Source organism: Peterkaempfera bronchialis (genome assembly GCF_003258605.2).
GTDB classification, from domain to species: Bacteria; Actinomycetota; Actinomycetes; order Streptomycetales; family Streptomycetaceae; genus Peterkaempfera; species Peterkaempfera bronchialis.
Genome location: NZ_CP031264.1, coordinates 4779027 through 4836105 on the forward strand (window position 1 = coordinate 4779027; position 57079 = coordinate 4836105).

Annotated in this window: 48 protein-coding genes, 5 tRNA genes and 4 pseudogenes (2 of these 57 only partly in view); 40 read left to right on the forward strand and 17 right to left on the reverse strand. The window is 73.2% G+C overall.

Going from position 1 to position 57079, the window contains the following annotated elements; translation table 11 throughout:
* From C7M71_RS21300 to C7M71_RS21330, 7 genes are all read right to left on the reverse strand, one after another.
* Positions 1–168 carry the beginning of a DUF742 domain-containing protein gene (locus C7M71_RS21300; protein ID WP_111495392.1) on the reverse strand. Its footprint begins 543 nt before the window's first position, so the window shows 168 of its 711 coding nt (coding positions 1–168); the start codon lies at positions 166–168; the stop codon falls past the left edge of the window.
* Positions 169–348: 180 nt separating this feature from the next.
* Positions 349–762, reverse strand: coding sequence for a roadblock/LC7 domain-containing protein (locus C7M71_RS21305; RefSeq protein WP_111495390.1), 414 nt, complete (start codon positions 760–762; stop codon positions 349–351).
* Positions 763–772: 10 nt separating this feature from the next.
* Positions 773–4042, reverse strand: coding sequence for a nitrate- and nitrite sensing domain-containing protein (locus C7M71_RS32710; RefSeq protein ID WP_265737670.1), 3270 nt, complete (start codon positions 4040–4042; stop codon positions 773–775).
* Between the two features lie 666 nt (positions 4043–4708).
* Complete coding sequence (locus C7M71_RS21315) at positions 4709–5311, reverse strand: GTP-binding protein (protein WP_114914478.1); 603 nt, start codon at positions 5309–5311, stop codon at positions 4709–4711.
* A complete protein-coding gene (locus C7M71_RS21320) occupies positions 5292–5723 on the reverse strand; it encodes a DUF742 domain-containing protein (RefSeq protein ID WP_111495409.1) in 432 nt (143 codons plus the stop codon). Before C7M71_RS21320 ends, C7M71_RS21315 begins: the two co-directional genes overlap by 20 nt.
* 95 nt (positions 5724–5818) lie before the next feature.
* Positions 5819–6241, reverse strand: a complete 423-nt coding sequence (locus C7M71_RS21325) for a roadblock/LC7 domain-containing protein (RefSeq protein ID WP_111495411.1) — start codon at positions 6239–6241, stop codon at positions 5819–5821.
* A 2-nt stretch (positions 6242–6243) separates the two neighbouring features.
* The gene (locus C7M71_RS21330; RefSeq protein WP_229758832.1) at positions 6244–9705 is read right to left on the reverse strand and encodes a sensor histidine kinase; all 3462 of its coding nucleotides are present in this window, start codon (positions 9703–9705) and stop codon (positions 6244–6246) included.
* Positions 9706–10529: 824 nt separating this feature from the next.
* On the opposite strand from C7M71_RS21330, the gene C7M71_RS21335 reads away from it, so the two are divergent.
* From C7M71_RS21335 to C7M71_RS21375, 9 genes are all read left to right on the forward strand, one after another.
* Complete coding sequence (locus C7M71_RS21335; protein ID WP_111491170.1) at positions 10530–10712, forward strand: hypothetical protein; 183 nt, start codon at positions 10530–10532, stop codon at positions 10710–10712.
* A gap of 192 nt (positions 10713–10904) precedes the next feature.
* The gene (locus C7M71_RS21340; protein WP_111491154.1) at positions 10905–11687 is read left to right on the forward strand and encodes a fumarylacetoacetate hydrolase family protein; all 783 of its coding nucleotides are present in this window, start codon (positions 10905–10907) and stop codon (positions 11685–11687) included.
* Complete coding sequence (gene gltX / locus C7M71_RS21345; protein WP_229758833.1) at positions 11680–13191, forward strand: glutamate--tRNA ligase; 1512 nt, start codon at positions 11680–11682, stop codon at positions 13189–13191. Before C7M71_RS21340 ends, gltX begins: the two co-directional genes overlap by 8 nt.
* Positions 13192–13194: 3 nt before the next feature.
* A complete protein-coding gene (locus C7M71_RS21350) occupies positions 13195–13908 on the forward strand; it encodes an HAD family hydrolase (protein WP_111491155.1) in 714 nt (237 codons plus the stop codon).
* 83 nt (positions 13909–13991) lie between these two features.
* A tRNA-Gln gene (locus tag C7M71_RS21355) sits at positions 13992–14063 on the forward strand.
* A gap of 71 nt (positions 14064–14134) precedes the next feature.
* Positions 14135–14207 (forward strand) — tRNA-Glu (locus C7M71_RS21360).
* A gap of 48 nt (positions 14208–14255) precedes the next feature.
* Positions 14256–14331 (forward strand) — tRNA-Glu (locus C7M71_RS21365).
* A 9-nt stretch (positions 14332–14340) separates the two neighbouring features.
* Positions 14341–14413: transfer RNA gene (locus C7M71_RS21370), tRNA-Glu, on the forward strand.
* 4 nt (positions 14414–14417) lie between these two features.
* A tRNA-Gln gene (locus C7M71_RS21375) sits at positions 14418–14489 on the forward strand.
* A gap of 159 nt (positions 14490–14648) precedes the next feature.
* On the opposite strand, the gene ndgR is transcribed toward C7M71_RS21375, so the two are convergent.
* Positions 14649–15362 carry an IclR family transcriptional regulator NdgR gene (gene ndgR, locus C7M71_RS21380; RefSeq protein ID WP_055585585.1) on the reverse strand — a complete coding sequence of 238 codons (714 nt, stop codon included), beginning with the start codon at positions 15360–15362 and terminating at the stop codon, positions 14649–14651.
* A 162-nt stretch (positions 15363–15524) separates the two neighbouring features.
* Between ndgR and leuC the strand changes: the two genes are divergently transcribed.
* From leuC to C7M71_RS21400, 4 genes are all read left to right on the forward strand, one after another.
* Entirely contained in the window at positions 15525–16946 is a 1422-nt protein-coding gene (leuC, locus tag C7M71_RS21385; protein ID WP_111491156.1) for a 3-isopropylmalate dehydratase large subunit, read from the forward strand.
* Between the two features lie 5 nt (positions 16947–16951).
* Complete coding sequence (gene leuD / locus C7M71_RS21390) at positions 16952–17548, forward strand: 3-isopropylmalate dehydratase small subunit (RefSeq protein ID WP_111491157.1); 597 nt, start codon at positions 16952–16954, stop codon at positions 17546–17548.
* 92 nt (positions 17549–17640) lie between these two features.
* On the forward strand, positions 17641–17910 hold the full coding sequence (locus C7M71_RS21395; RefSeq protein WP_111491158.1) for an SCO5555 family protein: 270 nt from the start codon (positions 17641–17643) through the stop codon (positions 17908–17910).
* A 125-nt stretch (positions 17911–18035) separates the two neighbouring features.
* A complete protein-coding gene (locus C7M71_RS21400; protein WP_111491159.1) occupies positions 18036–18758 on the forward strand; it encodes an HU family DNA-binding protein in 723 nt (240 codons plus the stop codon).
* 179 nt (positions 18759–18937) lie between these two features.
* Here the strand turns inward: C7M71_RS21400 and C7M71_RS21405 are convergent, their stop codons facing one another.
* Together C7M71_RS21405 and cofC are read right to left on the reverse strand one after the other, a co-directional pair.
* Positions 18938–19156, reverse strand: a complete 219-nt coding sequence (locus C7M71_RS21405; protein WP_111491160.1) for a hypothetical protein — start codon at positions 19154–19156, stop codon at positions 18938–18940.
* A 4-nt stretch (positions 19157–19160) separates the two neighbouring features.
* Positions 19161–19871 carry a 2-phospho-L-lactate guanylyltransferase gene (gene cofC, locus C7M71_RS21410; RefSeq protein WP_111491172.1) on the reverse strand — a complete coding sequence of 237 codons (711 nt, stop codon included), beginning with the start codon at positions 19869–19871 and terminating at the stop codon, positions 19161–19163.
* A gap of 249 nt (positions 19872–20120) precedes the next feature.
* Here cofC and C7M71_RS21415 point away from each other — a divergent pair, with 249 nt between their 5' ends.
* The 3 genes from C7M71_RS21415 (at position 20121) to C7M71_RS21425 (ending at position 23263) form a co-directional block, all read left to right on the forward strand.
* Positions 20121–21002: a lysophospholipid acyltransferase family protein gene (locus tag C7M71_RS21415; protein ID WP_111491161.1), complete on the forward strand. Its 882-nt coding sequence runs from the start codon at positions 20121–20123 to the stop codon at positions 21000–21002.
* Positions 20999–21997: an NAD(P)H-dependent glycerol-3-phosphate dehydrogenase gene (locus C7M71_RS21420; protein ID WP_111491162.1), complete on the forward strand. Its 999-nt coding sequence runs from the start codon at positions 20999–21001 to the stop codon at positions 21995–21997. Before C7M71_RS21415 ends, C7M71_RS21420 begins: the two co-directional genes overlap by 4 nt.
* Positions 21998–22105: 108 nt before the next feature.
* Positions 22106–23263: a D-alanine--D-alanine ligase family protein gene (locus C7M71_RS21425; RefSeq protein WP_111491163.1), complete on the forward strand. Its 1158-nt coding sequence runs from the start codon at positions 22106–22108 to the stop codon at positions 23261–23263.
* A 48-nt stretch (positions 23264–23311) separates the two neighbouring features.
* On the opposite strand, the gene C7M71_RS21430 is transcribed toward C7M71_RS21425, so the two are convergent.
* On the reverse strand, positions 23312–23833 hold the full coding sequence (locus C7M71_RS21430; protein ID WP_111491164.1) for a DUF3515 domain-containing protein: 522 nt from the start codon (positions 23831–23833) through the stop codon (positions 23312–23314).
* A gap of 20 nt (positions 23834–23853) precedes the next feature.
* Positions 23854–24087: an Lrp/AsnC family transcriptional regulator gene (locus C7M71_RS21435; protein ID WP_111491165.1), complete on the reverse strand. Its 234-nt coding sequence runs from the start codon at positions 24085–24087 to the stop codon at positions 23854–23856.
* Positions 24088–24269: 182 nt separating this feature from the next.
* On the opposite strand from C7M71_RS21435, the gene C7M71_RS21440 reads away from it, so the two are divergent.
* The 4 genes and pseudogenes from C7M71_RS21440 to C7M71_RS21455 all read left to right on the forward strand — a co-directional run bounded on the left by C7M71_RS21440 (position 24270) and on the right by C7M71_RS21455 (position 28104).
* The gene (locus C7M71_RS21440; protein WP_111491166.1) at positions 24270–25232 is read left to right on the forward strand and encodes a thiamine-phosphate kinase; all 963 of its coding nucleotides are present in this window, start codon (positions 24270–24272) and stop codon (positions 25230–25232) included.
* Positions 25233–25410: 178 nt separating this feature from the next.
* Positions 25411–26434 (forward strand): annotated as a pseudogene (locus tag C7M71_RS21445) (ATP-dependent 6-phosphofructokinase).
* A 33-nt stretch (positions 26435–26467) separates the two neighbouring features.
* Positions 26468–27304 (forward strand): bifunctional hydroxymethylpyrimidine kinase/phosphomethylpyrimidine kinase, encoded by an 837-nt coding sequence (gene thiD, locus C7M71_RS21450; RefSeq protein WP_111491168.1) that lies wholly within the window; start codon positions 26468–26470, stop codon positions 27302–27304.
* 131 nt (positions 27305–27435) lie between these two features.
* Positions 27436–28104, forward strand: coding sequence for an Rv1733c family protein (locus tag C7M71_RS21455; RefSeq protein WP_162824326.1), 669 nt, complete (start codon positions 27436–27438; stop codon positions 28102–28104).
* Positions 28105–28287: 183 nt separating this feature from the next.
* On the opposite strand, the pseudogene rpmB reads toward C7M71_RS21455, so the two are convergent.
* Positions 28288–28398 (reverse strand): annotated as a pseudogene (rpmB, locus tag C7M71_RS33365) (50S ribosomal protein L28); the annotation flags it as partial.
* A gap of 263 nt (positions 28399–28661) precedes the next feature.
* Between rpmB and C7M71_RS21465 the strand changes: the two are divergent.
* The 10 genes from C7M71_RS21465 (at position 28662) to mutM (ending at position 38800) form a co-directional block, all read left to right on the forward strand.
* Positions 28662–30434 carry a DAK2 domain-containing protein gene (locus C7M71_RS21465; protein WP_114914480.1) on the forward strand — a complete coding sequence of 591 codons (1773 nt, stop codon included), beginning with the start codon at positions 28662–28664 and terminating at the stop codon, positions 30432–30434.
* 37 nt (positions 30435–30471) lie between these two features.
* Positions 30472–32691, forward strand: a complete 2220-nt coding sequence (gene recG / locus C7M71_RS21470) for an ATP-dependent DNA helicase RecG (RefSeq protein WP_111492992.1) — start codon at positions 30472–30474, stop codon at positions 32689–32691.
* Positions 32692–32796: 105 nt separating this feature from the next.
* Positions 32797–33324 carry a hypothetical protein gene (locus tag C7M71_RS21475; protein ID WP_111492986.1) on the forward strand — a complete coding sequence of 176 codons (528 nt, stop codon included), beginning with the start codon at positions 32797–32799 and terminating at the stop codon, positions 33322–33324.
* A 125-nt stretch (positions 33325–33449) separates the two neighbouring features.
* Positions 33450–34073 carry a 16S rRNA (guanine(966)-N(2))-methyltransferase RsmD gene (rsmD, locus tag C7M71_RS21480; protein WP_111492987.1) on the forward strand — a complete coding sequence of 208 codons (624 nt, stop codon included), beginning with the start codon at positions 33450–33452 and terminating at the stop codon, positions 34071–34073.
* 53 nt (positions 34074–34126) lie between these two features.
* Positions 34127–34618 (forward strand): pantetheine-phosphate adenylyltransferase, encoded by a 492-nt coding sequence (gene coaD / locus C7M71_RS21485; RefSeq protein ID WP_111492993.1) that lies wholly within the window; start codon positions 34127–34129, stop codon positions 34616–34618.
* 171 nt (positions 34619–34789) lie between these two features.
* Entirely contained in the window at positions 34790–36055 is a 1266-nt protein-coding gene (locus tag C7M71_RS21490; protein WP_111492988.1) for an ATP synthase F0 subunit B, read from the forward strand.
* A gap of 297 nt (positions 36056–36352) precedes the next feature.
* Positions 36353–36916 carry a YceD family protein gene (locus C7M71_RS21495; protein ID WP_229758834.1) on the forward strand — a complete coding sequence of 188 codons (564 nt, stop codon included), beginning with the start codon at positions 36353–36355 and terminating at the stop codon, positions 36914–36916.
* 2 nt (positions 36917–36918) lie between these two features.
* Entirely contained in the window at positions 36919–37092 is a 174-nt protein-coding gene (gene rpmF / locus C7M71_RS21500; protein WP_111492989.1) for a 50S ribosomal protein L32, read from the forward strand.
* Positions 37093–37166: 74 nt separating this feature from the next.
* Complete coding sequence (gene rnc, locus C7M71_RS21505) at positions 37167–37931, forward strand: ribonuclease III (RefSeq protein ID WP_229758835.1); 765 nt, start codon at positions 37167–37169, stop codon at positions 37929–37931.
* A 5-nt stretch (positions 37932–37936) separates the two neighbouring features.
* Positions 37937–38800, forward strand: a complete 864-nt coding sequence (gene mutM, locus C7M71_RS21510; RefSeq protein ID WP_111492991.1) for a bifunctional DNA-formamidopyrimidine glycosylase/DNA-(apurinic or apyrimidinic site) lyase — start codon at positions 37937–37939, stop codon at positions 38798–38800.
* 72 nt (positions 38801–38872) lie between these two features.
* Here the strand turns inward: mutM and C7M71_RS31995 are convergent, their stop codons facing one another.
* A complete protein-coding gene (locus tag C7M71_RS31995; RefSeq protein ID WP_229758836.1) occupies positions 38873–39241 on the reverse strand; it encodes a CAP domain-containing protein in 369 nt (122 codons plus the stop codon).
* A gap of 769 nt (positions 39242–40010) precedes the next feature.
* Between C7M71_RS31995 and C7M71_RS21520 the strand changes: the two genes are divergently transcribed.
* The 3 genes and pseudogenes from C7M71_RS21520 to smc form a co-directional block, all read left to right on the forward strand.
* Positions 40011–40289, forward strand: a complete 279-nt coding sequence (locus C7M71_RS21520) for an acylphosphatase (RefSeq protein WP_111495318.1) — start codon at positions 40011–40013, stop codon at positions 40287–40289.
* Positions 40290–40686: 397 nt separating this feature from the next.
* Positions 40687–40890 (forward strand): hypothetical protein, encoded by a 204-nt coding sequence (locus tag C7M71_RS21525; RefSeq protein ID WP_111495316.1) that lies wholly within the window; start codon positions 40687–40689, stop codon positions 40888–40890.
* A gap of 207 nt (positions 40891–41097) precedes the next feature.
* A pseudogene (gene smc, locus C7M71_RS21530) lies at positions 41098–44651 on the forward strand (chromosome segregation protein SMC); the annotation flags it as partial.
* A gap of 183 nt (positions 44652–44834) precedes the next feature.
* Here smc and C7M71_RS21535 read toward each other — a convergent pair.
* The gene (locus C7M71_RS21535; RefSeq protein WP_111493507.1) at positions 44835–45881 is read right to left on the reverse strand and encodes a phosphatidylinositol-specific phospholipase C domain-containing protein; all 1047 of its coding nucleotides are present in this window, start codon (positions 45879–45881) and stop codon (positions 44835–44837) included.
* A gap of 206 nt (positions 45882–46087) precedes the next feature.
* Between C7M71_RS21535 and C7M71_RS21540 the strand changes: the two genes are divergently transcribed.
* Positions 46088–48880, forward strand: a complete 2793-nt coding sequence (locus tag C7M71_RS21540; RefSeq protein ID WP_111493509.1) for a penicillin acylase family protein — start codon at positions 46088–46090, stop codon at positions 48878–48880.
* 4 nt (positions 48881–48884) lie between these two features.
* Here C7M71_RS21540 and C7M71_RS21545 read toward each other — a convergent pair whose 3' ends face one another.
* Positions 48885–49793, reverse strand: coding sequence for a DUF4232 domain-containing protein (locus C7M71_RS21545; protein WP_111493511.1), 909 nt, complete (start codon positions 49791–49793; stop codon positions 48885–48887).
* 167 nt (positions 49794–49960) lie between these two features.
* Here C7M71_RS21545 and C7M71_RS21550 point away from each other — a divergent pair, with 167 nt between their 5' ends.
* Both C7M71_RS21550 and ftsY read left to right on the forward strand, forming a co-directional pair.
* On the forward strand, positions 49961–50152 hold the full coding sequence (locus C7M71_RS21550) for a YegP family protein (RefSeq protein ID WP_111493513.1): 192 nt from the start codon (positions 49961–49963) through the stop codon (positions 50150–50152).
* 136 nt (positions 50153–50288) lie between these two features.
* On the forward strand, positions 50289–51503 hold the full coding sequence (gene ftsY / locus C7M71_RS21555) for a signal recognition particle-docking protein FtsY (RefSeq protein WP_111493515.1): 1215 nt from the start codon (positions 50289–50291) through the stop codon (positions 51501–51503).
* A gap of 122 nt (positions 51504–51625) precedes the next feature.
* Here the strand turns inward: ftsY and C7M71_RS21560 are convergent, their stop codons facing one another.
* Complete coding sequence (locus C7M71_RS21560; protein ID WP_114914481.1) at positions 51626–52345, reverse strand: bifunctional DNA primase/polymerase; 720 nt, start codon at positions 52343–52345, stop codon at positions 51626–51628.
* Between the two features lie 553 nt (positions 52346–52898).
* Between C7M71_RS21560 and nsdA the strand changes: the two genes are divergently transcribed.
* From nsdA to C7M71_RS21580, 4 genes and pseudogenes are all read left to right on the forward strand, one after another.
* Positions 52899–54350, forward strand: a complete 1452-nt coding sequence (gene nsdA / locus C7M71_RS21565; protein WP_111494854.1) for a transcriptional repressor NsdA — start codon at positions 52899–52901, stop codon at positions 54348–54350.
* A 208-nt stretch (positions 54351–54558) separates the two neighbouring features.
* The gene (locus C7M71_RS21570) at positions 54559–55863 is read left to right on the forward strand and encodes an ammonium transporter (RefSeq protein ID WP_111494856.1); all 1305 of its coding nucleotides are present in this window, start codon (positions 54559–54561) and stop codon (positions 55861–55863) included.
* Positions 55863–56201, forward strand: a complete 339-nt coding sequence (locus C7M71_RS21575) for a P-II family nitrogen regulator (RefSeq protein WP_111494858.1) — start codon at positions 55863–55865, stop codon at positions 56199–56201. The genes C7M71_RS21570 and C7M71_RS21575 overlap by 1 nt, the downstream gene beginning before the upstream one ends.
* Before the next feature lie 147 nt (positions 56202–56348).
* Positions 56349–57079, forward strand: a pseudogene (locus C7M71_RS21580) ([protein-PII] uridylyltransferase) (it continues 1851 nt past the right edge of the window).

Here is a 57079-nt window from a genome sequence, read left to right on the forward strand (position 1 = left end):
CCAGCGCCTGCCGTCCCCGCGCTGCGGGAACTGCTGCCCGCCTCCGGGGCGGCCGTGGGCGCCGTGTCCCCCGGAGCCGTAGCCGGTGCCGGGGGCACCGAAGGCATCATGGCCCGTGCCGGGATAGGGAACGCCGTACGGACCGCTGCGGTCGTCGGGCGGTGTCACGGTTCCTCCTCACGTGGAGCGACGGGGCGGTGCGACTGGTGCTGTGCGACTGGTGCTGTGCCGTGCTGTGTCAGGTCCCCTTGCTGTGCCGGCGGGTTACTACTACCGGCAGTAGTACAACAGCCGATCCCGGGCCCTCCTCGCGGGGGCCCGGGACTGACCGGGAGGTGCAGCCGGTGGTCAGTGCAGCAGACTGCCCTGGAGCTCGGCCCGCAGGGCGGGGGTGAGCACCGCACCGGCGCGGTCGACCAGCAGTGCCATCTCGTACCCGACCAGACCGATGTCGGAGTCGGGAGAGGCCAGCACCGCCAGTGACGAGCCGTCGGAGACGGCCATCAGGAACAGGAAGCCCCGCTCCATCTCGACCACGGTCTGGTTGACATCGCCGCCCTCGAAGATCCGGGACGCCCCGGAGGTCAGCGAGGTGAGGCCGGAAGCCACCGCGGCGAGCTGGTCGGCCCGGTCGCGGGGGAAGCCGTCGGACATGGCGAGCAGGAGTCCGTCGGCGGAGACCACCACCGTGTGCGACACCCCGGGGGTGTTGTCCACGAAATTGGTGATCAACCAGTTCAGATTCTGTGCCGCCTGGCTCATCTGACTCAACTCAACGCTCCTGGTGGTTCGAGCCGCCGAAGAGATCGGTGCTGCCGTGCTGTTCGTTGCCGCCCTGGTCGATCCGGAAACTACCCGTCACCGACGAATCGCTGCCGGCACTGCGTCCCTGCTGGACGCCGCGGCGCAGGTTGGTGAGCCGGCCGCGCACCTCCTCGGGAGTGCGGGAGATCTGGGGGCCGTCCTGGGGGGCCGTCTGGGCGTTGCCCGGGACGAGGTTCTGCTTGGGCACCCGGCGGGGGAGGCCGGACGGTGTCACCCCGCCGGCGGCGGGGTCGCGCACCTGCTCCGCGCGCTGCCACGAGGTGTCGTTCGGGGTCTGCCACGGGGCAGCGGCCGGACCGGCCGTCCCCGAGGGCTCCGTGGTGTCGGCCGGGGCGGTGTCCCGCGCGCCGGTGAACCAGTTGGGCTTCTCGCCGGCCTCCAGGCCGCCGATGGCCCGGTTGCCCAGGCTGTTCCCGCCGCCGCCGGGCAACGCCTGGCCGGGGCGCCGCTGGGGCAGCCCGGAGGGCGTCTGCAGCGGCGATGCCTGTCGCGGCGGGTTCTCCGGCGCCGGGGCCGGGGCGGCCGGGGACTCCGCCTCGAACCGGTCACCGGAGTAGCCGCCGGCGTCATAGCCGTGTCCATAGGGCTCGGCGAACTGCCCGCCCGTGTACGGGTCGGCGGGGAACTCCTGGGCGTACGACTGCTGGGGCGCGCCGCCGTAGGGCTGCTGCTCCGGGTAGCCGCTCTGCTCGAACTGCTGCTGCTCGAACGGCTGCTGGTCGAAACCCTGCTGGTCGAAACCCTGCTGGTCGAACTGCTGCTGCTCGAAGGGTTGCTGCTCGAAACCCTGCTGGGGGTAGCTGTCGTCGGCGTACTGCGGGGCGGCGTACTGGTCGCCCTGGTATGCCTGCGGCGGGTACTCCTGGCTCTCGTACTCCTGGCCCTGGAAGCCCTGGGAGTACTCCGGCGCGGCCGGGGCAGCCTGGGCAGCCGGGGCAACCGGCTCGGCCGGGGCCGCCGCCGGGGTCGGCTCGGCCGGGTGGGCGGGCTCGGCGGGCAGCGCGGACGGCCCGGCCTCCAGCGCCGCCCGGCGGCGCTGCTCCAGCCGCATCGACCGGTTCATGGAGTCCAGCGCGGGGCTGAAGCCGCCGGCCTCCCCGGCCTGCTCGAAGCGGCTGTCGTCAAAGCCGAGGTCGGCGGCGCTGAGCTGCTCGAAGGTCTCCTCGGAGTTGCCCTGCTCGGCGAAGATCCGGGAGACGGTGAACTGCTCCTCCACCGGCTCCGGCGCGCTCTGCCCCTGGGTGAGGTGGGCCGGGAGCATGACCAGCGAGGTGGTGCCGGCCGACTCGCCGGACGGCCGCAGCTGCACCCGGATCTCATGGCGCTCGGCCAGCCGGCCGACCACGAAGAGGCCCATGCGGCGGGAGATGGAGGCGTCCACCGTCGGCGGGTTGGCCAGCTTCTCGTTGATCTCCGCGAAGTCGTCGCCGGTGAGGCCGATGCCCTTGTCGTGGATCTCCACCAGCACCCGGGCGTCCGGCAGCCGGGTCGCCGTCACATGCACCCGGGTCTGCGGGCTGGAGAAGGTGGTGGCGTTCTCCAGCAGCTCGGCGAGCAGGTGGACCAGGTCGGTCACGGCGGGGCCGACGATCTCGGCCCCCGGGATGCCGGAGAGCTCGATGCGCTCGTACTGCTCCACCTCGGAGGCGGCGGCGCGGAGCACGTCGACCAGCGGGACCGGCTGGTTCCAGCGGCGGCCGGGCTCCTCGCCGGAGAGGACCAGCAGGTTCTCGCCGTTGCGGCGCATACGGGTCGCCAGGTGGTCCAGCTTGAAGAGGTTCTCCAGCTGGTCCGGGTCGGCCTCGTTGTTCTCCAGGTCGGTGATCAGCGACAGCTGACGCTGGATCAGGCCCTGGCTGCGGCGCGAGAGGTTGGTGAAGATCGCGTTGACGTTGCCTCGCAGCATCGCCTGCTCGGCGGCGAGGTGGACGGCCTGCCGGTGCACCTCGTCGAAGGCGCGGGCGACCTCGCCGATCTCGTCCCGGCCGTGCAGCGGGATCGGCTTGACGGAGGTGTCGACCCGCTCGGGGTCGGTCTTGGACAGCCGGTCGACCAGGTCGGGGAGACGGTGGCCGGCGATGTCGAGGGCGGCGGCGCGCAGGGTGCGCATGCCGATGATCATAGAGCGTGCGACGAAGCCGGTCAGCAGGGCGGCGACGGCCAGGGAGACCAGCACGATCGCGGAGTTGAGGATGGCGTCGTTCTGCGCACGGCTCTTGATCCGGTGGGCGTCCGCCACCACCAGGTCGTTGAGCTGGGTCTCGACGCTGCGGTACGTCTGGATGTGGGTGCCGGTCGCGGTCAGCCAGTTGGAGACCGTGAGGCCCTGCTGCTGGGCCGTCGCCATGGCCTGGAGCGCCGCCGTGCTGCTCGGCGCCGCCGAGGCGGCCTGGGTGGCGGAGAGCGCCAGGCTGATCTGCTGGGTGACGGTGGGGACCGGCTTGCGGCTCTTGGCCGCGGCGGCGGAGGCCGCTGCCGCCTCCTCGCCCACGGCGTGCTGGTACAGCTTCAGGTCGTCGTCGGTGGTGCCGGTCTGGAACTCGTCCAGCGACACCTCCTCCAGCTTGTTGGAGACCGAGATCGCCTGGACCATGGCGCTGGTCTCCGGCCGGCTGAGGCTCCCGGTGCCCAGCAGCAGCTGGGTCATCAGCAGCCGCTGCGTCGACGCGGAAGCCTTGGCCAGCACGACCGCGTAGATGGCGCGGCCACGGCTGGTGACCGAGGAGCTGCCGAAGCCGACCTCGTTCTCGAACGACATCAGCGGAGCGATCAGCACCGAGTAGGCGTTCTGTGTCGCGGTGGGGAAGAGGCGCGTGTTGAAGGCGTTCTTCCGCAGCTCCGGCAGCGACTCCACCAGCTGGAGGAAGGCGGTGTTCCGCTTGGCCAGCCGGGCGTCGTCGGAGAGCGGCTGGTACGCCTTGTTGTAGGCGTCCAGGGCGTCGTCGGTGGCCTGGCGCAGCTCCGTCACCTTGGCCTGGTCGCCGCCGGTGATGATGGGGACGGCAGAGAGGTCGCGCTCCTGCTCAAGGGCGTCGGCGAGGGAGGTGGCGGCGTGGGCCAGCTGGGCGGTCTTCTCCGCCCGGTCGGCGGCCAGCCAGCCGTCGATGGAGCTGTTGACGCGCAGTCCGCCGAAGACCAGCGCGATGACGACCGGGATCAGCAGGATCGCGACCAGCCGGGTCGGTACTCGCCAGTTTCTCGGGGCGAGCGCACCCAACCGGCCGGAGAGGCCGCCGGTCCGCCGCCCGTCGTCGTCCGACAGGGTCTCAGTCGGCCGGGCGGGGGCGGGTCTGCCGGAAGTCTCGCGCCCGGCCGCCGCAGAACCTGCTGCCGAAGGCCCGGATCCGGGGCGCTCCGCAGAGGCGGAAAAGGGCGTGAACGCGGCGCGGTCCCGGGAGTCGCCGGGGTTCCCGGACTGTCCCTGACGGGGCTCGGGGCGCCGCTGCGGGGTGACTGGCTGCTTACGCCTCACTCGACAACAACCTCTCGGCCGCTCGGCGGCCATGGATCAATCCAGCGGCACTGCCCGGGTCGCGGCCTGCTGTGCGGCGGCTCAGACGGAGGTGGCCCGGGGAGTAGCTGGAATTTCAGCACGTGCACGGCAAGGGGAACAAACAGCTGTGCACGACCTGTTGGCGCAGGGCAATTAGGGCATATGGCAACACTGAGCAACGAATGACTGCGAAGACATGGGCACAACGGCCCCGATCGGCCACGCTGGGTGACCGCGCTCGGCGAAATCCCTACCGAACCGTTATGCAGTCGAGGTGTCCCAAGGGGGCGTGCGCTGGGACCCGCCACGCGGGGGCGCGTCCTCCGGCGCCGTGGGGCGGCCCGCCGTGCACCGGAGGAGGCGCAGACCGGGCCGCCCATCGCCGACTCCTTACCTCAACCGGGCCAGGAGGGCGTGCTCGACGAGGGTGATCAGCGCGGACTTGGCGCTGTCGCGGCGTCGGGCGTCGGTGGTGATGATCGGCGTGTCCGGGCCGAGCTGCAGGGCCTCGCGGACCTCCTCGGGACTGTGCGGCTGGTGGCCGTCGAAGCCGTTGAGGGCGATGACGAACGGCAGTCCGCTGTTCTCGAAGTAGTCGATCGCGGGGAAGCAGTCGGCGAGCCGGCGGGTGTCGACCAGGACGACGGCGCCGATGGCGCCGCGGACCAGGTCGTCCCACATGAACCAGAAGCGGTCCTGGCCGGGGGTGCCGAAGAGGTAGAGGATCAGGTCCTCGTCGAGGGTGATGCGGCCGAAGTCCATGGCCACCGTGGTGGTGGTCTTGCCCGCCGTGTGGGTGAGGTCGTCGATCCCGGCCGAGGCCGAGGTCATGACGGCCTCGGTGCGCAGCGGGTTGATCTCGGAGACCGCGCCGACGAGGGTGGTCTTGCCGACACCGAAGCCGCCCGCGACGACGATCTTCGCGGAGGTGGTCGCCCGGGTCGCCGTCCCGCCGAAGCCCGGGTCGGCAGGCCTAGAGCTTGCGAAGTCCACTGAGCACCCTTTCGAGCAGTGTCACATCGGGCTGGCCGCCGGACTCGCCGGAGGCGGCAGCGGGCTGGTGGATCGCGACCAGGCCGGCTTCGGCCAGGTCGGCGACGAGGATGCGCGCCACGCCGAGCGGCATGGAGAGCAGCGCGGAGATCTCGGCCACGGACTTGAGTTCGCGGCAGAGGTGGACGATGCGCTGGTGCTCTGGGAGCAGTCCGCCCTGGCGACCTGCGGCGGCGGTCGTGGAGATCAGTGCCTCGATCGCGAGCTGGTACCGGGGCCGGGTGCGGCCACCGGTCATCGCGTATGGGCGCACCAGTGGCTGCTGCTGCTCGTAGCCACCTGACTGCTGGTCACCGTAGCCGTTGCCGTACCCGTTTCCATACGGGCCGGCTGTGCCGGGGGGCGGGGTCATGAATCCTCCTTGCGCTGCAGCGGATCGAGCCCGTGTCAGCGGGGTGGTTCTCCCGGTGGCGGGGCGGTCCTGCCCCGCCACCGGTCGGTGAGGGTCTAGTGCAGCAGACTGCCCTGGAGCTCCGCCCGCAGAGCGGGGGTCAGTACGTCACCGGCGCGGTCGACCAGCAGTGCCATCTCGTACCCGACCAGACCGATGTCGGAGTCGGGAGAGGCCAGCACCGCCAGCGAGGAGCCGTCGGAGACGGCCATCAGGAACAGGAAGCCCCGCTCCATCTCGACCACGGTCTGGTTGACAGCGCCGCCCTCGAAGATCCGGGACGCCCCGGAGGTCAGCGAGGTGAGGCCGGAAGCCACCGCGGCGAGCTGGTCGGCCCGGTCGCGGGGGAAGCCGTCGGACATGGCGAGGAGGAGTCCGTCGGCGGAGACCACCACCGTGTGCGACACCCCGGGGGTGTTGTCCACGAAATTGGTGATCAACCAGTTCAGGTTGCTCGCCGCCTGGCTCAGCTGGCTCACTGTCAACGCTCCTGGTGGTCGGGCCCGTAGGCGCCGTTACCGAATGCTCCGGTCCCGCTGTCCGGGAATCCGCCGGGCCTGCCCTGGTGGGGGTCGGCGGCTCCGGCCCGGCGGCCCTGCTGGATGCCGCGGCGCAGGTTGGTGAGCCGGCCGCGCACCTCCTCGGGCGCCCGGGAGACCTGGGGGCCTCCCAGCGGTGCCTGCTCCGCCGTGCCTGCCACGAGGTTGGCTCGTGGCACCCGGCGGGGAAGGCCGGACGAGGTGATCCCGTCCGACGCCGGCTCGCGCACCTGCTCGGCACGCCGCCAGCGCTCGTCATTGGCCGAGGAACGCCACGGCGCGTCGCCCGGGCCCTCGGCGGTGGGGGGCATCGGCGCCCGGTCCACGGGCCGGCCGGCTGCCGGTCGCGGGGCGTCGGCGGTCCGCTGCCGGGGGGCGCCGGGGGCCGGGCGGGAGACGCCCCGGACCGGCTCCTGGGGTGCCTGCGGCGCCTGGGGTGCCTGCGGTGCCATGGGGGCGGCGGCCCGGTCCTCGTTGACGTGGACCGCGCGCATCCGACCGGCCGCACCGGTGCGGAACCAGTTGGACTCCATCGCCTCGAAGATCGGCGATCCCGCGTCCCCGGCCGACTGCTGCACCGCTTCGGCGCTCATCGGACGGGTGAGCGGGTCCGAGTCGCTGCCCGGCGGCAGCGCCATCGGCTGCTGCGGCGCTGCGGGGACGGCCGGTCGGCCGCCCTGCTGCTGGGCGTGGTGCTGCTGGGCGTGGTGCTGCGGGTGCTGGTGCTGGACCGGCGCGGGCGGCTGCGGGGCCGGCGGCTGGGGAGCCGGCGGTACCGGGCCGAGGCCCAGCGGGTCGCGCGGGTCGATCTCGGCCTCGTAGTTCGGCCGCGGGAACTGCACGGTGCTGTCGAGCGCGTTGGCCGGGGCCGGGCCCGACGCCTGGGGGTTGGCCGGCTGGGGGTTGGGCAGCTGGTGACGGGGCGCCTGCTGCTGGGGCATCTGCTGCTGCGGCATCTGGTGGGATGCCTGCTGCTGCGTCTGCTGGTGCGGTGCCTGCTGCTGCGGCGCCTGGGGAGCGAACCCCCGGGCGCGCTGCTCGGCCTCCTGGTCCGGGCCGGGCCGGTACTGCTGCGGTCCACGGCCGCCGGCCTGCGGGGCCTGTCCGCCGCGCGGGTCGGGACCCGCGGTGCTGTGCTGGGTGCGCTCCGCGGCCCAGACACCGTCGTTGTTCGGCAGCTCGGCGGTCGGCATCGGCTGCTGCGGGCGCTGGCCGGGGCCCTGCGGCTGGCGGCCGGGGTCGGCGGCCGGGCGGCCACCGCGCTGCGGACCGGTCGGCGGCGTCGGGGACTGCCCGCCGTCGCGGGTCGGCAGACCGGCCGGGGCCTGCCCCGGGCCGCCCTGCGGGCGCCCGCCGGTGCCGATCTGCGGACGCTGGGCGCCGCCCTGGCCGAGCAGGCCGGCCGGAGCGTCGGCGCCGGGCACCGCGCGCTGGCGCGGGGTCGGACCGGCACCGCGCTGCTTGCCGCCCGCACCGCCGCGACCGCCGCCACGGCGGTCGGCGGCGTTGGTGACGTCCACCGGCAGCATGACCAGGGCGGTGGTGCCGCCGGAGTCGCTGGGGCGCAGCTGGATGCGGATGCCGTGCCGCAGGGAGAGCCGACCGACCACGAAGAGGCCCATGCGGCGGGAGACCGAGACGTCCACCACCGGCGGGTTCGCCAGCCGCTCGTTGATGTCGGCCAGGTCGTCGGGGGAGAGGCCGATACCGGTGTCGTGGATCTCGACCAGCACCCGGCCGTCCGGCAGGGCGTGGCCGGTCACCCGGACGCGGGTCTGCGGGCTGGAGAACGAGGTCGCGTTCTCCAGCAGCTCGGCGAGCAGGTGGACGAGGTCGTTGACGACCCGGCCGGCGACGTCCGCCGACGGCACCGAGGCCAGCTCGATGCGCTCGTACTGCTCCACCTCGGAGGCGGCGGCGCGGAGCACGTCGACCAGCGGGACCGGGCGGGTCCAGCGGCGGCCGGGGTCCTCGCCCGCGAGGACCAGCAGGTTCTCACCGTTACGGCGCATACGGGTCGCCAGGTGGTCCAGCTTGAAGAGGCTGGCCAGCTGGTCCGGGTCGGCCTCGCGGCTCTCCAGTTCGGAGATCAGCGAGAGCTGACGCTGGATCAGGCCCTGGCTGCGGCGCGAGAGGTTGGTGAACATCGCGTTGATGTTGCCTCGCAGCAGCGCCTGCTCGGCGGCGAGGCGGACGGCCTCGCTGTGCACCATGTCGAAGGCGTGGGCCACATGGCCGATCTCGTCGGTGGAGTCGATGCCCACCTTCTCGACGGTGACGTCCACGTCCTGCGGGTCGGCCTCGGAGAGGGTCTTGACCAGCTCGGGGAGACGGCGCTCGGCGACGTCCTCGGCCGACTCCTGGAGGCGGGTCAGCGAGCGCACCATGGAACGGGCCACCAGGGCGGCGCCAGCCACCGCGACCAGCAGCACCAGGGCGATCAGCACACCGTTGATGATGGCGTCGGTCTGCGCCTCGGAGCGCAGATCGGCGGCCTGGCTCTGCATCTGCTCCAGCAGCCGGGTCTCGATGGAGTGCATCGCGCTGATCTTGGCGCTGGCCGTGTTGTACCACTCCAGGTAGGTCATCGGCGCGACCTGCTGGATGCCGTTGGTGGTGAGGACCTGCTCCGAGTAGCGGTCGGAGATCTTGATCTCGGCGTTGAGGTTCAGCGGTGCCAGCAGCGCCTGGGACCGCTCGGTCCCGTAGATCGCCTTGAAGGTGTTGAGCGAGCTCTCGACGTCGGTACGGAGCGAGGAGCCGAAGCTCTCGTCGCTGCCGCTCAGGCTGATCGGACTGCGCGCGAAGCCCGCACTGATCAGCGCCCGCTGCATGGAGACGCTCTCCTTGGCGAGGGAGAACTGCTCCAGTGCGCGGGTGGACTCGATCAGATCCGGGTTGCTGGAGCTGAGCGCCATGTCCTGGCTGATCGCGATCAGACCCTTGATCACCGCGTCATAGCCGGTGATCGTGGCCTGGAGGTTGGTCGACTGCTTGTAGGCCGAGTCGCGCAGCGTGGTCAGCCGGTTGACGTCCGACTTGATCTGGGTCAGCAGCGCGTTGGCGCCGGGCAGCTCCAGTGCCTCGAACTCCGCCGCCGCGGCCATGTACGACCGGTAGAGGGTGTCGGTCTCCTTACGAGCCGTCAGGACGTCGTCGTCGTTGCGGTGGTTCTGGATGAAGGGACCGGCGCTGAGGTCGCGTTCGGTCTGGATGGCGTCGGCGACCGCCGTTGCCTTGCTCGCCAGGGTGCTGAGGCCGGCCATCCGATCCAGGTCGCGCGCGTTCTGGAGCGACGACTGGATACGCAGACCGCCCAGGATCAGGGCGGCGATGACGGGCAGCGTCAGCAGCGCGATGAGTCGGGTACGGATACGCCAGTTGCGCAGCGCGAAGCGGCGCATACCGGTGGCCTTGCGTCGGGCATTTGCGCGGTCGAGGCGTGCCCGGGTTCGCGCCCGGCGGCTCTCGTTACTGCCGTCCGGAGCGGGGTCGGAGCCGGCCCCGCGAGCGCCCGGGGCTCCCGGAGCAGCTTTTGAGCCTGCCTGCTGGGGGGTCGCAGCGGGCTCGCGCTCCTCCGGGTCACCCGCGGCGCCGCCACCCCTTTTGAAACGTCCCTGCACTAGCGTCGCAACCTCTGGACCAGGCGTCCCCCGCGTTGCCGCGGCGGGACGGTGTCGAGTTCGATTCCGCAACCCCGGATCGTCCGGGTCTGCCCGGGGCCGCCGTTTCGGCCCCCTGCGCTGCTCAGCGCTCCGGAGGATTCGCCTCCGGCGGTCCGTGGAATTCCAGCACAGCGGCGGATCTCCAACAAGGGGCGACGCAGCGTGTTCGACGCGACCACGCTGTGCGCACCACCGATGACGCACTGTGTGCCGGTGTTGCTGGAATACCGCATCTTTCGGACACGCGGCAGCCGGAGTCTATGCGGCCTGCGTGACATGCCTCGGGCGGAATGCCTGGACTGTTCCCGATGTCGGAAAATCGAAGGGTGCCCAAATGTCCCGAATGTCGCTTTCTGTGACCAAATTGTGACCAAAATCACAGGCTGGTATATAGCTTCGCTCACAGTGCCTGTGGAAAGAGATCTCTAATCTGGCGCGTGCAGGGACCTGAAAGACGGGAGTGGCATCGGTTGCAGGCGGGTGCCTCCCGGAGTACTGCCCCGTTCGACAGGCCCTGACACCACCGCCGCCGGTTCGATGACAAGTAGGGGTCACGCGTGTCCATGAAGACGACCATGAGCTTCCGCCCGACGGCCAACCCGCGCCGCACCACGCTCGCCTCGGTCGAGGGCTTCGAGGTGCTGCCCGCCCAGGCCGCCGACCAGCGCGAGCCTCGGCCGCTGCCGGAGAGCACCGCCAACCCGCGCCGCACCACCCTCATGGAGGTGCCGGGCCGCGAGGGCTGACGCATCCCGTACCGGGGGCGCCGGCACCCGCCGCGAGGGCGGGTCCGGCGCCCCCGCCGCGTCCCCGGGGACGCACCGTCTGTCCGCTCTATATGCGCACACCTCGGCGGCGGTCTCCGGTGAGCCTCCGGCGCAGGTGCCGCGATAGCCTGGGAGGACGATCAGCCGCCGACCCAAGGAGCCCGGCCACCCGTGCGTATCGCCCGATTCTCCATCGACGGGAATGTCTCCTTCGGCGTGGTCGAGGGCGAGGCCGAGCGGCCCGACTCGCTCGTCGTGCACGCCCTGGCCGGCCACCCCTTCGGCCCGCCCCAGCCGACCGGCGAGATCCACCGGCTCGCCGACGTCCGGCTGCTCACCCCGATGCTGCCCAACAAGATCGTGGCGGTGGGCCGCAACTACGCCGCCCACGCCGCCGAGCTGGGGAACGAGGTGCCGGAGGTCCCGCTGACCTTCTTCAAGCCCTCCACCGCCGTGATCGGCCCCACCGAGTCCATCGCGTACCCGCCGTTCTCCTCCGACGTCCACTACGAGGCCGAACTGGCCGTGGTCATCGGCCGGATGTGCCGGGAGGTCCCGGCGGCCCGGGTGCCCGAGGTGGTCTTCGGCTACACCTGCGCCAATGACGTCACCGCCCGCGACGTCCAGCAACGCGAGGGCCAGTGGGCCAGGGCCAAGGGCTTCGACACCTCCTGCCCACTCGGCCCGTGGATCGAGACCGACCTCGACCCCGCCGACCTGGCCGTCACCTGCACGGTCAACGGCGAGCTCCGGCAGGCGGGGCGCACCTCCCAGATGGTGCGCTCGGTCGCGGACCTGGTCGTCCACATCTCCGAGGCGATGACGCTCCTCCCGGGCGACGTCATCCTCACCGGCACCCCCGCAGGCGTGGGCCCGCTCCACGTCGGCGACGAGGTCGCCGTCTCCATCGAAGGCATCGGCACTCTCACCAACAAGGTGATCAAGCGTGGTTAACGCAATCCCGGACCCGACCGTCCGGGTCCGCTTCTGCCCCTCCCCGACCGGCAACCCGCATGTCGGCCTGGTCCGGACCGCCCTGTTCAACTGGGCCTTCGCCCGGCACCACGGCGGCACCCTGGTCTTCCGCATCGAGGACACCGACGCGGCCCGCGACTCCGAGGAGTCCTACCAGCAGCTGCTGGAGGCCATGCGCTGGCTCGGCTTCGACTGGGATGAGGGCCCCGAGGTGGGCGGCCCGCACGCGCCGTACCGGCAGTCGCAGCGGATGGACATCTACGCCGACGTCGCCCGCCGGCTGCGCGAGGCCGGCCACGCCTATGAGTGCTTCTGCACCACCGAGGAGCTGGACGCCCGCCGCGAGGCGGCCCGCGCCGCCGGCCGGCCGTCCGGATACGACGGCCACTGCCGCGACCTGACCGCCGAGCAGCAGTCCGCCTACCGCGACGAGGGCCGCGAGCCCATCGTGCGGTTCCGGATGCCGGACACCACCATCACCTTCGACGACCTGGTGCGCGGCGAGCTGACCTTCGAGCCGGAGCATGTGCCGGACTACGGCATCGTGCGCGCCAACGGCGCCCCGCTCTACACCCTGGTCAACCCGGTGGACGACGCCCTGATGGGGATCACCCATGTGCTCCGGGGCGAGGACCTGCTCTCCTCGACGCCCCGCCAGATCGCGCTCTACGCCGCGCTCGGCGAGATCGGCGTCGGCAGCGGCACCGCCCCGCACTTCGGCCATCTGCCGTATGTGATGGGCGAGGGCAACAAGAAGCTCTCCAAGCGCGACCCGCAGGCGTCGCTCAACCTCTACCGCGAGCGCGGCTTCCTCCCCGAGGGGCTGCTCAACTACCTGGCGCTGCTGGGCTGGTCGCTCGCCGAGGACCGCGACCTGTTCTCCATGGCGGAGATGGTCGCCGCCTTCGACATCGCCAAGGTGAACGCCAACCCGGCGCGCTTCGACCTCAAGAAGGCCGAGGCGATCAACGCCCACCATCTGCGTGAGCTGCCCGCCGACGAGTTCGCCCGCCGGCTGGTGCCCTTCCTCCAGGCGGCCGGGCTGCTGCCGGCGGAGCCCACCGCCGAGCAGTTGGCGCTGCTGGGCCGCGCCGCTCCGCTGACCCAGGAGCGGATGACCGTGCTCGGCGAGGTCGTCGGCATGCTGGGCTTCCTCTTCGCCTCGCCGGACGACTTCGCGGTCGACCCGGCCGATGCGCAGAAGGTGCTCACCGCCGACGCCCGCCCGGTGCTGGAGGCCGGTGTCAAGGCGCTGGAGGAGGTGGCCGACTTCACCCCGGAGCCCATCCAGGCGGCGCTGCGCGAGGCCCTGGTGGAGGGGCTCGGGATCAAGCCCAAGTTCGCCTTCACCCCGCTGCGGGTCGCGGTGACCGGCCGCCGGGTCTCCCCGCCGCTCTTCGAGTCGATGGAGCTGCTGGGGCGCGCGGAGACGCTGCGCCGCCTGCGGGCCGCCCTGGAGCTGATCCCGACCGGCGACAGCTGACCGATGGCGCTCGCAGGGGTCCTCTGGGACGTCGACGACACGCTCTTCGACTACACCGGCGCCGAGCGCACCGGCATCCTGCGCCACCTCACCACCGAGGGCCTGCTCGCCGACGAGCAGGCCCTCGGCCGTTGGCGGACCGTGATGGAGGAGGTGTACGCGCGGTTCGAGGCGGGCGAACTGACCTGGCTGGAGCACCGCCGGGAGCGCGCCCGGCGCTTCCTGGACGACCCGCTGCTCTCCGACGAACATGCCGACTCCTGGTTCGCCGGCTATGTGCGGCACTACGAGGACGCCTGGTGCCTCTTCCCCGATGTGCTGCCCGCCCTGGAGGCTCTGGACGGCCGCTACCGGCACGGCGTGCTCTCCAACTCCTCGCTCGTCCACCAGGAGCGCAAGCTGCGCCGGCTGGGCCTGCGAGCCCGCTTCGACTGCCTGCTCTGCTGCGACGGGCTGGGGTTCGCCAAACCGGACCCCCGGGCCTTCACCGCCGCCTGCGACACGCTGGGCCTGCCGCCGCACCGGATCGCCTATGTCGGCGACCGGCTGGACGCGGACGCCCTCGGTGCGCGCGACGCCGGACTGCATGGAATCTGGCTGGATCGGACCGGTACGGCCGAGGAGCCGCCCGACGGCGTGCACCGCATCCGCACCCTGGCCGACTTGCCCGCGCGCCTGCGCCTTATCGATTTGGGAGCCGCGCCGGGCATCGGGTAATGTTCTTCCTGCGCCGCCCGGGAGGGCCCGGAAGGGTAGGACCAGGAAGCGCAAGCCAAGCGAAGCTCCTCGGAGCCGAGCAGTGGGGTATGGGGTAATTGGCAGCCCGACGGATTCTGGCTCCGTTAGTCTAGGTTCGAGTCCTGGTACCCCAGCGAGAGTTCTCGCTGGCCACGGCCCTCCGATTGCGGAGGGCCGGGCCATGAGGGCTCCGCCGCAAGATCAGGCCCCCGTTGTGTAGCGGCCTAGCACGCTGCCCTCTCAAGGCAGTAGCGCCGGTTCGAATCCGGTCGGGGGTACGCTTGACACTTCCGCTCCGGTCACTCGGAGCGGGGGACCTGGTTCCCGCCCCCGTTGTGTAGCGGCCTAGCACGCTGCCCTCTCAAGGCAGTAGCGCCGGTTCGAATCCGGTCGGGGGTACCAGCCAGGCCCGCCCCCGTTGTGTAGCGGCCTAGCACGCCGCCCTCTCAAGGCGGTAGCGCCGGTTCGAATCCGGTCGGGGGTACTGATGGGGTATGGGGTAATTGGCAGCCCGACGGATTCTGGCTCCGTTAGTCTAGGTTCGAGTCCTGGTACCCCAGCGAGATGAATCGCTGGTCATATGCTCAAGGCCCCCGGCTTAGCCGGGGGCCTTCGTGCTTTCCGGGCCGACCTGCCCTTTCGGGTTGACGCGCCACGCCGACACGCCCGGGCCCGCAGCCCGCCGTGGCGGACTCCGGACTCCGGGCCGGCGGGCGGCCTCAGCCGCGCCGCAGCGCGTCGGTGAGCCGGTTGGCGGCCTCGATGATGGCCTGGGCGTGCAGCCGACCCGGGTGGCGGGTCAGCCGCTCGATGGGACCGGAGACGGAGACAGCCGCCACGACCCGGTTGGACGGGCCGCGTACGGGGGCCGAGACCGACGCCACGCCGGGCTCCCGCTCGCCGATGGACTGGGCCCAGCCGCGCCGCCGTACCCCGGAGAGGGCGGTGGCCGTGAAGCGGGCGCCCTGGAGGCCGCGGTGCAGCCGCTCGGGCTCCTCCCAGGCCAGCAGCACCTGGGCGGCGGAGCCCGCCTTCATCGGGAGGGTGGAGCCCACCGGCACGGTGTCGCGCAGACCGGAGAGCCGCTCGGCCGCCGCCACGCAGATCCGCATGTCGCCCTGGCGGCGGTAGAGCTGGGCGCTCTCGCCGGTGACGTCGCGCAGGTGGGTGAGCACCGGCCCGGCGGTGGCCAGCAGCCGGTCCTCGCCGGCGGCGGCGGCCAGTTCGGCGAGCCGCGGACCCAGGATGAAACGCCCCTGCATGTCCCGGGTGACCAGGCGGTGATGCTCAAGGGCGACCGCCAGGCGGTGCGCGGTGGGTCGTGCCAGTCCGGTGGCGGCGACGAGTCCGGCCAGGGTGGCGGGGCCGGACTCCAGAGCGCTCAGCACCAGAGCCGCCTTGTCGAGAACGCCGACGCCGCTAGAGTTGTCCATGCCCTGATATTGCAGTCTCAGATCGCGAGACGCAAGTTCAATATCCCGGGATCTCCGTCACTCTTGGAGCAGCAGCCCGGGAACCGCCAGCGAACAGACGCGGCGGCGGGGCGGCGACGCCACACGAACAGGCCGGCAGTGCGGCCGGCCGGAGGGAAAGCGATGGGACGGACACTCGCGGAGAAGGTCTGGGACGACCACGTCGTCAGGCACGCCGATGGCGAGCCCGACCTGCTCTACATCGATCTGCACCTGCTGCACGAGGTGACCAGCCCGCAGGCGTTCGACGGCCTCCGGCTGGCAGGGCGCAAGGTCCGGCGAACCGACCTCACGATCGCCACCGAGGACCACAACACGCCCACTCTCGACATCGACAAGCCCATCGCCGACCCGGTCTCGCGCACCCAGCTGGAGACGCTGCGCCGCAACGCCGCGGAGTTCGGCGTCCGCATCCACTCGCTGGGCGACGTGGAGCAGGGCGTGGTGCATGTGGTCGGCCCGCAGCTGGGCCTGACCCAGCCCGGCACCACCGTGGTCTGCGGCGACAGCCACACCTCCACCCACGGCGCCTTCGGCGCGCTGGCGTTCGGCATCGGCACCAGCCAGGTGGAGCACGTCCTGGCCACCCAGACGCTGCCGCTGGCGCCGTTCCGGACCATGGCGATCACCGTCGAGGGGGAGCTGCCCGAGGGCGTCACCGCCAAGGACCTCATCCTGGCCATCATCGCCAGGATCGGCACCGGCGGCGGCCAGGGCTACGTCCTGGAGTACCGGGGCTCGGCCATCCGCAACCTCTCCATGGAGGCGCGGATGACGATCTGCAACATGTCCATCGAGGCGGGCGCCCGGGCCGGCATGATCGCCCCCGACGAGACCACCTTCGCCTACCTCAAGGGCCGCCCGCACGCCCCGCAGGGCGAGGACTGGGACGCCGCGGTCGCCTACTGGAAGACCCTGGCCACCGACGAGGACGCGGTCTTCGACCACGAGGTCTACATCGACGCGAGCGAGTTGACCCCGTTCGTCACCTGGGGCACCAACCCCGGCCAGGGCGCCCCGCTGGGCGCCAGCGTCCCGGACCCGGCCTCCTACACCGACCCCTCCGAGCGCACCGCCGCCGAGAACGCCCTGCGCTATATGGGCCTCACCGCCGGCACCCCGCTGCGCGAGGTCGCGGTGGACGCCGTCTTCGTCGGCTCCTGCACCAACGGCCGGATCGAGGACCTGCGCGCCGCCGCCGACATCCTCAGGGACCGCAAAGTCGCCGACGGGGTGCGGATGCTGGTCGTCCCCGGCTCGGTACGGGTCGCCCTCCAGGCGATCGAGGAGGGCCTGGACAAGGTCTTCACCGCCGCCGGCGCCGAGTGGCGGCACGCCGGCTGCTCGATGTGCCTGGGCATGAACCCGGACCAGCTGGCCCCCGGTGAGCGCTGCGCCTCCACCTCCAACCGCAACTTCGAGGGACGGCAGGGCAAGGGGGGCCGCACCCACCTGGTCTCCCCCCAGGTCGCCGCCGCCACCGCCGTACTGGGTCGACTGGCCGCACCGGCCGACCTGAACGACCGCAGCTTTGTGGAGGTCTGAGACCGATGGAGAAGTTCACCACCCACACCGGCCGGGCCGTCCCGCTGCGCCGCAGCAATGTCGACACCGACCAGATCATCCCCGCGCACTGGCTGAAGAAGGTCACCCGCAACGGCTTTGAGGGCGGCCTCTTCGAGGCGTGGCGCAAGGACCCCGAGTTCGTGCTCAACCGGCCGGAGCGGCAGGGCGCCAGCGTGCTGGTGGCCGGACCCGAGTTCGGTACCGGCTCCTCCCGTGAGCACGCGGTCTGGGCGCTCCAGAACTACGGCTTCCGGGCCGTGATCTCCTCCCGGTTCGCCGACATCTTCCGGGGCAACTCGCTGAAGAACGGCCTGCTCACGGTGATCCTGCCGCAGGAGACCGTGGAGCGGCTCTGGGCGCTCGTCGAGGCCGACCCGACCGCCGAGATCACCGTCGACCTGGAGGCCCGCCAGGTCCGCGCCGAGGGCGTCACCGCCGACTTCGAGCTCGACGAGAACGTCCGCTGGCGGCTGCTCAACGGCCTGGACGACATCGGCATCACGCTCGGGCACGAGGACGACATCGCCGCCTTCGAGGCGTCCCGCCCGTCGTTCAAGCCGCGCACCCTGCCGGTCGCCTGACCGCCGCGCCACACCCGGCCGATGGCCCCCGATGGCCCGTTCCCCGCTCCGGCGGGGGGCGGGCCATCGGCCGTCACTGGCACAATCGAGCCATGGACCGGCGCCGTGAATCCCCGTGCGAGCACGGCGAGAGCGGGCCACAGGAGGTCGCGCTCTACGCCCTCGTGGCCGAGCGGTTGAAGCATGCGCACACCCGGGTGCGTGCGCTGAACGTGTCCGAGGAAACCAGGACCGTACTGGTCCGGCGGCTGCTGGCGGTCACCGAGGCCGCGAAGCGGGATCTCCCCGCCGCAGCACGGAGGTTGGGCCGCATCCTGGCCGATCTGGAGGCCGGGCGGTTGCCCCCGAGGCCCCGCCGCTGATGCACAAATCCATTGCGACACTAGGGTGATTCGCCCGTTTGGTAATTGCCAGACCGTATATAGATGCCTAACGTGCGAATTGCGCTGGTGGATTCATCGGCGTGCCGGTTTCCGAAGGGGAAGACGTGAACAAGGCACAGCTTGTCGAAGCGGTGGCCGAGCAGCTCGGTGGTCGTAGGGCCGCCGCAGAGGCAGTGGACGCTGTGCTCGACACCATCGTCCGGGCCGTGGTGGCCGGTGACCGGGTCTCGGTCACCGGCTTCGGCACTTTCGAGAAGGTGGACCGCTCCGCGCGGTTCGCCCGCAACCCGCAGACCGGTGAGAAGGTCCGGGTCAAGAAGACCTCCGTCCCCCGGTTCCGTCCCGGCCAGGGATTCAAGGACCTGGTGAGCGGCAGCAAGAAGCTGCCCAAGGAGGGCCCCTCGGTGAAGAAGGCGCCCAAGGGCTCCCTCACCCCGGGCAAGTCCGGGACGACCGCCGCAGTGAAGCGCGCGGCTGCCAAGCGGACCGCCGCCGCAGCCCCGGCGGAGGCGGCGGCCACCGCGCGGCCCACGAAGAAGGCGGCGGCCAAGAAGGCCACCGCAGCCAGGAAGGCCGCAGCGAAGAAGGCGGCGCCCGCCGCCAAGAAGGCCACCGCTGCGGCTGCCCCGGCGAAGAAGGCCGCCACCACGAAGGCTGCCGCGGCGGCGAAGAAGACGGCCGCCAAGAAGGCCGGCGCGGCCAAGAAGACCACAGCGAAGAAGACGGCGGCGAAGAAGTCCTCGGCCGCCGCCAAGAAGACGGCACCCGCCCGTAAGACGGCGGCGCGCAGGGCGGTCACCCGCAAGATCGCGGCACCGGCCGGCTGAACCCGCAGCACCCACCGGAGCCGCCCACCGAGGATGCCGACCGAAGCCGCCGACCGAAGCCCCCACCGAGAATGCCGACCGAAGCCGCAGGCCGCAGGGCGCTGCGGCTTCGTCGTGTGGAGGCGCCCCGGGGCAGAGATGTCCCAGGCTCAGGTGTCCCGGGCTCGGCTGCCCCGGGCTCAGGCGCCCGGGTCGGGGAAGGTCTGGAGGGTGAGGAAGACCACGCGCCGGGCCTCGCCCTCGCCCTCCGTACGGATCCGCACCCGCTGCCCGGGCCGCAGCAGCCGCAGGCCGCCCGCGTCGAAGGCCGCCGCGTCGAACGGCACCGGCGTCCCGTCGTCGAGCAGCACCGAACCGGAGCGCGTGTCGGGGGAGAAGGTGAAAGCCGTGGCCTGCATGGGATCAGCGTAGTCGGCGGTCCGCAGCCCCTCCGGCCCGGCCTGCCAACGCACCGGCCACCGCCGCCGTGTGCGGCCCCACCCCCAGTACCAGCGCCTCCGCCAGGTCCTCCCCGGTGTCCACGTCCCGCCGCACCGAGGGGACGTCCGCCAGCTCGATCTCCCGGGCGCCGGAGGCCCGGTGGCGTGCCCGCGAGGCGCCCCCGAAGGCCGGTCCGGGCGCGACCCCCGGCGCGGCGGCCAGCAGTGTGGTGCCCACCCCCGGGGTGTCGGCGAGGAACGCCCGCCCGCCCAGCGGCACCAGGGCCAGCACCCGCGCCAACTCGTCCGCGCGCAGCGCCGGCAGGTCGGCGGAGAGCGCCGCCACCGGACTGCCGGGCGCCCGCCGACGGGCCTGCTCGGCGCCGTACGCCAGCGCCGCGTTGAGTCCCCGTCCGGGCTCGTCCGCAGTCACCAGGGCGCCGACGGCAGCCAGCGCCGCCCCCGCCAGCGGATCGTCGGTCACCACCAGCACCCGGGCCACCGCCGGGCAGCGCAGCGCCGCCGCCACCGTGTCCAGGGCGAAGGCCAGCGCCAGTTCGCCGCGCAGCCCGCCCGCGTGCGGAGCGAGCCGGCTCTTGGCGACCGCCAGCGGCTTCAGCGGCAGCACCAGGGACCAGTCGGCGGGGGGAACGCAGCCGGCCGTAGGGGAGGGGCGTACGGTGTCCTGGTTCATCGGCGCCATTCTGGTACCGCCGGGTGCCCGAGGGCTCCGGCCGAGGGCCCGCCGGACGTGCGTTTCGTCACGTGCGCCCGGTCGCGGAGGACGGTTCCTCGACAGCCGGCGAAGCAGCGGGACACACTTGTCCGGCCGCAGCCACCGGGCCGGTGGAGGTTTCCTCCCGGCCCGCCGCCGGGCAGATCGGGGGAACGGCACAGCGAATCGCGGCCCGCAGGGGGCCGCGCAGGCAGAGGAGGACCTGGGGTGGCCCGCCGCTCTCAATCCGGATACGGCTTCTGGTACCGCTTGACGGCCGTGCTGGCGAAGCCGCCGCTCGTCCTTCTCACCAAGCGGGAGTGGCGCGGCTGGGAGCACCTCCCGGCCGAGGGCGGCTTTGTCGTCGCGGTGAACCACATCTCCTACTTCGACCCGCTGACCTATGCGCACTTCCAGTACAACAGCGGTCGGCCGCCCCGCTTCCTGGCCAAGTCCGGGCTCTTCGCCATCCCTTTTGTGGGCATGATGCTGCGTAACACCGGCCAGATCCCGGTCTTCCGGGAGTCCACGGACGCCGCGCACGCCTTCCGCGCCGCGCTCGCCGCCGCCGAGCGGGGCGAGTGCGTGGCCGTCTACCCCGAGGGCACCCTCACCCGCGACCCCGACCTGTGGCCGATGACCGGCAAGAGCGGCGCGGCCAGGATCGCGCTGATGACCGGGGTGCCGGTGATCCCGGTCGCCCAGTGGGGCGCCCAGGAGATCGTCCCGCCGTACGCCAAGGGCGGGCGGGGGAACCGGCGGTTCCGCCCGTTCCCCCGGCACCGGGTGACGGTGGTCGCCGGTCCGCCGGTGGACCTCTCCCGGCATCAGGGCAAGGACCTCACCGCCGAGGTGCTGCGCGACGCCACCGAGGACATCATGGCCGCGATCACCGCACTGCTGGAGGAGCTGCGCGGCGAAAAGGCCCCTGCCGTCCGCTTCGACCTGCGCCGCAGCGCCAGGCAGCGCCGGGCCGAGCGGGCCGCCGAGGCTGCCGTGGACGCGGCCTCGGGCAAGGCGGCGATGGCCGAGGCCGTCGCCGAAGCCGCCGCCGAGGTCACCGTCGAGGAGCCCGCCGCCGAGCCCGCCGCCGAGGGGACCGCCAAGTGACCCGCTGCGCCGTCTTCGGCACCGGCTCCTGGGGTACCGCCTTCGCCATGGTGCTGGCCGACGCCGGCTGCGAGGTGACCCTCTGGGGACGCCGCGCCGAGCTGGCCGACGCCGTCAACCGCACCCATGTCAACCCCGACTACCTGCCGGGCGTGCGCCTTCCGGCGGGGATCACCGCCACCGCCGACCCGGCGGAGGCCGCCGCCGGTGCGGAGTTCGCCGTGCTCGCGGTGCCCTCGCAGACGCTGCGCGGCAACCTGGCGACCTGGGCGCCGCTGCTGGAGCCGGACACCGTCCTGGTCAGCCTGATGAAGGGCATCGAGCTGGGCACCACCAAGCGGATGAGCGAGGTGATCGCCGAGGTCGCCGACGCCGGGCCGGACCGGGTCGCCGTGGTCAGCGGACCCAACCTGGCCCCGGAGATCGCCGGCCGCCGACCCGCCGCCTCCGTGGTGGCCTGCGCCGACGAGGACGTGGCCAAGCGCCTTCAGGCGGCCTGCCACACCGGCTACTTCCGCCCGTACACCAACACCGACGTGGTCGGCTGCGAGCTGGGCGGCGCGGTGAAGAATGTGATCGCGCTGGCCGTCGGCATGGCCGACGGCATGGGCCTGGGCGACAACGCCAAGGCGTCGCTGATCACCCGGGGCCTGGCCGAGACCACCCGCCTGGGCCTGGCGATGGGCGCCCACCCGTACACCTTCGCCGGTCTGGCGGGCATGGGCGACCTGGTCGCCACCTGCTCCTCGCCGCTCTCCCGCAACAACACCTTCGGTACCAACCTGGGGCGCGGCATGACGGTGGCCGAGACCATCGCCGCCACCAGCCAGACCGCCGAGGGCGTCAAGTCCTGCCAGTCGGTGCTGGACCTGGCCCGCCGGGTCGGCGTGGAGATGCCGATCACCGAGGCGGTGGTGGACGTGGTGCACCACGGCACGCCCACCCGGCTGGTACTCAAGGAGCTGATGTCGCGCTCCGCGAAGCCCGAACGGTAGGAGCCGACGGTGCGAAACCTGATGCCGGGTCCGGCGGACGGCCCCATCCGCCGCATGGCGCACACCCGCACGACAGCCAACGGGCCGCACGGTAGTGTCGGGCTCGATATGAGCATCGAACCGACCTTCTCGAACCCGGAGGGCGGCGCCCCTGGGCGCAAGCCCCGCGTCGCGCTCGTCTTCGGCGGGCGCAGCTCCGAGCACGCCATCTCGGTCTCCACTGCGGGCAGTGTGCTGCGCGCCATCGACCGGACGGTCTACGACGTGCTGCCGATCGGCATCACCCATGACGGCCGCTGGTCGCTGACCACCGACGAGTCGTCCCGGATGGCCATCACCGACGGCCGGCTGCCCAGCGTCGAGCAGGTCGCCGAGTCGGCCGAGGGCCAGGTCGTGCTGCCGGTCAGCCCGGCCTCCCGCGAGGTCGTCTGGAACGAGCCGGGCGCCGTGCCCAAGGCGCTGGGCGAGGTCGACGTGGTGCTGCCGCTGCTGCACGGCCCCTGGGGAGAGGACGGCACGCTCCAGGGCCTGCTGGAGCTCTCCGGGGTGCCGTACGTCGGCTCCGGGGTGCTGGCCAGCGCGGTCGGCATGGACAAGGAGTACACCAAGCGGGTCTTCGACTCCTTCGGGCTGGAGGTCGGCCCGTACACGGTGGTCCGCCCCCGCGAGTGGGAGACCGAGGCCGGTCGCGCTGCCGCCCGCGAGCGGGTCGCCGGGCTGGCGATGCCTGTCTTCGTCAAGCCCTGCCGGGCCGGTTCCAGCATGGGCATCACCCTGGTGAAGGACCTCTCCGAGCTGGACGCCGCGATCGAGGAGGCCCGCCGCCACGACCCCAAGGTGATCGTGGAGGAGGGGCTGAGCGGGCGCGAGATCGAGTGCGGGGTGCTGGAGTTCGAGGACGGCCCGAGGGCCAGCCTGCCGGCCGAGATCAAGGTCGGCGGCGAGTTCGAGTTCTATGACTTCGAGGCCAAGTACATCGACTCCTCCGAGGTGGAGGTACCGGCCCGGCTCACCGCCGAGGCGACCGAGCGGGTCCGGCAGCTGGCCGTGCGCGCCTTCGAGGCGCTCGGCTGCGAGGGCCTGGCCCGGGTGGACTTCTTCCTGCTGGAGGACGGCCGCTGGGTCGTCAACGAGATCAACACCATGCCCGGCTTCACCCCCATCTCGGCCTACCCGAAGATGTGGGAGGCGTCCGGCGTGCCCTACCCCGAGCTGATCGACCGGCTGCTCCAGGCGGCGCTGCGCCGCCCCACCGGCCTGCGCTGACCGCGCCGGGGCGCACCGGGTTCACCGGGCTCAGTGGGCGCAGTGGGCTCACTGGGTGAAGCGGGACGGCACGGTCTTCGCCACCGCGTCGGAGAGCTGCGGCAGCACATCGGTCGGGTTGGCGTACGCCCCGGCCCGCACCGTGACCTCCACCGTGGTGCGCCGCTCGACCGTGGTGAAGCGGTAGTCGCCGCCGTCCAGCTTCTCGATCAGCCAGTCCACGTCGTTGACCGTGGCCCCGTCCAGTTCCCGCTGCTCCAGCAGCACCGGCGGCACCGGTACGCCGCACTTCAGCACCGTGCGCGGATCGCTCCGCCAGGCCGCCGTGTACGGCGAGGAGGGCTGCGGGTCGCGGCGGGCCCGACCCTGGAGGGAGTGCGGCAGCGCCCGGTCCAGCGCGCGGCAGAGCGCCGCGCCGCGTGCGTCGGGCACCGGAGGGGGCACCCGGCCGTCGGAGCGCCACCACAGGAAGCCGCCCGCCAGCAGCACACAGAGGACGGTGGAGAGCAGCAGCATGCGGCGGGGCATGGCACCGGCGGGAAGGAACCGGAACCGGGCGAATTCGGTCACCGACCGATCATAGGAGGCCGCTACAGATGGACCACCGGGCAGGTCAGGGTTCTGGTGATGCCCTCCACCTGCTGGATGCGGGCCACCACCAGGCGGCCCAGCTCGTCCACGGTCTCGGCCTCGGCCCGTACGATCACGTCGTACGGCCCGGTGACGTCCTCGGCCCGGATCACCCCGGGGATGTCCGAGATGGTCCCGGCCACGGCCGACGCCTTGCCGACCTCTGTCTGGATCAGGATGTATGCCTGCACCACGGGGGACCTCCCGGCGGCTCGGTGTGGAGATCGTCTCGTCGTTCGACGCCACGCTACCGTGCGGTGCGGCCCCGAGGGGAGACCCGCGTCGCCGCGCGGGGCTACGCTGCGCGCTGGGAGTGCACGCCGTGCGGCCCGCGCGGCGTACTCGACGAGATCCGTGGTCCAGGGAAGGACGGCACATGCAGGGCACCGTGGGCGAGCTCGGCGAGTTCGGGCTCATTCGGGAGCTGACCGCCCGGCTGCCGCACAACCCGTCCGTCGCCCTCGGCCCGGGCGACGACGCCGCCGTGGTGAAGGCGCCCGACGGGCGGGTCGTGGCCACCACGGACGTCCTGCTGGAGGGCCGCCACTTCCGCCGCGACTGGTCCACCGCCTATGACGTGGGCCGCAAGTCCGCCGCCCAGAACCTCGCCGACATCGCGGCCATGGGCGCGGTGCCCACCGCACTGCTGCTCGGCCTGGTCGTCCCCGCCGACCTGCCCGCCACCTGGGCCACCGAGCTGATGGACGGCCTGCGCGACGAGTGCCAGGTGGCCGGCGCCGGGGTGGCCGGCGGCGATGTGGTGCGCGGCGACACGGTGATGCTGGCCATCACGGCCCTGGGCGACCTCCAGGGCCGTACCCCGGTGACCCGGGCCGGCGCCCGGCCGGGCGACCTGGTCGCGGTGACCGGCTGGCTGGGCTGGTCGGCGGCCGGCTACACGGTGCTCTCCCGGGGCTTCCGCTCGCCGCGCGCCTTTGTGGAGGCCCATCGGCGGCCCGAGCCGCCCTACCACGCAGGACCCGCGGCGGCCCGGCTGGGCGCCACCGCCATGATCGACGTCAGCGACGGCCTGATCGCCGACCTCGGGCATGTCGCCACCGCGAGCGGCGTCGACATCGATCTGCGCGCCGCCGACTTCGACGTACCCGCGCAGATGGCCGACATCGGGCAGGCGGTGGGCGTGGACCCGCTGGTCTGGGTGCTCTCCGGCGGCGAGGACCACGCCATCGTGGCGACCTTCCCCCCGGAGACGCCGCTGCCCGCCCGCTGGCGGGTGGTCGGCGAGGTGTCCGCCGCGCGACCGGGTCGCGGCGGCGCGGTCACCGTGGACGGCGCCCCCTGGGACCGGGCCGGCGGCTGGGACCACTTCGCCGGCTAGGCGGTGCCGGACGCCGCATGTCAGGCGGGAGGGGGCGGACTCCGCCTGGGGCGGCGCTGAGCGCGGGGGGGTGTCCGGCGCGTCCAGCCCGGGGTGTGGGCCGTCTTCGGGTATGTCTGGCGTGGTATGCCCGGATTCGGGCGCCCCCCGAGACGGCGAGCGGGAGCTCTGGCGACATATGCGCATCGGTGTCATGACCAGCGGCGGCGACTGCCCCGGCCTCAATGCGGTGATCCGCTCCGTGGTGCACCGCGCCGTCGACGTCCACGGCGACGAGGTCATCGGCATCGAGGACGGCTATCTGGGGCTGATCGAGCAGCGGAGCAGGCCGCTCGGCCATGACGACGTCACCGGGCTGCTCACCCGGGGCGGCACCGTGCTCGGCTCCTCCCGGGTGGAGCACCACCGCATCCACCAGGCGGTCGCCCAGGCGCCCGCGCTGGCGGCCGGGCTGGGCATCGACGCGCTGATCGCGATCGGCGGTGACGGCACCTTCACCGCGGCCCGGCTGTTCTGCGAGGCCGGGCTGCCGGTGGTCGGCGTACCCAAGACCATCGACAACGACGTCAACGCCACCGATGCCTCCTTCGGCTTCGACACCGCCGTGGCCGTCGCCACCGAGGCCGTCGACCGGCTGAAGACCACCGCCGAGTCCCACCAGCGGGTGATGGTGGTGGAGGTGATGGGCCGGGAGGCGGGCTGGATCGCGCTGGAGGCGGGGATGGCGGGCGGCGCCCACGCCATCCTGCTCCCGGAGAAGCCCTTCGACATCGAGGCGGTCTGCGTGATGATCGAGGAGCGGTTCGCCCGCCGCAAGAAGTTCGCCATCGTGGTGGTCGCCGAGGGGCCCAGCCGGCCCCGGCACGCTGCGGCTGGACCCCGGTACGGTCGACCAGTTCGGCCACCGCCGGTTCGGCGGGATCGGCACCCGGCTGGCCCTGGAGCTGGAGCACTGGCTGGGCAAGGAGGCCCGGCCGGTGATCCTCGGCCACACCCAGCGCGGCGGCCCGCCGACCGCCCGGGACCGGGTGCTCGCCACCCGCTTCGGCTGGCACGCGGTGGAGGCGGTGCACAAGGGCGCCTACGACTGGTTCACCGCGCTGCGCGGCACCCTGGTCGAGCTGGCCCCGCTGGCGGACGCCATCGCGGAGCCCAAGACCGTGCCGCTGCACCGCATCCTGGAGGCGGAAGCGGTGCTGTGAGCGGGCCTGCGGGGGAGGGGTAGGTTGGGCCTCATGGCAGAGATCACCGCTTCCCACCAGGCACCGCCCCGGGTGCTGACCGTCGCCGGCTCCGACTCCGGAGGCGGCGCCGGCATCCAGGCCGACCTCAAGGCGATGCTCGCCCTGGGCGTGCACGGGATGAGCGTGATCACCGCCGTCACCGCCCAGAACTCGCTGGGGGTGCAGGGCTACTGGGAGCTGCCCGCCGAGGCGGTACGGGCGCAGTTCCGCAGTGTGGTCGACGACATCGGCGTGCAGGCGGTGAAGACCGGCATGCTGGCCTCCGTCACCCTGGTCGAGACCGTCTCCGAACTGCTCGCCGGGGTGGACGCCCCGGTGGTGGTGGACCCGGTCGGGGTCTCCAAGCACGGCGATGCGCTGCTGGCCGCCGAGGCGGTCGCCACCGTACGGGAGCGGCTGCTGCCGCTGGCCACCGTCGCCACCCCCAATCTGCACGAGGTGGCCCAGCTCACCGGCGCCCGGGTGACCGGCGAGGAGGACATGCGCACGGCCGCGGAGGCGGTGCTGGCGCTGGGGCCGCGCTGGGTGCTGGTCAAGGGCGGCCATCTGCCCGGCCGCGCCGCCGACCTGCTCTTCGACGGGTCCGAGGAGCACTGGTTCCGCTCCGAGCGGTATGACAACCGGCACACCCATGGCACCGGCTGCACCCTGGCCAGCGCCATCGCCGCCGAACTCGCCAAGGGGCAGGACGTCCCCGGCGCGGTGGCCGCAGCCAAGGAGTACGTCACCGGCGCCATCCGGGCGGGCTTCCCGCTCGGCGCGGGCATCGGCCCGGTCGACCACGCCTGGCGGCAGCGCGGCCGGTCTGGCGAGGCCCCCGTCGGGTAGGAGTCCTGGTGAGCCCTGGGCCTGGCCCGAACATGACGCATGCTCGGTGCGTACACGGGGAAAGGCAACAGGAACCAGGCGGGATCGGTCGTCCCTCCGCGACTGCGGGGCATGCTCGGGAGGCGAGGATGATGGCCGGCGGGACAGCACAGCCGTACGGCGGGGGCGGAGAACAGGGGCCCGTTCGCAGGCTCCTGCGACGGGTCGTCCTATGCCTGCGGCAGTCCTGCGGCGCCGACCGCAACCCGCTCTGCCGCCGTACCGACCGCAGGCGGGCCCGGCTGCTGATCGCCCTGGTGGTACTGCTGCTGCTGGCGCCGCTGCCGGCGGTGCTGGTCGGGCAGCTGGTCTACCGCCATGGCAGCGAGGCGGCTGCCGTCCAGCGGACGCAGCGGCACGAGGTCACCGCGGTGACGCTGGTCCCGGCGGCGCAGGCGCAGATCAGGGTGGGACAGCAGCTGGACGTACCGGTGGCGGCCCGCTGGAGCTACCCGCCGGGCCAGGCCCGGACCGGGCAGGTGGCGGCGGCGCCCGGTACCAGCGCCGGGACGAAGGTGCAGCTCTGGGTGGACGGCTCGGGGCAGCCGACCCGGCCGCCGCGCTCGTCGGCCGACATCACCGCGGACGCCTGGTTCGCCGGCGCCGGTGCGCTGGCTGTGACCGCCGCCTTCACGCTGACCGGTGCGGGCCTGGCGCGCAGGTCGCTGGACCGGCGTGACGACCGGGTCTGGGCCCGGCAGTGGGCCGAGGTCGAACCCGACTGGTCCGGCCGCCGCCCGCACGGCATCGACGGGCGCTGAGCATCCGTTGTTACTGGGCACCGGCTGCTGGGTGCGGACATGCGGAAGGCCGGTCCACCCCGAGGGGTGAACCGGCCTTCCGGCGAACCGGGGGTACCGGCCTGCGCGTCAGCGCGAGACCTTGCCGGCCTTGATGCACGAGGTGCAGACGTTGAGCCGCTTCGGCGTCCGACCGACCACGGCGCGCACCGTCTGAATGTTGGGGTTCCAACGACGGCGCGTGCGGCGGTGCGAGTGGGAGATGTTGTTGCCGAAGCCCGGCCCCTTGCCGCAGACGTCGCAGTTGGCAGCCACGGGAGTCACTCCAAAGACTTCAGATCAGGTACGTTCCAAAACCCCGGAAGACCGCGGACCGTGGATGCGGGTACTGGGCCAAACCGAGAAGGTGCCCGGACTTGGCCGGGCAACCGGAGCAGCATACATCTGCCGCTGCTGTAGAACGAAACTACCATGACCCGGGCACCCGCTGCCGCCGGGCACCGGGCCCGGCCCGGATAGCCTGCCCTGCGGCGGGCCGTGAACCGGGGCCCGCCGACACGCGCCAGTGAGGAGACCCGGTGCCGGACACGCTCGACGCTCCCGCCGTACGCACCTGGTGCCGGCTGGCTCTGGCCGCCCTCGGGCAGGCCCGCGAGGAGATCGACGCGCTCAACGTCTACCCCGTACCCGACGGGGACACCGGCACCAACCTCTATCTGACGGTCGAGGCCGCCGCCGCCGCGCTCGACCCGCTCTTCGAACCCTCCGACGGCGCCGCAGCCGCAGCGCCCGACCTCGCCACCGCCATGCGGGCGATGGCCCGGGGCGCGCTGCTCGGCGCCCGGGGCAACTCCGGGGTGATCCTCGCCCAGCTGCTGCGCGGAATGACCGAGGCGTTGGCCGACGGCGGGGGCGCGGGGGATTCCGCCGCGCTACGGCGTGCGCTGCGCCGCGCCGCCGACGCCGGGTACGAGGCCGTCGCCCGCCCCGTCGAGGGCACCCTGCTCACCGTCGCCGCGGCCGCCGCGCACGCCGCCCAGGACTGCCCCGGCGGCCTGGTCGAGGTCGCCGAGGCCGCGTACCAGGCGTCCCGCCATGCGCTGGCCCGCACCCCGCAGCAGCTGGACGTACTGGCCCGGGCCGGAGTGGTGGACGCCGGCGGGCGCGGCCTGGTGGCGGTGCTCGGCGCCCTGGCGGACGCGGTGGCCGACCACACCCCGATGGGCCCGCTGGCGCTGGAGTCCGGCCGCCCCCGCCACCGTGAAGCCCTGCTGGACGCGATCCCGCTCCAGGCCACCCAGACGATCGGCGCCACCGAAGCGATCGGCGCCGCCGAAGCGGTCGGGGCCGCCGAAGCGGTCGGGGCAGCTCCGGCCGTCCGGGGCTGCACCGCCGGGGCGCACCACGCCGGCTGCGGCGGCAGCCACCCGGCGTTCGAGGTGATCTATCTGCTGGACGCCCCCGACGGCGCCCTGCCCGCACTCCGCGCCCGGCTCGCCGAACTCGGCGACTCGCTGGTGGTGGTCGGCGGCGACGGCCTGTGGAACGTCCATGTGCATGTGGACGACGCCGGCGCCGCCGTGGAGGCCGGCGTGCAGGCAGGCCGCCCGTACCGGATCAGGATCACCCATTTCGGTGACGCCGCCCGCACCGGAGCGGCCACCGGCACGGCCGAGCCGCCCGAGCAGCCCGGCCGGGCCGTGGTCTCCGTGGTGCACGGTGCCGGGATCGCCCGGCTCTGCACCGGGGCCGGGGCCACCGTGCTGCGCGCCGACCCCGACCGGCCGCCGTCCAGCGCCGAACTGGCCGCCACCGTCCGCCTCACCGGCGCCCGCGAAGTGGTGCTGCTGCTCAACGACCCCGAGCTGCGGGCGGTCGCCGGGGCCGCCGCCGACCAGCTGCGCGGCGAGGGCATACGGGTGGCCGTCATCCCCACCCGCTCCCCGGTACAGGGGCTGGCGGCGCTGGCCGTCCACGAGGCCGGCCGGCGCTTCGACGAGGACGTCGTCTCGATGACCTCGGCCGCCGGTGCCACCCGCTATGCCGAGCTGGCCGTGGCCGAGGGCGAGTCCTGGACCATGGCCGGCGTCTGCCAGGCCGGGGATGTGCTCGGCCTGATCGACGGCGATGTGGCGGTCATCGGCGGCGACCTCGGGGACACCGGCGCGGTGGTGCTCGACCGGATGCTGGCGGGCGGCGGCGAACTGCTCACCCTGATCCTCGGCGAGGGGGTCCCGCAGCGGCTCGCCGACCGGCTGGTGGCCCATGTGCGGCGGTCGCGGCCCGAGGTCGACACGGTGGTCTACGACGGCGGGCAGGAGGCCGCGCCGCTGCTGATCGGCCTGGAGTGACGCCCGGATGTCCGAGGCGTGAGGTGGAATGGACCCGATGTCTGCGTTCGATGAACCCCTCCGGAAGCTCGTCGGCGACCGCACCGCGAAGGTGCTGGCCGACAGCCTCAAGCTGCATACCACCGGCGACCTGCTGCACCACTTCCCGCGCCGCTACGCCGAGCGCGGCGAGCTGACCAGCCTGGACGAGCTGGAGGTCGACGAGCACGTCACCGTGGTCGCACAGATCGAGAAGGTCACCCGGATCCCCTTCCGGCAGCGCCGGGGCAACCGGCTGGAGGTGGTGGTCACCGACGGGCGCGGCCGGCTGACCCTCACCTTCTTCAACCAGGCATGGCGGGAGAAGGAGCTGCGCCCCGGCGCCCGCGGCCTCTTCGCCGGCAAGGTCGGCGTCTTCCAGCGCACCCGCCAGCTGGCCAATCCCGACTACCAGCTGCTGGACGGGGACGGCGAGTCCGGCGCCGCCGAGCGGTTCGCCGGGCGGCTCATCCCCGTCTACCCGGCCTCCGCCCAGGTGCCCAGCTGGAAGCTGGCCCAGTGCGTGGAGGTGGCCCTGGACTCGCTGGCCGCCACCGGCTGGGAGGGCGTCGGCGATCCGCTGCCCCGGCAGCTGCGCGAGGACCGCGAGCTGCTGCCGCTGCCCGAGGCCCTGGAGCGCATCCACCGGCCGCGCACCCAGGCCGATGTGGTGATGGCCCGCTCCCGGCTGACCTGGGACGAGGCGTTCGTCCTCCAGGTCGCCCTGGCCCGCCGCCGCGCCGCCGACTCCGCACTGCCCGCCGTCGCCCGCGCCGCCCGGGCCGGCGGCCTGCTGGACGCCTTCGACGCCCGGCTGCCCTTCACCCTCACCGAGGGCCAGCTGAAGGTCTCCGCCGAGATCTTCGCCGACCTGGCCCAGGAGCACCCCATGCACCGCCTCCTCCAGGGCGAGGTCGGCTCGGGCAAGACGATGGTGGGCCTGCGGGCGATGCTGGCGGTGGTGGACACCGGCGGGCAGGCGGTGCTGCTGGCGCCCACCGAGGTCCTGGCCCAGCAGCACCACCGGTCCATTGTGGAGATGATGGGCGACCTCGCCGAGGGCGGCCTGCTGGGCGGGTCCGAGCTGGGGACCAAGGTGGTGCTGCTCACCGGCTCCACCGGCACCGCCGCCCGCCGGCAGGCGCTGCTTGACCTGGTCACCGGGGAGGCCGGGATCGTGGTCGGCACCCACGCCCTGATCGAGGACAAGGTGCGCTTCCACGACCTGGGCCTGGTGGTGGTGGACGAGCAGCACCGCTTCGGCGTGGAGCAGCGCGACGCCCTGCGCGGCAAGGGCCGGCAGCCCCCGCATCTGCTGGTGATGACGGCCACCCCCATTCCCCGTACGGTCGCCATGACCGTCTTCGGCGACCTGGAGACCTCCGTACTGGACCAGCTGCCGTCCGGCCGCTCGCCGATCGCCTCGCATGTCGTCCCCGCGCTGGAGAAGCCGCACTTCCTGGCCCGCGCCTGGGAGCGGGTCCGCGAGGAGGTCGGCAAGGGCCACCAGTCCTATGTGGTCTGCCCCCGGATCGGCGACGAGGACGAGGAACCGAAGGGGAAGAAGGCCAGGAAGCCCGCCGAGGAGGACCTGGAGGACGTCGGCGCCGCCTCCGACGAGCGCCGCCCGCCGCTGGCCGTGCTGGACGTCGCCGAGCAGCTTCGCGCCGGCCCGCTCGCCGGGCTGCGGGTGGAGGTGCTGCACGGCAGGATGCCGCCCGACGCCAAGGACGACGTGATGCGCCGCTTCGCCGCCGGGGAGGTGGATGTGCTGGTCGCCACCACGGTGATCGAGGTGGGCGTCAATGTGCCCAACTCCACCGCCATGGTGATCATGGACGCCGACCGCTTCGGCGTCTCCCAGCTGCACCAGCTGCGCGGCCGGGTCGGCCGTGGCACCGCCCCCGGCCTCTGCCTGCTGGTCAGCGACATGCCTGCAGGCAGCGCCGCCCGGGCCCGGCTGGACGCGGTGGCCGCCACCCTGGACGGCTTCGAGCTCTCCCGGATCGACCTGGAGCAGCGCCGCGAGGGCGATGTGCTGGGCCAGGCGCAGTCCGGGGCGAAGTCCTCGCTCAAGGTGCTCTCCGTGCTCCAGGACGAGGAGGTCATCGCCGCCGCCCGCGAGGAGGCCGTCCGGCTGGTCGCCGAGGACCCCGGGCTGACCCGCCACCCGGACCTGGAGAGCGCCCTTCGGAGCCTGGTGGACGAGGACCGCGCCGAGTACCTGGAGAAGGGCTGACCCTGCCGCCGGGACCGGCCGGTTGTCAGTGGTGCGCGCGACAATGGAGGTGTTCGGGACGCACTCCAAAGGTGCCGGTCCCACGGACATCTGGGGGCTCAACACATGGCATTCCGTCACCTCAACGAACTCCCGCTCGGCGACAAGGTCTTCCGCATCGAGCTGGCCAGCGACGACGACCGCGAAGTCACCCTCACCCTGACCGGCTGGCGGGACGGCGAGGCCGCCGCCCCGCTCGCCTCCGGCAAGCTCCGCCTGCCCGTGGAGGACGTCGCCTCGCTGCGGATCGCGCTCAACCGCGCGCTGCGGGCGCTGGCCATCGTCGCCGACGTCTCCGAGCCCATCCCCGACCGCGATGTGCTGCGCGAGCTCTACCCCGGCCACGGCGCCCCCTGGGTGCCGCAGCACGAGGAGGAGCTGGTGCGCCGCTTCCACGGCGGCGAGACCGTCGCCCGGATAGCGGCCCGCTTCGGCCGCACTCCCGACTCCGTCCGCACCAAGCTGCGCGAGCTCGGGCACGATCCGCGCCGCCCCGAGCACTGCCCGCCCGACGGCTGCCTCTCCTGGTCGCGCTACGCCTCCCCGGCCCTGCTGGGCGCCGCCGACCCGGTCGCCGGGGCCGGCGGGTCCTGACCGTCCCGGTGAGCAGCCCCACCGGTCGGCCGGTCCCGTCGGTCGGCCGGTCCGCCGGTGGGGCTGCCGCCGTATAGCGTGGGAGGAGCACTCCGCCCGCCCACCTGTGAGGAAGCGCCAGCCCCATGACCCGCGTGATCGCCGGAGCGGCCGGCGGCCGCCGCCTGGCCGTGCCGCCCGGCCAGGGCACCCGCCCCACCTCCGACCGGACCAGGGAGGCCCTCTTCTCCACCTGGGAGTCACTGCGCGGCACCCTGCACGGGGCCCGGGTGCTGGACCTCTACGGCGGCTCCGGCGCGGTCGGCCTGGAGGCGCTCTCCCGGGGCGCCGCGCACACCCTGCTGGTGGAGTCCGACGCCCGCGCGGTGCGCACCATCCGGGAGAACGTCCGCGCCCTCGGCCTGCCCGGTGCCGAGGTACGGGCCGGGAAGGCCGAGCGGGTGGTGCAGGGACCGCCGCCGGAGACCCCGTACGACCTGGTCTTCCTCGACCCTCCGTACGCCGTCACCGACGCCGGGGTGCGGGAGATCCTGATCACACTCTCCGCTGAGGGGTGGCTCGCCGACGCTGCGCTCGCCACCGTGGAGCGCAGCACCAGGGGCGGTGCGTTCACCTGGCCGGAGGGGTACGAACCGCTGCGGTCCCGTCGCTACGGCGAGGGGACGCTCTGGTACGGTCGCGCCGCCGCTCCGGGTGAGACGACCGCGCCGGGACAGGGACGTCCGGACCGGCCGGGAACGAACGGTTAGCAGGCCCACCCTCACGGCGGATCCGCCGGGGGCCGGAGAGTGAGGTACAGGTGTTGCGCCGCGCCGTCTGTCCGGGGTCCTTCGACCCCATCACCAACGGCCACCTCGACATCATCGAGCGTGCATCCAAGCTGTATGACGTCGTGCATGTCGCCGTGCTGATCAACAAGTCCAAGCGGGGGCTCTTCACGGTCGAGGAGCGCATGGGGATGATCGAGGAGGTCACCGCCTGCTACGGCAATGTGCAGGTGGAGGCCCACCACGGGCTGCTGGTCGACTTCTGCCGGGACCGCGAGATCCCCGCCATCGTCAAGGGCCTGCGGGCGGTCAGCGACTTCGACTACGAGTTGCAGATGGCCCAGATGAACCACGGGCTCTCCGGCGTGGAGACCCTCTTCGTGCCCACCTCGCCCACCTACAGCTTCCTCTCCTCCAGCCTGGTCAAGGAGGTCGCGGCCTACGGCGGCGACGTCGGCCACCTGGTGCCCGCCCCGGTGCTGGAGCGGCTCACCCGGCGGATGGCGGAGCGCGCCGCCGAGCAGTAGCCCGGTCGGCGTCCGGTTCCTGCCGCTCTGTCATCTTCCGTCCGATGTACGGGTGCGGGCTCGCCCGACCTGTTCACCGGCACCCTCGCGGTGGTCGTAGAGTCTGACCCGGCGGTCTTCTCCCGGCCCGCCCCGCCGTACCCCGGCGCACACGGAAAGACGTGAGCCACAGTGGACGTGCAGAACAGACTCGACGACATCGTCGCGGCCGTCGAGAGCGCCCGCTCCATGCCGATGTCGGCATCCTGCGTCGTCAACCGGTCCGAGCTGCTCGGCCTGCTGCGGGAGCTCCGGGAGGCGCTGCCCTCCGAGATCTCCCAGGCCCAGGCCGTGATGGCCGACCATGAGCAGGTGGTCGCCGAGGCCCGCGCCGAGGCCGAGCGGATCATCCAGGGCGCCCACGCCGAGCGGGGCTCGCTGGTCTCCGGTACGGAGGTGGTGCTCCGCTCCCAGGCGGAGGCCGACCGCATCCTCGCCGAGGCCCGCGCCGAGGCCGGGGAGCTGCGCCGCGAGGCCGACGACTATGTCGACAGCAAGCTGGCCAACTTCGAGGTCGTGCTCACCAAGACCCTGGGCGCGGTCGGCCGCGGCCGGCAGAAGCTGCTCGGCCACGGCCCCGACGCGGGCGGCGAGTACGGGCAGGGCGTCTACGGGGAGCAGGGCGGCGAGGAGGGCGAGGAGTTCCGGCCGCAGATCTCGCCCAGCCCCGAGGTGGACGAGTACGTCGATGTGAAGCTGGCGACCCTGGAGACGGTCCTCAGCAAGACCCTGGAGGCCGTCGGCCGGGGCCGTGACAAGCTGCTCGGCAAGCAGCCGATCGACGAGCTGGCCGCCTACCTGGCCGCCGCCGACCAGGCCCAGCAGGACAAGGACCGCGCCGCAGCCGTCGCGGCCGGCTTCGCCGCCGCCGACGCGGAGGAGTCCGCCGCCCAGGGCGGTGCGGGCGGTGAGATCGGCCAGGCGTGGTTCCGCGAGGAGGCGGCCGACGGGCAGCAGGGCTGGGGCGGCCAGCCACAGGTCGACCAGTCGCAGGTCGGCCAGCAACAGGTCGGCCAGCAACAGGTCGGCCAGCCGGACTGGCAGCAGCAGTCCGACCCGTACGCAGCCGCCGCCGCACACGGCGACGGCGGCCAGCAGGGCGGCGGCTATGACGCCTACGGCTACCCGCAGCAGCAGTGGCAGGCCCATGACCCCTATGCCGCGCAGACCGGCGGCTATGCCCAGGGCCACGACGGCTCCGGCTACCCGCCGCAGCCCGGCTACGCCCCGCAGGAGGCGTACGGCGGCTGGGGGGCGCCGCAGCAGCCGGAGGCCGGGGCGGGCTACCCGCCGCAGCCGCCGCAGCCTCCGCAGCAGGGCGGACTGGACGAGACCAGCTTCTTCGACACCAGCGTGATCGATGTGGCGCGGCTGCGGGAGCTGGGCGGCGGACGCTGAGCCGAGGCCGCTGCACACAGGCCGCCGGGCGCCCCGCCGGCCGGTGGCCGGGGCGCGAAGTTGGGCCTGGCCCGGTGGTCCGGTATCCTGACTGCTCCGGCCCGTTCAGCGCCGGGGTTGTCGGCTGCCCCGACCCCCTCCGGGGGACGCCGCAGAGTCGCAGCCACATGAGCCGTATGCGTCACGCAGGAATGCGTGCGCCGTAGGAAGCAGGACATCCTGAACCGCCTCGACCACCGCGATCCGCTCGTGTTCGACACGCATGAGCTGGGCCGTCGTCCGGGTGCGATGCGCAGGGTGACCCGCACTGTCGAGGCCCCCGGCGACTTCGGCATCGATGTGATCGGCGTTCCCGCCAAGAGCCCGGTCGAGCTGGAACTCCGGCTGGAGTCGGTGGTGGAGGGCGTACTGGTCACCGGTACCGCCACCGCCCGCATCGCCGGGGAGTGCGTACGCTGTCTGGAGCCCGTCGAGGACGACCTTGAGGTGGAGTTCCAGGAGCTGTACTACTACCCGGAGGACGACGGCCGCATCCGTGGCGCGTCGGCCGGGAGCGCGTCCGACGAGGACGACGAGGACGAGACTTACCGCCTGGAGGGCGACCTGTTCGACCTCCAGTCGGTGCTGCGTGACGCGGTGGTGCTCGCACTGCCGTTGCAGCCGGTGTGCCAGGACGACTGCCTGGGCCTCTGCTCCGAGTGCGGAGCGCGCCTGAGCGACGACCCGGACCACCACCATGACGCCGTCGACCCCCGGTGGGCGGCATTGCAGGGACTCTCCGCCGCCCCCGGCGACGAGGGTGACGGGAACGACGAGGACAGCGGCGCCCGTGAGGGCGCTGCCGAGAACCAGGAGAAGTAGCCGTGGCTGTTCCGAAGCGGAAGATGTCGCGCAGCAACACGCGCCACCGCCGTTCGCAGTGGAAGGCTGCGGTCCCGGCCCTGGTGGCGTGCGACCGCTGCCACGAGCCGAAGCTGGCGCACATCGCGTGCCCGAGCTGCGGCACCTACAACCGCCGCCAGGTCCTGTCGGTCTGATCGGCGGGGTGTACGGATCGATGTCGGACGGAACCACGACCTCCCGCAAGGGTGCCTCATCCGGGGCCCGGTCCATGGACGACCAGTCCCCGGACAAGGCGGCCGGGCGGCCGACCTCGACCACCAACGACGTCCTGGAAGGGCGGCTCGGGTACACACTTGAGCCCGCCCTTCTGGTACGTGCTCTCACCCACCGCTCGTTCGCGTACGAGAACGGCGGGCTGCCCACCAATGAGCGCCTGGAGTTCCTGGGCGACTCGGTGCTCGGTCTCGTGGTGACCGACACCCTCTACCGGATCCACCCGGACCTCCCCGAGGGCCAGCTGGCCAAGCTGCGCGCCGCAGTGGTCAACTCCCGCGCGCTGGCCGACGTCAGCCGTGGCCTCGACCTGGGCGCCTTCATCCGGCTCGGCCGGGGCGAGGAGGGCACCGGCGGCCGCGACAAGTCGTCGATCCTGGCCGACACCCTGGAGGCGCTGATCGGCGCCGTCTACCTCGACCAGGGTCTGGACGCCGCCTCCGAGCTGGTGCACCGCCTCTTCGACCCGCTGATCGAGGAGTCCTCCAACCTGGGCGCCGGCCTGGACTGGAAGACCTCCCTCCAGGAGCTCACCGCCACGGTGGGCATCGGCGTGCCCGAGTACCTGGTCAGCGAGTCCGGCCCGGACCACGAGAAGACCTTCACCGCCACCGCCCGCGTCGGCGGCGAGGAGTACGGCAGTGGCACCGGCCGCTCCAAGAAGGAGGCCGAGCAGAAGGCCGCGCAGAGCGCCTGGCACGGCATCCGGGAGAAGCACGGCGTGGACTCCGCCACCGGTGACACCACCTCGGCCGCCTAGCCCCCATGCCCGAACTGCCGGAGGTCGAGGTCGTCCGCCTCGGCCTGGAACGCTGGGTCAGCCACCGCACCGTCGACTCCGTGCAGGTGCTGCATCCCCGTGCGATCCGCCGCCACCTCGCCGGACCCGAGGACTTCGCCGCCCGGCTCACCGGGGTGACCTTCGGCCCGGCGCACCGGCGCGGCAAGTACCTCTGGCTGCCCATGGACGGCACCGGCTGCTCCCTGCTCGGCCACCTCGGCATGAGCGGCCAACTGCTGGTGCAGCCGCCCGAGGCACCGGACGAGACCCATCTGCGGGTCCGGCTGCGGTTCCGCGACGGCGGCCGTGAGCTGCGCTTTGTCGACCAGCGCACCTTCGGCGGCCTCACCGTCCACCCGGCCGAGCCCGGCGACCCCGAGGCCACCCCGCTGGCCATCGCCCATATCGCCCGCGACCCGCTCGACCCGAGGTTCGACGACGGCGTCTTCCACACCGCGCTGCGGCGGCGGCGCACCACCGTGAAGCGGGCCCTGCTGGACCAGAGCCTGATCAGCGGCGTGGGCAACATCTATGCCGACGAGGCGCTGTGGCGGGCCCGGCTGCACTACGAGCGGCCCACCGCCACCCTCACCCGGCCGCAGACCGCGCTGCTGCTCCAGTCGGTGCGCGAGGTGATGGCGGACGCGCTGGCGGCGGGCGGCACCAGCTTCGACAGCCTCTATGTCAACGTCAACGGCGAGAGCGGCTACTTCTCCCGCGACCTGGACGCCTACGGGCGCCGCGACGAGCCGTGCCGCCGCTGCGGCACACCGATCCGCCGCGAGCCCTGGATGAACCGGTCCAGCTACTTCTGCCCCCGCTGCCAGCGCCCGCCCCGGCCCCGTTAGTTGCCCCGGCCCAGCCAGTCGATCCGGGCCAGTCAGTCGATTCGGCCCAGTCAGTCGATCCGGGCGGCGGGCTCAGAAGCCGAAGTCCTGCGTCCACCAGGGGCCGCCGGGGCCCTCGTGGACGCCGACGCCCAGCCGCTTGTAGTCGCAGTTGAGGATGTTGGCCCGGTGGCCCGGGCTGTTCATCCAGGCGTCCATGACCTCCTCGGGCGTCTGCTGCCCCCGGGCGATGTTCTCGCCGCCCAGGTAGGAGATGCCGACCGCGGTGGCGCGGTCCCAGGGGCTCTTCCCGTCCGGGTCGGTGTGGTCGAAGAAGCCGCGCGCCGCCATGGAGTCGCTGAAGTCCGTGGCCAGCGCGGCAAGCCCGGCGTCCGCCACCAGCGGTCCGCAGCCGGCCCTGGACCGCTCCTGGTTGACCAGGGTGAGGACGGCGGCGGCCACGGTCGCCCGGGTGTCGCCGACCCTGCTGCTGGAGCCGGTGGCCGAGACGGTGGGGGCGGCTGGGGCGGCCGTCGTGGGGACGGGGGCGGGAGCGGCGGGGGCGCTTCGGTACGGGGCGCGGCGACCGGGGAGGCGCTGGCGGGCGGGGCCGGTGTGGACGGCGTCACGGACGGCGCCGGGGGGCGCTCCTGGCCGCGCCCGGCGGCCTCGGACGGCCTGACCGGTGGAGCCGCCGGGGCGGAGGCTTCGGCCCCGGTGGGGGCCTGGGCGACCCTGGAGCCGCCCGGGGCGGTGCCGAGGTCCGCTGCGGCGGTCCGCGCCGAGGCGGGGTCGGCCGCCACGATGGCGGAGCTGGGCTGCGAGGAGGGCATCGGGACCAGCCCGCTGAGCACCCCGCCCGTACCGGCGGCCAGCGCCGTGCAGCAGACCGCCAGGACCGTCCGTGCCGGGCCGCTGGTCTGCCCGCGACCCCGGCCACCGCTGCGGCGGTGTGAGACCGGCCCGGCCGGGCTGGGGGCAAGGGGGACGGCAGCGGACGCCGCATGGCGCCTGCGACCCCCCTGGGAGCCTGCGGCAGGCTGCTGCGACTGCGGCTTGGACGTACGCGCATGTCGGGACATGGCTGTCTGGAACCCTCCCGATCCCCCCGACCGGTGACAAGAGCCGTGCACGTGGTGCACTCACCCGTTCGGGTGATGGCAGGACCATACAGGTATGACGGGTGGGGCTGGAGGGAAAGCCCCGCGCGGGCCGCTCTAGGGTCGGCCCCATGTATGAACACGTCCGCTTGACCGCCTGGGTGCGCGGCAGGGTCCAGGAAGTCGGTTTCCGCTGGTGGACGCGGTCCCGGGCGCTGGAGATCGGTCTGGTCGGCTACGCCGGGAACCTCGCGGACGGCCGGGTCCAGGTGGTGGCGGAGGGCGCGCGCGAGGAGTGCGAGCGCCTGCTGCGGCTGCTGCGCGGGTCCGGTACGCCCGGCCGGGTCGACGGCGTCACCGAGATCTGGGGCGAGCCGCGCGCCGGCTACGACGGCTTCGCGGTCCGCTGAGCGTTCCGAGGCTGCTGGGGCCCTATGACCACGCTCCGCAGTCGGCCCGGGGCCGCTGCCGGAGCGGTCTGCGGCAACTGCCACCGTCACATGGTTGCCAGGTCAGGCGGTGACGTGGTTGACTCCGCAGCGAGCGGTGATCGCGCGGCCACTGAGTGCCGTGACCGTCCCTACGGCGTGGGTGTTCCGCCGTGCAGGTGGACGGCGGGCGTCGCGCGCTGTGATCGTGTTGACCCATACAGCGTTTGGTGAGACGCTGGAAACCCGCTCACCCGTACGTGTTTCCCCCGGCAGAGCTGTCCTTTCAGACCTGCGAAGAGCGCGTGGCGGTGCGCACCCTTCCCCCTCGACCCACACCTGACAAAGGTCGGTCACTCAGCGTGGAGGACCACTCATCATGGCAAAGGCGCTTCTCGGTTACGTCGGCGGTCCCGACCCGCGACTGCTCGCCGAGATGCGACGGCTCCAGCAGCGTGTCCAGGACCTGGAATCCGAGCTGACCCGGATGCAGGCCGAGAACAACGCCCTGGCTGCCGTCGCCGACGAGCAGAGGCTGCTCAGCAGCATCGACGTACCTCAGCGGGAGCCCGCCCTCACCTGATCGACCCCGATCAGGCGGCGGTGCCGCCGGGAATCTGCAAGGGACGCCGTCACCCGGCGTCCCTTCGTCTTTTCCCCCTCCACAGCTCTTGTTGCCAACAGGGTGCCCCCCGCCGACAGCAGCGAAACCGTGCGGCGGCGCCTGCCACTGCCTGCCCTCCCCGCGCCGTTAGAGTCCAGGTGCGGACGAGAGCGAGGAGAGCGGCGCGTGCACCTGAAAAGCCTCACCCTGCGCGGTTTCAAGTCCTTCGCCTCCGCCACCACCCTCCGCTTCGAGCCGGGCATCACCTGCGTGGTCGGACCCAACGGCTCCGGCAAGTCCAATGTGGTGGACGCCCTCTCCTGGGTGATGGGCGAGCAGGGCGCCAAGTCGCTGCGCGGCGGCAAGATGGAGGACGTCATCTTCGCCGGTACCGCCGGCCGCCCCGCGCTCGGCCGCGCCGAGGTCTCCCTCACCATCGACAACACCGACGGCGCGCTGCCCATCGACTACTCCGAGGTCACCATCACGCGGACGATGTTCCGCAACGGCGGCTCCGAGTACGCCCTCAACGGCGACACCTGCCGGCTGCTGGACATCCAGGAGCTGCTCTCCGACTCCGGCATCGGCCGGGAGATGCATGTCATCGTCGGCCAGGGCCAGCTGGACTCCGTCCTGCACGCCGACCCCACCGGCCGCCGCGCCTTCATCGAGGAGGCCGCCGGAGTCCTCAAGCACCGCAAGCGCAAGGAGAAGGCGCTGCGGAAGCTGGACGCGATGCAGACCAACCTCAACCGGGTGCAGGACCTGGTCGCCGAGTTGCGCCGGCAGCTCAAACCGCTCGGCCGACAGGCCCAGATCGCCCGCCGCGCCGCCGTCATCCAGGCCGACCTGCGCGACGCCCGGCTGCGGCTGCTCGCCGACGACCTGGTCACCCTGCGGCACGCGGTCGAGGCGGAGATCGCCGACGAGATGGCGCTGCGGCTGCGCCGTTCCACCGTGGAGCAGCAGTTGGCCGCCGCCCGGCAGCGGGAGGCGGTGCTGGAGGCCCAGGTGCAGCAGCTGGGACCGCAGGTGGAGCGGGCCCAGGAGACCTGGTTCCAGCTCTCCGCGCTCGCCGAGCGGGTACGCGGCACCGTCGGGCTGGCCGACGCCAGGGTCCGGCATGCCACCAGCGGCCGGACCGAGGAGCGGCGCGGCGGTCGCGACCCGGAGGACATGGAGCGCGAGGCCGCCCGCATCCGCGAGGAGGAGGCCGCCCTCGCCGAGGCCCTGGCCGAGGCGCAGTACGCGCTCGCCGAGGCCGTCGAGCGGCGCGGCGGTCTGGAGCGGGCGCTGGCCGACGAGGAGCGGAGGCTCAAGGACGCCGCCCGCGCCCTCGCCGACCGCCGCGAAGGGCTGGCCCGGCTTCAGGGCCGGGTTGCCGCCGCCCGCTCACGCGCCGCCGGAGCCGAGGCCGAGATCGGACGGCTGGCCGCCGCCCGGGACGAGGCGGTGGTCCGCGCCGAGGCCGCCCAGGCCGCCTATGAGCAGCTCCAGGAGCAGGTCGACGGCCTGGACGCGGGCGATGAGCGGCTGGAGGCCGACTGGACCGAGGCCCGCCGCCGCCTCGCCGAGGCGGAGGAGGCGCAGAGCCGTACCCGGGACGCCGCCACCGCCGCCGAGAAGGAGCGCGCCGCCCTCACCGCCCGCCGCGACGCCCTGGCGCTCGGCCTGCGCCGCAAGGACGGCACCGGTGCGCTGCTCGCCGCCGACGTCCCGCTCACCGGCATCCTCGGACCCGCCGCCGCCCTGCTCACCGTCGCCCCGGCGCCGAGGCCGCCGTCGCCGCCGCGCTGGGCGCAGCCGCCGACGCCGTCGCCGTCGCCGCCGTGCCCGCCGCGGCGGACGCGCTGCGGCTGCTCCGCACCGGGGACGCGGGCCGGGCCGCGCTGCTGGTCGCCGGTGCCCCCGCCGCCCCCGTACCGCAGGGCGGACCGCCGCCCGGCGCCCGCTGGGCGGCCGACCTGGTCGACGGCCCGGCGGAGCTGCTGCCCGCCGTACGGGGGCTGCTGCACGGCACCGCCGTGGTGGAGACCCTGGAGGACGCCGAGGCGCTGCTCGCCGACCGGCCGGAGCTGACCGCCGCCACCCGCGACGGCGACCTGCTCTCCGGCGGCTTCGCCCAGGGCGGCTCCGCCGGGGCGCCCAGCCTGCTGGAGACCCAGGCCGCCGTGGACGAGGCCACCGCCGCGCTGGAGGAGCTGACCGTGCGCGCCGCCGAGCTGGCCGAGCACGCCGCCGAGGCCGCCGGGCTGCGCCAGGGGCTGGCCGCCGAGGTGGAGGAGCTGACCGCGCGCCGCCGCAGCGCGGAGAAGGAGCGTTCGGCCGTCGCCCAGCAGCTCGGCCGGCTCGGCGGGCAGGCACGGGCCGCCGCCGGTGAGGCCGAGCGGCTGGCCGCCGCCGCTTCGAGGGCCGAGGCGGCGCTGGAGCAGGCGGCGGCGGAGCATCTGGAGCTGTCCGAGCGGCTGGCCGCCGTGGAGGAGGCACCCGGCGAGGAGGAGCCCGACGGCTCCGAACGGGACCGGCTGGCCGAGGAGTCGGCCCGCTCCCGGCAGGCCGAGATGGACGCCCGGCTGGCGGTACGCACCCATGAGGAGCGGGTGCGCGGACTCTCCGGCCGCGCCGACGCGCTGGACCGGGGCGCGCGGGCCGAGCGGGAGGCGCGCGCCCGGGCCGCCGCGCAGCGCCGCCGGGCCGCGCACGAGGCGGCGGTGGCGGCGGCGGTGGCGCACGGCGCCCGGCAGCTGCTGGCGCTGGTGGAGCGCTCGCTGGAGCAGGCCGCCGGTGAGCGCCGGACCGCCGAGCAGTCCCGTACCGAGCGGGAGGCGGAGCTGGGCCAGGAGCGGCTGCGCGGCCGTGAACTCAAGGACGAGCTGGACCGGCTGACCGACTCGGTCCACCGGGACGAGGTGCTCAGGGCCGAGAAGCGGCTGCGGATGGAGCAGTTGGAGGCCAAGGCGCTGGAGGAGTTCGGCATCGAGGCGGGCGCGCTGCTCGGCGAGTACGGCCCGGACCGGCCGGTGCCCGCCCCGCCCTCGGCGGACGGCGAGGAGCAGGCGGGGGCGGGGGCGCAGGCGCCGGCGCCCACCCCGTATGTCCGCGCCGAGCAGGAGAAGCGGCTCCGCGCCGCCGAGCGGGCCTACCAGCAGCTGGGCAAGGTCAATCCGCTGGCGCTGGAGGAGTTCGCCGCGCTGGAGGAGCGCCACCAGTTCCTCAGCGAGCAGTTGGACGATCTGAAGAAGACCCGCCGCGACCTGCTGGACATCGTCCGCGATGTGGACGAGCGGGTGGAGCAGCTCTTCACGGCGGCCTACCACGACACGGCGGCGCAGTTCGAGGGCGTCTTCGCGCGGCTCTTCCCGGGCGGCGAGGGGCGGCTGCTGCTCACCGACCCGGACTCCATGCTGACCACCGGGGTCGAGGTGGAGGCCCGGCCGCCGGGCAAGAAGGTCAAGCGGCTGTCGCTGCTGTCGGGCGGCGAGCGGTCGCTGACGGCGGTGGCGCTGCTGGTCTCCATCTTCAAGGCCCGGCCCAGCCCGTTCTATGTGATGGACGAGGTGGAGGCGGCGCTGGACGAGACCAATCTGCGTCGGCTGATCGGGATCATGGAGGAGCTGCGGGAGTCCTCCCAGCTGATTGTGATCACCCATCAGAAGCTCACCATGGAGTCGGCCGACGCCCTCTACGGGGTGACCATGAAGGGCGACGGCATCTCCCAGGTGATCAGCCAGCGGCTGCGCGAGGAGCACCGCGAGCGCCGCCCGCGCACCCGCGCCGTACCCGGCCAGCCCGGCCCGGGCCAGCCCGTGCCCGGCCAGGTCGCCCCCGGCCAGGTCGCCCCCGGCCACACCCCCGCCAGGGCCGCCGCCGGGGAGCCCGCAGGCTGAGCCGGTCCCGGCGGCGGTCGGTCTGCCGGTGCGGGGTCAGCCCCGGTTCAGTACCAGGGACTGCACCTCGGGCAGGTGCCGCCAGTCGCTGGAGACGATGCTGGCATGCGCCCCGGCCAGCTGGACGGCCCGGGCGCGCGCCTGGTCGGCGGTGGGGTCGGTGGCGCTGATGGCGGGCGAGACATTCTGCGCGTCGGTCATCACCAGCAGATAGTGGTTGCGGTCGTACCAGGCGGTGTCGACGCCCCCGGCATACGCCGAGGCGTCGCCGTCGAAGACCACGAACCACGGCCGGATGGAGCTGTCGGAGTAGGCCGAGCGCGGGTCGCCCGCCACCGCGCCGTGCACCACCGGGAAGACCTGCGCCTGACCCGCCCTGCCGGCGGCGGCCAGGTCGCGCAGATAGCGGGAGTACTCCACATCGGTGTGCAGGGTGTCGAAGGGGTTGGCCTCCTCCACCGTGCCCGGGATGACGTCGACCAGCACCCGGCCGGCCAGCTGCGCCCGGGTGGGCCAGTTGCCCGCCCGGGCGGCCTCGTCCAGGGTGGCGTAGCTGCCGCCGCCGGGCTTGGCGAGCAGGTCGGCCGGGCGGAAGACGGCGGAGCCCAGATGGGCGGAGATCAGCGCGTCCAGCTGCGCCGGGCCCATGCCCAGGTTGGCGGAGAAGCCCGCCTTCAGCTCCAGCTTGACCACCAGTGGGCCGCTGCCGGGGTGGGCGCCGAGCCAGACCCGGATGTCGTCCAGGCAGTACTCCAGGTTCTTGTTGGCGCCGCCGGTGTAGAGCTGGGCGGGGGTGGTGGCGTTGACGCAGTTGTTGCCGTTGCCCAGCGGGTTGGAGTGGCTGACCTTCCACTCCTTGGTGATGACGTCGGTCCAGGCGTCCAGCTCGATCATGCCGGTGCCGGTGTCCAGGCTCTGCGCGAGGTAGGTGAACGCCGCCGGGTCGTAGGTGTTGTGCAGGCCCACCGTGGTGGCCGAGCCGAACGGCAGGTCGCCGGCTCCGGCGGCGGTCGCCTGCTGAGCGGGTATCAGGGCTGCGCTCAGGGCCAGCAGTGCGGCGGCGGACGTGCGGCGAAGGGTCACCTGGGCCTCCTTGAGGGGGCGCCGCGAGGACGGCGCGGGGCGGCGGTCCCGTCCGGGCCGCCGACGGCAGCATCGACCATCCGAGCGGATTTGAGGTGACATGACAAGAAACATTGTCAGACCTTCCACAAGGCGCGACCGGAAGTCTGGGCAATCCCCCAGGACCCGACCTACCGTCAGCGGCATTGCCCAACGGAGGAGCAGGCATGCAACGACGCATCCGGACCCTCAGGCTCCAGGCCGCCGCCGCCCTCGCGGGCCTGCTGACGGCCACCGCCCTGGCCGCCGCCCCGGCGACCGCGGCCACCCCGGCCCCCGCGCCCGACTACTGCGGCAACCGGTGCCACGACATCCTGCCGCCCGGCGAGAACGGCAACGCCACCCTCGCCGACATCCTCGCCAACCGCCTCCTCGGCACCCGCCCCGCGCACACCGACGACCAGCTCGGCCCCTACGCCGCCCTGGCGAACAGCTACCCCGGCCTCACCGACGCCGGACTGCGCTCCTTCTTCAACGACGCCTCCTTCGGCGTCCCCGCCGGCCAGGTCGCCTCCACCCTCCAGCCGCGCCCCGACGTCACCATCGTCCGCGACAAGGCGACCGGCGTCCCCCACGTCACCGGCACCACCCGCTATGGCACCGAGTACGGCGCGGGCTACGCCGCCGCCCAGGACCGGCTCTGGCTGATGGACCTCTTCCGCCATGTCGGCCGGGGCCAGCTCAGCAGCTTCGCCGGCGGCGCCGCCGACAACCGGGCCCTGGAGCAGTCCTTCTGGCAGGCCGCCCCCTACACCGAGGCCGAACTCCAGCAGCAGATCGACACCCTGGCCGCCTCCGGCCCCCGGGCCGCCCAGGCCATGGCCGACGCGGGCGCCTACCTGGACGGCATCAACGCGTACATCGACACGGCGTACAGCTCACGCACCTTCCCCGGCGAGTACGACCTCACCGGCCATATCGACCCGCTCACCAACGCCGGGTCCATCGACCACTTCAGACTCACCGACCTGGTCGCGCTGGCCTCCGTGGTGGGCGCCCTGTTCGGCGCGGGCGGCGGCGGGGAGGTGCAGTCCGCCCAGGTCAAGCTGGCCGCCGAGGCCCGCTACGGCAAGGCCGAGGGAGACCGGGTCTGGGCGTCCTTCCGGGAGGCCGACGACCCCGAAGCCGTCACCACCCTCCACGACGGCCAGCGCTTCCCGTACGCCCAGCCGCCCGCCGACCCGCAGGGCACCGCCATGCCCGACCCGGGCTCCGTGGTGCCCGAGAAGCTGGTGTACGACGCCACCGGCACCGGCGCCACCACGGCAGCCACCGCCGCCAAGGGCGTACTCCCCGGCAATCTGCTCACCGCCAGGCACGGCATGTCCAACGCCCTGGTCGTCTCCGGCAGATACGCCGCCGACGGCCACCCCGTCGCCGTCTTCGGCCCGCAGACCGGCTACTTCGCCCCGCAACTGCTGATGCTGGAGGAACTCCAGGGCCCCGGCATCAGCGCCCGGGGCGCCGCCTTCGCCGGGCTCTCCTTCTACGTCCAGCTCGGCCGGGGCCAGGACTACGCCTGGAGCGCCACCTCCGCCGGACAGGACATCACCGACAGCTACGCCGTGCCGCTCTGCACCACCGACGGCTCACCCGCCACCCTGGCCTCCGACTCCTACCTCTGGCACGGCCGCTGCACCCCCATGGAGCGGCTGGAGCGCAAGGACTCCTGGAAGCCCACCACCGCCGACTCCACCGGCGCGGGCTCCTACACCCTCGTCATGAAGCGCACCAGGTACGGCCTGGTGACCTCGCGCGGCACCGTCGGCGGCACCCCGGTCGCCTTCACCGCGCTGCGCTCCACCTACCGCCACGAGGCCGACTCCATCGTCGGCTTCCAGATGCTCAACGACCCCGCGGCGGTGCACTCCGCCGCCACCTTCCAGGAGGCGGCGCAGCACATCAACTACACCTTCAACTGGTTCTACGCGGACGCCGTCGACACCGCCTACTACAACTCCGGCGACAACCCCGTGCGCGCCGACGGCGTCGACCCCGGCCTGCCGGTGCTCGCCGAGCCGCAGTACGAGTGGCGCGGCTACGACCCCGACGCCAACACCGCCGAGTACACCCCGCCCGCCCAGCACCCCCAGTCGGTCAACCAGGACTACTACATCTCCTGGAACAACAAGCAGGCCGACGCCTTCACCACGGCCGGCTTCGGCAATGGCTCGGTGCACCGCGCCGACCTGCTCGACGACCGGGTCAGGGCGCTGCTCGGCAGCGGCGCCAAGGTCACCCGCAGCGCCCTGGTGCGGGCCATGGAGAGCGCCGCCCTCGCCGATCTGCGCGGCGAGGACGTACTGCCGGACCTGCTGAGGGTGATCCGCAGCGGCGCGGTCACCGACCCGGCCCTGGCCGGGGCCGTCCAGAAGCTGGAGACCTGGCGGGCCGACGGCACCCTGCGCCGCGAGACCTCGGCCGGCAGCCACCGCTATGCCGACGCCGATGCCGTCCGGATCATGGACGCCTGGTGGCCGCTGCTGGTCCAGGCGGAGTTCAGGGCCGGGCTGGGCGACCCGCTCTTCACCGCGCTCACCGGGGCGCTGCAGCTCAATGAGTCGCCCTCCGGCGGCCAGACCGGGCCGGTCAGCGGCAGCGTCAGCGCCAATGAGTCCATCCCGCACAAGGGCTCCGCCTTCCAGTACGGCTGGTGGTCCTATGTCGACAAGGACCTGCGGACGGTGCTGGGCGACCCGGTCGCGGGCGGCCTCGGCGGGCCCTACTGCGGCGGCGGTGACCTGGCCCGGTGCCGGTCGGTGCTGCTGGAGAGCCTGCGGCAGGCGGCCGCGCAGCCGGCGGCGCAGGTCTATCCGGCCGACGACGTCTGCTCGGCGGGCGACCAGTGGTGCGCGGACACCATCGTGCAGCGGCCCCTGGGCGGTGTCACCGACGGCAAGGTCTCCTGGCAGAACCGGCCCACCTACCAGCAGGTCGTCCAGTTCACCTCGCACCGCTGAGCCGTCAGCGCGGCGGGTCCTTCTTCCACGCGCTGACCCCGAGCCTCCCCGTGGTGCCGAGGTCGAGTTCCGGCGTCACCGTCACGGGCGGGGCGCCGGGCGTGGCCCTGACCCTGACATAGGGGGCGTTCACCGGAGTACCGGCCTCGGTGGTGTTGCGCCAGAGCAGACCGGCGGACGCGGTCTCGCCCGGCTCCAGGGTCAGCGGGCGGGGCGGGGCGTCGAAGTCGCTCATGGTGGCGATACCGCCGCTGCCGTGCAGGACCCTGACGCCGGAGACCGGCTTCCGGTCCTCGTCCAGCAGCCCGAGCAGCGGATAGCCGTCGACCGGAAAGGCGCGGGTTCCGCAGTTCTCCAGGTGCAGCCCCACGACGCGGAGCCCCATGGCGGCGTCGCCGTCGTCGGCCCTGACGCGGACCCCGGAAGGCGGACAGGGGCCGGACAGGGTCGGCACTTCGTCCGAGGGGACGCGCCTGACCTTGGTGACCCGCAGCCGCCCGTGGTCCCTGGCGTCCATTGCGTCCATCCGGATGGTGCGGGTCACGGTCCGACCGGGGCCCACGGACGGCACGGTCTGGGTCCCGCTCCCCACCGCCGCTCCGGAGTCGGCGAGCACATTGAAGGTGATGGTGTAGGTGAACGGTCTGCGCTCGTGGTTGGTGACCTGGAACTCGGTGGTGATCGAGGACAGGCTGCCGGCGGGGGACCATCCGCTGACGCCGGTGATCCGCACGCCGTCCCGCTCCAGATCGGCGGGGTCGCCGGGAAGGTCCGGGCTGGCGGACCCGGCGGTCGGCCGTACGCCGCTGCCCGGCGCATCGGCACTTCGCGAGCCGCACGCCGTCAGCAGCAGGGCGGCGCCGGCGAGCAGGGCGGGAAGGGCCGGGAGGGTGCGGAGGGCGCGGGTAGGCATCGGACCACCCCACCAGGGACCGGATCGCCCGGCTGTGACCCAGGCCACAACGCCTGTCACAGCCATGCCACAAGAGCCCGGCCCACCCGAATGACCGACCGGGGATGCCGGGGCTCCGGCCGCGACCTTACGGTGCGGCTGGGGGGCGACACGAAAGGTGGAATCCCATGGCAGGCAAGTTCGAGATATACACCGACGACTCCGGCTCCCACCGCTTCCGCCTCAAGGCGAGCAACGGCCAGGTGCTGATCGTCGGCGACGCCTACGACACCCGCGACCAGTGCCTCAAGGGCATCGAGGCCGTACGCAAGCTTGCGCCCTACGCCGAGATCAAGGACGTCGCCGCCGCCGACGCCTGACCCCGCGCGGGAGGGGACCGCCGCCCCTCCCCGCCCCGCCCGGTCTGTCCGCCCGGCCCGCGCGCCGCCGCCGCGCAGACCCGCTCGGCCGTACCACTACGGCGACCGCCGCCTCAGCACGGATACTGGGGGGGTTATGGAATACGTGATCCTTGCCGTAGCCATCGCCGTGGTCGCCATCGGTGCGATCACCGGCTTCGTCGTCAGCGGCAGACGGCGCAAGACCCTGCCCCCGTCGCCGCGTACCCCCGTCGGTGCGCCGCCCGCAGAGCCCCAGGTCGGCGAGGAAGCCGAGACTCCACGGGACACCCCGACCAGAACCATCGAGGAGGTGGACCTTCCCCCGGGCGTGACCGCGCCCGAGGAGACGGTCTCCCCGGAGGCGGCGGTCGCCGCGCCGCCCCTGGAGGTGCCCGAGCCCACGGCCGGCCGGCTGGTGCGGCTGCGGGCCCGGCTCTCCCGCTCCCAGACCTCGCTGGGCAAGGGCCTGCTCTCGCTGCTCGCCCGGGAGCACCTGGACGAGGACACCTGGGAGGAGATCGAGGACACCCTGCTCACCGCAGACGTCGGGGTGACCCCCACCCAGGAGCTGGTGGACCGGCTCCGCACCCGGGTGAAGGTGCTCGGCACCCGTACCCCGGACGAGCTGCGCGGCCTGCTCCGCGAGGAGCTGGTGGCCCTGATCGGCACCGAGGCGGACCGCTCGCTGCACTCCGCCAGGCACTCCGCCGCCGAGGCGGGCCGGCCCTCCGTGGTGCTGGTGGTCGGCGTCAACGGCGTCGGCAAGACCACCACCACCGGCAAGCTCGCCCGGGTGCTGGTGGCGGACGGCCGCTCGGTGGTCCTCGGCGCGGCGGACACCTTCCGGGCCGCCGCCGCCGACCAGCTGCAGACCTGGGGCGAGCGGGTCGGCGCCCGCACCGTGCGCGGTCCGGAGGGCGGCGACCCGGCGTCGGTGGCCTTCGACGCGGTCAAGGAGGGCATCGCCGAGGGCGCCGACACCGTCCTGGTGGACACCGCCGGCCGACTGCACACCAAGACCGGCCTGATGGACGAGCTGGGCAAGGTCAAGCGGGTGGTGGAGAAGCACGGCCCGGTGGACGAGGTGCTGCTGGTGCTGGACGCCACCACCGGTCAGAACGGCCTGGTGCAGGCCCGGGTCTTCGCCGAGGTCGTCGACATCACCGGCATCGTGCTCACCAAGCTGGACGGCACCGCCAAGGGCGGCATCGTGATCGCCGTCCAGCGGGAGCTGGGCGTCCCGGTGAAGCTGATCGGCCTGGGCGAGGGCGCGGACGACCTGGCGCCGTTCGAGCCGGGCGCCTTTGTGGACGCGCTGATCGGCGACTGACCCGCACCGGCGGACTCATACGAACGAGGGCCGTCCCCGTATCCGGCACGGGGACGGCCCTCCTGTGCTGCGGCGGGCCCGGGAGGGGGAAGCCGGCCCGCCGCGTGCGGGGGAGAGGCGGGTCAGGAGGCCAGCCAGCCGGCGTCCGCGCCCACCGGCTCACGGCTGCGGTGGCAGGCGTACGCCAGGGTGCCCAGCAGCAGCCGGGCCTCCGGCGGGCGGCAGGCGGACTCGGGGGTGGGCGGGCGCAGCCAGTGCGCCGGGCCGAGACCGGCGAGCGCGGTGGGCGGCGCGGCCACATAGCGGCCCTCGCCATGGCAGGCGAGGTCCAGCGCGGCGTCGTCCCACCCCATCCGGTAGAGCAGGTCGGGCAGGGCCCGGGCCGCACCGGGGGCCACGAAGAAGAGCGCCCGCCCGGCGGGGGAGGCGAGCACCGGGCCCAGCCGGGTGCCCATCCGCTCCAGCCGTACCAGGGCCTGGCAGCCGGCCTGCGCCGGGATGTCCAGCACATCGAAGGTACGGCCGGTCGGGAGCAGCACGGACGCCTCCGGCGCCGCCTCCCACAGGGCCCGCACCTCGCACCGCTCCGCCCAGGGGCCCGCCACGGGCGCGGCCTCGCCCGGGGCGGGGTGCAGCCCGGGTGCCGCGCAGCGCCGGACGCCGCAGCCGCAGCGCCCGCCGGGGTCGGCGTCGGACGCGGCGGTGCCCCGGGTGCGGCCGGGCGGCTTGCCGGCGGCGACCCACCAGCCCCATCGCCCGGCGTACTCCGCCGCCGCCTGGAGTGCGGTGGCGCGGGTGCGGCGCCGCGAGCCGAACCTGAGATCGCCGAACTGGATGTCCATGCCTCCCCCAACGGGTAGCCGTCGCCGATGGTTACGGGACCGTGACAGAGTGTCGCCGAACCGCTGCGGTGCGCGACGCGGGCGGGCGGCGCGCAGGCGGGTCCTTCACCCCGTCGGCCGAGATCCGGTGCCGCGTCGCCATTGCGGTGGCGAGGGCGCCTGGGGGATCGTCGGTGGCGGACGGTTCGTAGCTGCACTGCCGGCCCCGCAGGGCCGCTGGGGCCCAGTCAATCGCGGGACGCCGGGGAAATGTTCACTCCCAGGGGTGGCGAATGGTGGCGATTCCCCGGCGAAACTCCCCCGAACGGCTCTCGGGGCATTACGTTCGGTCCACGGACCACGGCGCTGCGTCAGTTCCGGGTAAGCCGAGGGCAAGGGACAGCAGGGTGCACGACTGTGCGCGACTTCCCCTTTCCTGCCCTGTCGGCCGCTGCCTCCGCGGAGTCGGGCCCGGACCGGCGCCCCTCGGCTCCCGCCAGGGCGTGCAGCCTTACAGACACCGCCCGCGACCGTCGGGCACGGCAGCGGGGTAACCCGGGATGGGGGCGTTCCGGTGGGAGAGAAGCAACCCAACGAGCGGTTGACATCATGGTTTGTGCGGAGCGGCTGGTCCAAGGGTGAGCTGGCCCGCCAGGTCAACCGCCGGGCGCGGCAGACCGGCGCGCACCATGTCAGCACCGACACCTCGCGGGTGCGGCGCTGGCTGGACGGCGAGCAGCCGCGCGAACCCATTCCCAAGATCCTCTCCGAGCTGTTCTCCGAGCGCTTCGGCTCGGTGGTCACCGTGGAGGACCTCGGCCTGCGCGCCGTGGTCCCGGTGACCGGCGCCGGTGAGGTGGACCTGCCCTGGAGCGGCGCCCAGACCGTGCAGCTGATCAGCGAGTACTCGCGCAGCGACCTGATGCTCAACCGCCGGGGCTTCCTGGGCACCTCGCTCGCGCTGACGGCGGGCTCCGCCCTGATCGAGCCCATGCAGCGGTGGCTCGCCCCCGGGCCCAGCGGTACGCCCACCCCGATCCTCACCGCCGCCAACGGGGGGGAGCCGCACACCGGCCGGCTCTCCGGGCCGGAGCTCGCGCTGCTGGAGCAGACCACCGTGATGTTCCGCCAGTGGGACGCGCACAACGGCGGCGGTCTGCGCCGCAAGGCCGTGGTCGGCCAGCTCCACGAGGTCACCGACCTGCTCCAGGAGACCTATCCGCAGGAGACCACCCGGCGCCTCTTCCGGCTCACCGCCGAGCTGGCGCACCTGGCCGGGTGGATGTCCTACGACGTGGGCATGCACCCCAGCGCGCAGAAGTACTACGTGCTGGCGCTGCACGCCGCCAAGGAGGCCGGTGACCGGCCCTTCGGCGCGCTGATCCTCTCCGACATGAGCCGCCAGATGATCCACCTCAACCGGGGCGAGGACGCCCTGGAGCTGATCCACCTCGCCCAGTACGGCAGCCGCGACACCGCCTCGCCCCGCACCGCCGCGCTGCTGTACTCCATGGAGGCCCGCGCCTACGCCAACCTGGGCGAGGTCAACAAGTGCCACCGGGCGGCGCGGCTGGCCGAGGACACCTTCAGCGACGTCCGCACCGGTGAGACCGAGCCGGACTGGATCACGTTCTTCTCCGAGGCCGAGCTGAACGCGGAGAATGCGCACTCCTACCGCGACCTCGCCTACCACTCCAGCCGCTCCCCGCTGTACGCCTCGATGGCCGCCCCGGTGATGGAGCGGGCGGTGGACCTCTTCCGGGTGGACGAGACCCACCGCAGGTCCTATGCCTTCAACCTGATCGGCATGGCCAGCGTCCATCTGCTCCAGGAGGAGCCGGAGGCGGCGGCCGGTCTGGCGCACCAGGCGGTCGACATCGCGGGCAAGGTCCGCTCCGAGCGGCTGAACACCCGGATCCGCAAGACCACCGATGCCGCGCTGCGGCGGTACCCCTCGGTCGCCGAGGTGCAGCACCTCTCCGACCGCATCACCACCGCGCTGCCGGAATACGCCGCAGCTGGCTGAGGGTTGGCCGGCTGAGGGCTGCCGTTCACCCTTGTGTAACACCGGAGTGACCCTCGTCACCCCGGCGAAACAGTCGGACGCATCGGTGGAAACCGGCCTCCGGCACGCTCCTTGACATCGCCGACGCCCACGGGCAGCACGGGACGGCCCTCTTGCCCCGGAGGGACGCGCCCGTGGGCGGAGCGGCCTTCACCTCAAGGAGACGCGGATGCCGAAAGGCTTCGACGCGGGCGACACCGCATTCGTGCTCATATGCGCTGCCCTGGTGATGTTGATGACGCCCGGCCTCGCCTTCTTCTACGGCGGCATGGTCCGGGTGAAGAGCGTCCTCAACATGCTGATGATGAGCTTCATCAGCCTCGGGATCGTCAGCGTGCTCTGGGTGGCCTACGGCTACTCCCTCGCCTTCGGCGACGACACCGGCGCCGGGCTGCTGGGCAACCTCGACTTCCTCGGTATGAAGGGCATCACCGCGACCACGCTGACCGGCTCCATCCCGGTCTTCGCCTTCGCTGCCTTCCAGCTGATGTTCGCCGTCATCACCCCGGCCCTGATCAGCGGCGCCCTCGCGGACCGCGCCAAGTTCTCCGCCTGGATGCTCTTCATCGCGCTCTGGGTGACCCTGGTCTACTTCCCGGTGGCGCACTGGGTGTGGCAGTCCGGCGGCTGGATCTTCAAGCTCGGAGTGAAGGACTTCGCCGGCGGCACGGCCGTCCACATCAACGCCGGTATGGCCGGGCTCGGCGCCCTGCTGGTGCTCGGCAAGCGGATCGGCTTCAGAAAGGACCCGATGCGCCCGCACAGCCTGCCGCTGGTGATGCTCGGCTCCGGGCTGCTCTGGTTCGGCTGGTTCGGCTTCAACGCCGGATCGGCGCTGGCCGCCGACGGCACCGCCGCGCTGGCCTTCATCAACACCCAGGTGGCCACCGGCGCCGCCATGCTCGGCTGGCTCGCCTATGAGCGGGTCAGGCACGGCGCGTTCACCTCGCTGGGCGCCGCCTCCGGCGCGGTCGCCGGGCTGGTCGCCATCACTCCCGCCTGCGCGGCGGTCAACATCTGGGGCGCCCTCGGCATCGGGGTGATCGCCGGTGCGGTCTGCGCCTGGGCCGTCGGCCTCAAGTACCGGCTGGGCTACGACGACTCACTCGATGTGGTGGGGGTGCACGCGGTCGGCGGCATGGCCGGGACCCTGCTGATCGGCGTCTTCGACTCCACCGACGGCCTCACCGCGGGCGGCGGGTTCGGCCAGCTCGGCCGGCAGGCGGCCGGTGCCTTCGCGGTCGCCGCCTACTCACTGGCCGTCTCCTGGCTGCTGGCCAAGGCCATCGACGTCACCCTCGGATTCCGCGCCACCGAGGAGGAGGAGGTGGGCGGCATCGACCAGGCATTCCACGCCGAGACCGCCTACGATTTCGCCTCGGTCACCGGCGGTGTGGTCCGCACCGCCGCGCCGGTCGCGGCCGGGTCCCCCAGCCCCGTCCAGGTTGCGCAGAAGAGCGAGGTCGACGCCTGATGAAGCTCATCACCGCGGTCATCAAGCCGCACCGGCTCGATGACGTCAAGGAGGCCCTCCAGGCGTTCGGGGTGCACGGCCTGACCGTCACCGAGGCCAGCGGCTACGGTCGGCAGCGCGGCCACACCGAGGTCTACCGGGGGGCGGAGTACACCGTCGACCTGGTGCCCAAGGTCCGCATCGAGGTCCTGGTGGAGGACGACGACGTGGACGGCCTGCTCGATGTGATCGTCAAGGCCGCCCGCACCGGCAAGATCGGGGACGGCAAGGTGTGGGCCGTCCCGGTGGAGACCGCGATCCGGGTCCGTACGGGGGAGCGGGGCCCCAGCGCCCTGTGACCAGCGCCCAGTGACCAGCGCACCGACGCGGGCGGCGGACCGGCGGCCCGGGGGACCCAGCAGCCCCCGGCCGCGGGTCCGCCCACCGCGTACCAGGCGACACCGCCGTGGCCCACCCGGCTGCGGCACGACGGACGGGGACAGGCAGTGACCGCTCCGGAGACAGCACCCCACGGCTCCCGTACGCCCGCACCCGGCGCGGTGCCCACCGACTACGCCGCCGCCCGGCAGCGGCTGCTCGCCGAAACCGGCCTCACCGGCCCGCACCGCCGGGTCGCCCTGGCCGCCCTCACCGACCGCTGGCTCGCCGCCCTGCTGGCCGGAGCCGCCGCCGCGCTGCGCAGCCCCTCGGCCGACGGCGGCGGACCGGCGCCCGCCGGGGTCGCCCTGGTCGCGGTCGGCGGCTACGGCCGGGGCGAGCTCTCGCCGCGCAGCGACCTGGACGTGCTGCTGCTGCACGACGGCTCCACCTGGGGGAGTTCCCTCCCGGCCCTGGCCGAGCAGCTCTGGTACCCGGTCTGGGACAGCGGCGCCGCCCTGGACCACTCCGTACGCGACCTCCCCACCGCCCGCGCGGTCGCCGCCGAGGACCTCAGGACCCAGCTGGGCCTGCTGGACGCCCGCCACATCGGCGGCGACCCCTCACTCACCGCCACCCTGCGCTCCGCCGTCCTCGCCGACTGGCGGGCCGCCGCCCCCAAGCGGCTGCCGGAGCTGGCGGAGATCGGCCGGGAGCGCGCCGAACGCCACGGCGAGCTGTCGTTCCTGCTGGAACCGGACCTCAAGGAGGCCAGAGGCGGGCTGCGCGACCTGGTCGCCCTCGACGCGGTCGCCGCCTCCTGGCTCGCCGACGCCCCGCGCGACGGCCTGGCCGAGGC

What these genes read in the sequence shown, in the direction of transcription:
- C7M71_RS21305 (WP_111495390.1), bottom strand. Translation starts at nt 762, where the DNA reads ATGAGCCAGGCGGCACAGAATCTGAACTGGTTGATCACCAATTTCGTG.
- C7M71_RS21320 (WP_111495409.1), bottom strand. Translation starts at nt 5,723, where the DNA reads ATGACCCCGCCCCCCGGCACAGCCGGCCCGTATGGAAACGGGTACGGC.
- C7M71_RS21330 (WP_229758832.1), bottom strand. Translation starts at nt 9,705, where the DNA reads ATGCGCCGCTTCGCGCTGCGCAACTGGCGTATCCGTACCCGACTCATC.
- C7M71_RS21335 (WP_111491170.1), top strand. Translation starts at nt 10,530, where the DNA reads ATGAAGACGACCATGAGCTTCCGCCCGACGGCCAACCCGCGCCGCACC.
- C7M71_RS21350 (WP_111491155.1), top strand. Translation starts at nt 13,195, where the DNA reads ATGGCGCTCGCAGGGGTCCTCTGGGACGTCGACGACACGCTCTTCGAC.
- ndgR (WP_055585585.1), bottom strand. Translation starts at nt 15,362, where the DNA reads ATGGACAACTCTAGCGGCGTCGGCGTTCTCGACAAGGCGGCTCTGGTG.
- leuC (WP_111491156.1), top strand. Translation starts at nt 15,525, where the DNA reads ATGGGACGGACACTCGCGGAGAAGGTCTGGGACGACCACGTCGTCAGG.
- leuD (WP_111491157.1), top strand. Translation starts at nt 16,952, where the DNA reads ATGGAGAAGTTCACCACCCACACCGGCCGGGCCGTCCCGCTGCGCCGC.
- C7M71_RS21395 (WP_111491158.1), top strand. Translation starts at nt 17,641, where the DNA reads ATGGACCGGCGCCGTGAATCCCCGTGCGAGCACGGCGAGAGCGGGCCA.
- C7M71_RS21405 (WP_111491160.1), bottom strand. Translation starts at nt 19,156, where the DNA reads ATGCAGGCCACGGCTTTCACCTTCTCCCCCGACACGCGCTCCGGTTCG.
- cofC (WP_111491172.1), bottom strand. Translation starts at nt 19,871, where the DNA reads ATGAACCAGGACACCGTACGCCCCTCCCCTACGGCCGGCTGCGTTCCC.
- C7M71_RS21425 (WP_111491163.1), top strand. Translation starts at nt 22,106, where the DNA reads ATGAGCATCGAACCGACCTTCTCGAACCCGGAGGGCGGCGCCCCTGGG.
- C7M71_RS21440 (WP_111491166.1), top strand. Translation starts at nt 24,270, where the DNA reads ATGCAGGGCACCGTGGGCGAGCTCGGCGAGTTCGGGCTCATTCGGGAG.
- thiD (WP_111491168.1), top strand. Translation starts at nt 26,468, where the DNA reads ATGGCAGAGATCACCGCTTCCCACCAGGCACCGCCCCGGGTGCTGACC.
- C7M71_RS21455 (WP_162824326.1), top strand. Translation starts at nt 27,436, where the DNA reads ATGGCCGGCGGGACAGCACAGCCGTACGGCGGGGGCGGAGAACAGGGG.
- recG (WP_111492992.1), top strand. Translation starts at nt 30,472, where the DNA reads ATGTCTGCGTTCGATGAACCCCTCCGGAAGCTCGTCGGCGACCGCACC.
- C7M71_RS21475 (WP_111492986.1), top strand. Translation starts at nt 32,797, where the DNA reads ATGGCATTCCGTCACCTCAACGAACTCCCGCTCGGCGACAAGGTCTTC.
- rsmD (WP_111492987.1), top strand. Translation starts at nt 33,450, where the DNA reads ATGACCCGCGTGATCGCCGGAGCGGCCGGCGGCCGCCGCCTGGCCGTG.
- rnc (WP_229758835.1), top strand. Translation starts at nt 37,167, where the DNA reads ATGGACGACCAGTCCCCGGACAAGGCGGCCGGGCGGCCGACCTCGACC.
- mutM (WP_111492991.1), top strand. Translation starts at nt 37,937, where the DNA reads ATGCCCGAACTGCCGGAGGTCGAGGTCGTCCGCCTCGGCCTGGAACGC.
- C7M71_RS21520 (WP_111495318.1), top strand. Translation starts at nt 40,011, where the DNA reads ATGTATGAACACGTCCGCTTGACCGCCTGGGTGCGCGGCAGGGTCCAG.
- C7M71_RS21525 (WP_111495316.1), top strand. Translation starts at nt 40,687, where the DNA reads ATGGCAAAGGCGCTTCTCGGTTACGTCGGCGGTCCCGACCCGCGACTG.
- C7M71_RS21540 (WP_111493509.1), top strand. Translation starts at nt 46,088, where the DNA reads ATGCAACGACGCATCCGGACCCTCAGGCTCCAGGCCGCCGCCGCCCTC.
- C7M71_RS21545 (WP_111493511.1), bottom strand. Translation starts at nt 49,793, where the DNA reads ATGCCTACCCGCGCCCTCCGCACCCTCCCGGCCCTTCCCGCCCTGCTC.
- C7M71_RS21550 (WP_111493513.1), top strand. Translation starts at nt 49,961, where the DNA reads ATGGCAGGCAAGTTCGAGATATACACCGACGACTCCGGCTCCCACCGC.
- ftsY (WP_111493515.1), top strand. Translation starts at nt 50,289, where the DNA reads ATGGAATACGTGATCCTTGCCGTAGCCATCGCCGTGGTCGCCATCGGT.
- C7M71_RS21560 (WP_114914481.1), bottom strand. Translation starts at nt 52,345, where the DNA reads ATGGACATCCAGTTCGGCGATCTCAGGTTCGGCTCGCGGCGCCGCACC.
- C7M71_RS21570 (WP_111494856.1), top strand. Translation starts at nt 54,559, where the DNA reads ATGCCGAAAGGCTTCGACGCGGGCGACACCGCATTCGTGCTCATATGC.
- C7M71_RS21575 (WP_111494858.1), top strand. Translation starts at nt 55,863, where the DNA reads ATGAAGCTCATCACCGCGGTCATCAAGCCGCACCGGCTCGATGACGTC.